Genomic DNA, 43,338 nt, shown 5'->3' on the forward strand with positions numbered 1-43,338 from the left:
TTCGAGGCCGGCTTCGCGCCGGGGATGATCTTCTACCTGACCTACTGGTACGGCGCGCGGCGCATGGCCGGCGTGATGGCCGTCGTGATGCTTGCGGGCCCGATCGGCGGCATCGTCGGCTCGCCGCTGTCGACCTGGCTGATGACCGCGCTCGACGGCGCGCACGGCCTCGCCGGCTGGCAATGGATGTTCGTCGTCGAAGGGCTGCCGTGCGCGTTGCTCGGCCTGCTGGTCCTCAAGGTGCTGGCCGACCGGCCTGCCGATGCGGCGTGGCTGACCGACCGCGAAAAAAGCCTGCTCGCGTCCGAACTGCAGACGCCCGCCGCCGGCCACCATGCGTTCGGGCAGGCGGCGCGCGACCCGCGCGTCTACCTGCTGGCCTTCGCGTACTTCACGATGATCTGCGGGATCTACGCGGTCAGCTTCTGGCTGCCGTCGATCCTCAAGGCCAACGGCATGACCGACACGATGCAGATCGGCTTCTATTCGATGATTCCGTACATCGCGGCCGCCGGCGCGATGCTCGCGATCGGTCGACGCTCCGACCGCCGCGGCGAACGCCGGCTGCACAGCGCGGTATCGGCGCTGGTCGGCGCGGCCGCGCTGGCCGCCGCAACCTTCGCCGACGGCCACCTCGCGGTATCGCTCGTCTGCATGACGATCGCCACGGCGATGACGTGGGCGGCCTATACCGTGTTCTGGGCAATCCCGTCGCAGTACCTGACGGGCAACGCGGCCGCGGGCGGCATCGCGCTCATCAACACGATCGGCCTGATCGGCGGCTTCCTCAGCCCGACCGTCATCGGCGAGATCCGCACCGCGACCGGCAGCATGCAGGCCGGGCTGCTGGTGATCGTCGCGCTGATGGTCGCGGGCGTGGCGACGCTGATCATGAATCGCCTTCCCGTCGCGACGCGCTGATACGACGCGCCGCTTCACGCTCTTCGCGCGGCGCCGTCCGGCCGGATCGGCCGCCGGACGCACGTCGCGCACACCGACCGTTCTTCCTGGATTCAGTCTCATGACCACACGCATCCTGATTGCCGGTTTCCAGCACGAAACCAACACCTTCGCACCGACCCGGGCCGCCTATGCGAATTTCGAGCGCGGCGAAGGGTTTCCGGCCATGGTACGCGGCGACGACCTGCTCGCGCTGCGCGACGTCAACATTCCGGCGGGCGGCTTCATCCGTGCGGCGCAGCGGCGCGGCTGGGCGTTGCAGCCGGTGATCTGGGCGGGCGCGAGCCCTTCGGCGCATGTCACCGAGGACGCGTTCGAGCGGATCGCCGGCGAGATCGTCGGCGCGGCACGGCACGGCGGCTTCGACGCGGTCTATCTCGACCTGCACGGCGCGATGGTCGCCGAGCATACCGACGACGGCGAAGGGACGCTGCTGGAACGCATCCGCGACGCGATCGGCCCGGACGTGCCGGTGGTCGCGTCGCTCGACCTGCACGCGAACGTGACCGAGCGGATGCTGAGCCGTGCCGACGCGCTGGTGGCCTATCGCACGTACCCGCACGTGGACATGGCCGAGACCGGCGAACGCGCGGCCGCGCTGCTCGAACGCCTGCTCGCGGGCGGCGGTCCGCTGCGTCGCGCTGCACGGCGGCTGCCGTTCCTGATTCCGATCAACGGCATGTGCACGCTGCTCGATCCCGCGCTCAACATGTATGCACGGCTTGCGGCGCTGGAGACGGACGGCGTGGCTTCGCTGTCGTTCGCGCCGGGCTTTCCGGCGGCGGACTTCCCCGAATGCGGGCCGGTCATCTGGGGTTATGGCGACGCCGATGCGGTCGACGCGGCCGTGCAGGCGCTGTACGACAAGATGCTGAGCGACGAAGCGAAATGGCAGGTGCCGTTCCTGTCGCCCGACGACGCGGTGCGCGAGGCGATGCGACTCGCGGAAGGTGCGAGCAAGCCCGTCGTGATCGCCGACACGCAGGACAACCCCGGCGCGGGCGGCGACTCCAACACGACGGGCCTGCTGCGCGCGTTGCTGCGCAACGGCGCGCGCGACGCGGCGCTCGGCCTGCTGTGGGATCCGGCCGCGGCGGCGGCGGCCGCACGGGCGGGCGTCGGCGCCTGCATCGAGTTGTCGCTCGGCGGCTCCGGCGTACCGGGCGACGAGCCGTTTCACGGACGCTTCGAGGTCGTCGCGGTATCGGACGGCGTGTGCCGCTACGACGGGCCGATGATGAACGGCATGCTCGCCGACGTCGGGCCGGTCGCCTGCCTGAAGATCGACGGCGTGCGGATCGTCGTGAGCGGCGGCAAGGCGCAGATGCTCGACCGCAATCTGTATCGCGTGGGGGGCGTCGAGCCGGAGGCGATGAAAATCCTCGTCAACAAGAGCTCGGTGCATTTCCGCGCCGACTTCCAGCACATCGCGCACGCGGTGCTGGTCGCCAAGGCGCCCGGGCCGATGCAGGCCGACCCGGCCGACCTGCCGTGGACGCGGCTCGCGCACGGCATGCGGACGAAGCCGATGGGCGACGCGTTCAAGGGCGCGTGACGCGCTCGCGTCGAAACGGCTGGATGAGGATTTGGCGGCAGTTCGGGATCGGGCAGGGTTTTCCTATCTGTCGTGCGCCGCGCGCCGCCGGCGACGAGGCGTGACCGGGGCGGGTGGCGGCACGCCAGCCGCCCCGTCGGGCGAGGCTCGCGCGGCTTGACCGTTAGTCGCAGTACGGAGGTATCCCGTGTCACGTCAATCACCGCCGCGATGCGATAGCCGTGTGAAAGCTCCCAAGCGTATCTTCATTGTAGATACAAATAACTTGCAATCCGCGCGATGCGTTTCTACAATGGATAAACATTTGGAGGTTGCCATGGAACTCAAGATTCAAAAATGGGGCAATAGCGCGGCGGTTCGTTTGCCCAGCGTTCTGCTCGAACAAATCAATGCGACGGTCGGCAGTTCGCTGAGCGCGGACGTGCGCCCGGATGGCGTGTTGTTGACGCCGGCCCGCCGCAAGTATTCGCTCGATGATCTCGTTGCCCAATGCGACACGAAAGCGCCTTTCCCTGCCGACATGGCTGCATGGGGCGAGGTCAAGCCGGTGGGGCGTGAGGCATGGTGAAGCGCGTCAAGTTCGAGCGAGGCGATATCGTGCGCGTGAGCCTGAATCCGACTCTCGGTCGTGAGCAGCAGGGCGACTTTCGTCCGGCGCTGGTGCTCTCCCCGGCAGCGTTCAACGCTTTGGGCGTTGCGCTGGTCGCACCGATCACCCAGGGTGGCGAATTTGCCCGGTTCGCAGGGTTCGCGGTCCCGCTGTCCGGTGCAGGAACCGAGACGCAGGGCGTCGCGCTGGTGAACATGGTTCGCATGCTCGATCTGGAGGCGCGCGGCGCTCGCAAGGTCGAACGCGCGCCTGTCGAGGTCGTGGAAGATGCACTCGCCCGGCTTCAGACGATCATCGAATAATGAAAGGGCTTTTCCGCCAGGCGGATAGTCTCTCTGCTGGACGAGCCGAGGTTTACACAGCGGAAGCGGTATAACGCGTGCGGGAAGTTGCAATCCCGATCCGCGTCGCCGCGGATCGGGCTGATTGAACTTCATGTGGCGCAGCGGCCCGCCGCGATCCGCCACGCGCGTCGACGCGTCAACGCCCCGCGATCTCCGCCTTGGCCGTCGCCGCATCGCCGACCGCAGCCGCCGTCGGCGCACCACCCCACCCACCGCCCAGCGCACGGATGAGGTTCACGGTCGACACCGCCTGCGCCCCGGTCAGCTGATTCGCCTGCAACTGCGATTGCAACACCGACCGTTCGCTGTCGATCACGTCGAGATACGCGACCTCGCCTTCCTGGTACTGCGTGCGCGACAACGTCGCGGCCCGGCGCGACGCATTGACGGCCGCATCCTGCGCGCGGATCTGGTCGTCGAGCAGGCGCAGGTCGGCGAGATTGTCCTCGACCTCGCGGAACGCGACCAGCACCTGCTGCCGGTAGTTCGCGACCTGTTCGTCGTACTGCGCGCGCGCCTGCTGCACGCCGGCCGCGCGCCGCCCGCCGTCGAACAGCGGCAGCGTCAGCGCGGTCCCCGCAAACGGCCCGAGCAGGAACGTGCGGCTCGACCACAGGAACAGGTTGCCGAGCGTCGATGCTTCGTAACCGAACGAACCGGTGATGTCGAGCTTCGGGAAGTACGCGGACTTCGCGAGACCGATCCGCGCGTTCGCGGCCGCCATCGCGCGCTCGGCCGCGGCCACGTCCGGGCGGCGCTCGAGCAGCGCGGACGGCAGGCCCGGCGGCACCCTCACCGCGACCGGCACGATCGGCGTCTCCTTGAACGCGAAATCCGCAGGCGCCTTGCCGAGCAGGATCGCGAGCGCGTGCTCGGACGCCGCGCGCCGACGCGCGACGCCGACGGCATCGGCCTGCGCGGTCGCGAGTTCGTTCTTCGCGCGCGACACGTCGAGCTCGCTGATGTCGCCCTCGTTGAAGCGGCGCTGCACGAGCTTCAGCGCCTGCTCGCGCAGCTCGACCGTGCGGCGGTACAGGTCCTGGTCCGAATCGAGCTGGCGTAGTTCGAAGTAGTTCTGCGCGACGTCGGCCTGCAACGCGAGCTGCACCGAGCGGAACAGCGCCTCGCTCTGCGCCTGGTCCGCGCGCGACGCCTCGACGTTGCGGCCGACGCGGCCGAACAGGTCGGCTTCATACGACACCGTGCCCTGCGCACGCCACAGCGTCGCGTTGATCGGCCCGGTGCCCTGCGGCTGGAACTGCGACGCCGACGACAGCCCTTCGCGCGTCGGCCCGAAGCCCGCGCCGATCTGCGGGAACCACTGCGAGCGCGCGCTGCGGGTCGCCGCGCGCGCTTCCTCGACGCGCGCGGCCGCGGCCTTCAGGTTCTGGTTCGCGGCGAGCGCCTGCGCCTCGAGCGAATCGAGCACCGGGTCGCCGAACACCTTCCACCATTCGCCGCGATGCGCGTCGTCCGACGGCTCGGCCGGCTTCCACGTGCCGGCCTGCTCGCCCGGCGCCAGCGTCGGCGCTTCCTTGAACGCGGCCGGCGTCGCCACGTCCGGGCGCTTGTAGTCGGGGCCGACCGCGCACGCGGCCAGCAACGTCGCGAGCAGCGTGCTCGCGGCCGCCACCTTCGCGAAGCGCATCAGGCCATTCGGGTTGTGCATGTTGTCCATCTGTCTATCCTCAAGCATCCGAAGCCGGCACACCCTGGGCCGGTACGCCGTAGCCGGCCGAGTCCTTGCCGGCGACGTGAATCTTGCCGCCCGCGAGCGTGCGCAGCACCACGTAGAACACCGGCGTCAGCATCAGCCCGAACAGCGTCACGCCGAGCATCCCGAAGAACACCGCGATACCCATCGCATGCCGCATCTCGGCACCCGCGCCGGTCGACGTGACGAGCGGCACGACGCCCATGATGAAGGCGATCGACGTCATCAGGATCGGGCGCAGCCGCAGCCGGCTCGCCTCGATCGCGGCCTCGAGCGGCGTCCTGCCGTCGTGTTCGAGCTCGCGCGCGAATTCGACGATCAGGATCGCGTTCTTCGCCGACAAGCCGACCAGCACCATCAGGCCGATCTGCGTGAAGATGTTGTTGTCGCCGTGCGTGAGCCATACGCCGGTCAGCGCCGACAGAATGCTCATCGGCACGATCAGGATCACCGCGAGCGGCAGCGTCAGGCTCTCGTACAGCGCGGCGAGCACGAGGAACACGAGCAGCACGCTGATCGGGAACACCCACATCGCCGAATCGCCCGCGAGGATCTGCTGGTACGTGAGATCGGTCCACTCGAAGCGCACGCCGCGCGGCAGCGTTTCGTGCGCGATCCGCTCGATCGCGGCCTGCGCCTGCCCCGACGAGAAGCCCGGCGCCGGACCGCCGTTGATGTCGGCCGCCGTGTAGCCGTTGTAGCGCACGACCATTTCCGGGCCGAACGTCGGCGTGACCGTCACCAGCGACGACAGCGGCACCATCTCGCCCTTGTCGTTGCGCGTCTTCAGCTGCAGGATGTCGTCCGCGCGCTGGCGGAACGGCGCATCGGCCTGCACGCGCACCTGGTACACGCGCCCGAAGCGGTTGAAGTCGTTCACGTACAGCGAGCCGAGATACACCTGCATCGTGTTGAACACGTCGGTGACCGACACGCCGAGCTGCTTCGCCTTCACGCGATCGAGATCGACGTTGAGCTGCGGCACGTTGATCTGATAGCTCGTAAACAACGGACCGAGCTCCGGCGCCTGCTGCGCGCGCTTGATGAAGTCGTTGGTCGCATCCGCGAGCCGCGCATAGCCGACCGCGCCGCGATCCTCGACCTGCATCTTGAAGCCGCCGAGCGTGCCGAGGCCGAGCACCGGCGGCGGCGGGAACACCGCGACGAACGAATCCTTGATCGCGCCGTACTTCTGGTTCAGCGCACCCGCGATCGCACCGGCCGACAGCGCCTTGCCGTGCCGCTCCGCGAACGGCTTCAGCGTGACGAACACGATGCCCGCGCTCGAGCTGTTCGTGAAGCCGTTCACCGACAGCCCCGGGAACGCGACCGCGCTCTCGACGCCCGGCTGCTTCAGCGCGATCGAGCCCATGTCGCGGATCACCTTCTCGGTGCGATCGAGCGACGCGCCGTTCGGCAGCTGCGCGAATGCGATCAGGTATTCCTTGTCCTGCGCGGGCACGAAGCCGCCCGGCACGACCTTCGACACCAGCACCGTCGCGCCGACCAGCACCAGATACACGGCGAGCATCAGCGTCTTGCGCGACAGCACGCCGCGCACGCCGCGCCCGTAGTTCTCCGCGCCGCGATGAAACACCTTGTTGAAGCGCCGGAAGAAGCCGCCGAGTACGCGGTTCATCACGCGCGTGAGCCAGTCCTCCTTGTCGCCGTGGCCCTTCAGCAGGATCGCGGACAATGCCGGCGACAGCGTCAGCGAGTTGAACGCCGAGATCACCGTCGAGATCGCGATCGTCATCGCGAACTGCTTGTAGAACTGGCCGGTCAGGCCCGACATGAACGCGAGCGGCACGAACACGGCGACCAGCGTCAGCGCGATCGCGATGATCGGCCCGCTCACTTCCTGCATCGCCTTGTAGGTCGCCTGCCTTGCGCTCATCCCGCTCTCGATGTTGCGCTCGACGTTCTCGACCACGACGATCGCATCGTCGACCACGATCCCGATCGCGAGCACCATCCCGAACAGCGACAGCGCGTTGATCGAATAGCCGAAACCGAGCAGCAGCGAGAACGTGCCGACGATCGACACCGGCACCGCGATCAGCGGAATGATCGACGCGCGCCAGGTCTGCAGGAACACGATCACGACGATCACGACCAGCGCGATCGCTTCGAGCAGCGTATGCACGACGGCCTTGATCGACGAACGCACGAACTGCGTCGGGTCGTAGACGATCTTGTAGTCGACGCCCGCCGGCATGTCCTGCTTCAACTCGGCCATCGTCTTGCGCACTTCGTCCGAGATCTGCAGCGAGTTCGCGCCCGGCGACTGGTTGATCGCCATCGCGACGGCCGGCTTGTTGTCGAGCAGCGAGCGCAGCCCGTATTCGGACGCGTCGAGCTGGATCCGCGCGATGTCGCGCAGGTGCGTGACGCCGCCGTCCGGCGTCGTCTTCACGACGATGTCGCCGAACTCGTCTTCCGTCTGCAGGCGGCCGCGCGCGTTCACCGACAACTGCAGCGGCGTGCCCGGCAGCGACGGCGACGCGCCGATCACGCCGGCCGCGACCTGCACGTTCTGCTCGCGGATCGCCTGCACGACGTCCTCGGCGGACAGCCCGCGCTGCGCGACCTTCTGCGGATCGAGCCACACGCGCATCGCGTAGTCGCCCGAGCCCCACAGCTGCACTTGGCCGACGCCCTGGATCCGCGACAGCCGGTCCTTCACGTTGATCAGCGCATAGTTGCGCAGATACGTCATGTCGTAGCGGTTGTCCGGCGAGATCAGGTGCACAACCATGGTCAGCGTCGGCGAGCTCTTCACGGTCGTGATGCCGAGCCGCTGCACGTCTTCCGGAAGACGCGGCAGCGCCTGGTTCACGCGGTTCTGCACGAGCTGCGTGGCCTTGTCCGGATCGGTGCCGAGCTTGAACGTGACGGTGATCGTCATGTTGCCGTCGCTGTTCGCCTGCGACTGCATGTAGAGCATGTCCTCGACGCCGTTGATCTGCTCTTCGAGCGGCGACGCGACCGTCTCGGCGATCACCTTCGGGTTCGCGCCCGGGTACTGCGCCTTCACGATCACCGAAGGCGGCACGACTTCCGGATATTCCGAAATCGGCAGCAGGAACATCGCGATCACCCCGCCGAGCAGGATGATCACCGATAGGACTCCTGCGAAGATGGGCCGGTCGATAAAGAATTTGGAAATGTTCATGGATGGCTCTGTCTGGTTGAACGCGAATGCGTCGCGGCGGGCCGCTTACGAATCCGCCTTCGCCGTTGCGGCCGGCTTCGCGTTGTCCGCGAGCGGCGCGGACGGCGCATCGCCGCCCGACATCGGGACCATGTGCGGCTTCACCTGCTCGCCGGGCCGCACGCGCTGCGTGCCATTGACGATCACGCGGTCGCCGGCGGCCAGCCCGCTCACGATCACGCGCTGGTTGCCGTGCTGCATGCCCTGCTGCACTTCGCGATACGACACGCGGCCCTGCGCATCGACGACGAACACGAACTTCTTGTCCTGGTCGGTGTTGATCGCCGCGTCGTCGACCAGCAGCGCCTGGTGCGGCGCACTGCCGCCGACCTTCACGCGCGCATACAGGCCGGGGACCAGCGCGCCGTCCGCATTGTCGAAACGCGCGCGCACGCGGATCGTTCCCGACGACGTGTCGAGCCGGTTGTCGACCGAGTCGATCACGCCGCTGCGCGAGTAGCCGGTCTCGTTCGCGAGGCCGAGTTCGACCGGCACCTTGCGGCCGTCGCGCGCGCCGTTGATGTATTGCAGGTAGGTCTGCTCGTCCGCGTCGAACGATGCGTAGATCGGCGACACCGACACCAGCGTCGTCAGCGGCGCGGCCGATGCGCCGGCCGACACGACGTTGCCGACCGTGATTTCCGCGCGCGACACGCGCCCCGACACCGGCGCGGTGATTCGCGTGTAGCCGAGGTTGATGCGCGCGGTTTCGAGCGCGGCTTCGGCCGCCTTCAGGTTCGCGGTTGCTTCGCGCGCCGCGTTCTGCTTCTCGTCGAAATCGCGCTTCGCGATCGCGTTGTCGCCGATCAGCCGCTGCGCGCGCTGCCAGTCGGTCTGCGCGTAGCCGTTGCGCGCCTGCGCGGCCGCGAGCTGCGCGGCCGCGCGGTCGACTTCCGCCTGATACGGGCGCGGATCGATCACGAACAGCACGTCGCCCTTCTTCACGAGCGCGCCGTCCTTGAAGTTCACTGCGACGATCGTGCCCGACACCTGCGGGCGCACGTCGACTTTCTCGACCGCTTCGAGGCGGCCCGAATAGCTTTGCCAGTCGGTCACGGTCTGCGGCACGACGGCCGCGACGTCGACTTCCGGCAGCGGGGCGGCGGCCTTCTCGGGTGCGTTCGCGTTGACGCGCATCGCGCCGAACGTCCCGAGGCCGACGACGGCAAGCGTCACGATCGCCGCTGTCGCGATGCGTGAACGGGAGGTGCGTAGGATGGCCATATGGATCTCCAGTAAGCGTGGATTGGATTGGTTATTCGTTGCGGTTCGGCTGGCGCGCCTGGAAGCGGCACTGGAAGAAGCGCACGGCCTCTTCGAACGCGGCTTCGTGGGTCGCGAGCGCGGCGTGCGTGACGTCCGGATAGCGGATCACCTGCGTCAGCACGCCCGACGAGATCAGGCAGCCCGCGTATTTCTCCGCTTCCACATGCAGCACGTCGTTCTGTGCGGTGACGACGAGCGTCGGCGGCAAGCCCGCGAGGCGCGACGATTCGAGCGGCGCCGCATACGGATGCATGCGCTGCGCCGCCTCGGGCAGATACGCGCGATAGCATGCCGCGCATTCGCGCGGCGTGATGTCGGACGCGAGGCGGTCGGCATCGCCGATGCGCGTCATGCTCGGGTCGAGCATCGGCCCGAACAGCGCCTGCGCGACGATCGACACTTCGCCGCGGTCGCGCGCGATGAACGCGAGACAGTTCGCGAGCTGGCCGCCCGCATCGTGTCCGGCGACGCCGATCTTCTTCGGGTTGCCGCCGAACGCGCGCGCACGCGTCGCGGCCCACACCGCCGCGCGATACGCATCCTCCGGCGCGGCCGGAAACGGGAACGCCGGCGCCAGCGAATAATCGACCGACACTACGAGCGCCGGTAAGCGTTCTGCTAAAAAGCGCGCGGCAAAATCGGCGTCTTCGAGCGTGCCGCGCACGAAGCCGCCGCCGTGGAAGTAAAGCACTACTGGCAACCCGGTCTTGTCCGCGCGGCGATAAACGCGCAGTGCGATGTCCTGCGCGTAGCCGGGGATTTCCACCTCGGCGACCGTCAGCGCCGCGCCGGGCCTGGCTTCGGCGGGCAGCGCTGCCTGCAGGAATTTGCTGAATTCGGAAGCGTCCATGACGATGCAGCATCCATTTCGAGATGGAACGAATTCTGGGTCCGGCAGACATTGGGATAAATGCCTATAATCCGGCAACACAATTCAACGCCCCCGAACAATCAGAGGCTGCGTTGCCTACGAGGCGGCGCAGCCTCTTTGTTCCGGCGGCTCATTAGATTGCGGAGGTTGTGATGGACCGGCTTCAGGCCATGCAGGTGTTTACTCGCGTCGTCGATACAAGCAGCTTCACCAAAGCAGCAGAAACGCTCAGCCTGCCGCGGGCGTCCGTCACGACGATCATCCAGAATCTCGAAGCATTCCTCGGCGTGCGGCTGATGCACCGGACCACGCGCCGGCTGTCGCTGACGCCCGACGGCGCCGCGTACTACGAACGCTGCGTGCGGATCCTCGCGGACGTCGAGGAAACCGAGGCGAGCTTCCAGAACAACAACCGGAAGCCGCACGGAAAGTTGCGTATCGACATGCCCGGCTCGATCGGACGGCTGCTCGTCATTCCTTCGCTGTGCGAATTCCACACGCGCTATCCGGACATCGATCTGCAGCTGGGTCTGTCCGACCGTCCGGTCGACCTGCTGCAGGAAGGCGTCGACTGCGTGATCCGCGTCGGTGCGCTGCAGGACTCGTCGCTCGTCGCGCGCCGCGTCGGCCTGTTCGAGGGCGTGACGGTCGCGTCGCCCGACTATCTCGAACGGCATGGCGAGCCGCAGACCATCGAGGACCTGAACGACCACAAGGCCGTCAACTATTTCTCGAGCCGCACGGGACGCACGATCGACTGGTCGTTCCTGATCGACGGCAAGGAAACCGAGGTCAAGATGAACGGCATCGTGTCGGTCAACGATGCGGATGCGTACGTGACCTGCGGGCTCGAAGGCTTCGGGCTGATCCAGCCGCCGCTGTTCATGGTGCTGCCGCACCTGCGCGAAGGCCGGCTCAAGGAAGTGCTGCCCGGCATCAAGCCGCTGCCGATGCCGATCTCGGTCGTGTATCCGCACAGCCGCCACCTGTCGCCGAAGGTGCGCGTGTTCGTCGACTGGATCGCCGAAGTATTCGACCGCTGCCCGCTGCTGAGCGGCAAGGGCTGCCTCGACGCGACGTGCAGCAAGCGCACGTTCGAGGAAGCCGAACGCGCGCCGGCGCTCGATACGCCGGTGATCAACGAGTGGGTCGCCTGATCCGCTGAGCCGCGCGTCCGACGCGCGCGTCCCCTGCGCGGCGCACGGGCTGTCCGGTCCGTGCGCCGCATCGCTTTCGCACTGCATGCGCGTACCGCCGCGCCTGCATCCTTCCTGAATCCGCAGCACACCTTTGTGTCGCGCGCGGCCAATCGCGCAGCGCGCACCGCGCAGCCGGCCCGACATCGGCGCAAGCCCCGCGCGATGCGGCTTCCGACGGTTTTCGAATACCCGCGCCGGCCGTGCGGATGACGATTGTTCCTCTGAGACGACAATTCAATTCGCGTCGGCGGCATTTATCGCGACGGATCGGACACCTAGAGTAAACCCTGTAGCGCACACGTTGCGCATCAAACGAGTCCCGTCCGACGACGGGACCGGGGCCGGCGCGAAAGCGCCGACTCCGCCGATACAGGAGTGATGTCATGAACCGCCGCAATCTTCTTTCCGCCGTCGCCCTGGCGCTCGCCGTGTCCGCACCGGCCTTCGCCGATACGTCCGCACCGCATGCCGGCGACTACGGCAACACGTCGTGGTACTCGCAGCACAACGGCCCGCGCACGCGCGCCGAAGTCAACGCGGAAGTCGAGCAGGCACGCCGCGACGGCACGCTCGCTTACCTGCGCAAGGCGACGTCGTATCCGCAGGGACTCGAACTGGCACAGGGCCCGTATCGCCCGACGCCGGAAGGCAACCAGCTCGCAGGCGCAGGCCGGTAAACGCGTCACGCCGCGCAGCGGGCGAACCCGCGCGCGGCGTGGCGACGACGACTCAATCAGTTAGTTGCTGGAGCAGATGATGAACGATCAACTTCCTTCGCCGCTCGACCATTGGGACGACAGCACGCCGGTCTGGACGCCGTTCCGCTCGGCCCCGCGATCGCATTGACCGGCGCGGCCGAACGTCCGGCCGGCCTTCAGCGGCGCGGCACGCCGTCGCGCCACTCGCCCCAGTGCGTGACGATCTCCTGCACCAGCGGATTGCCCGCGCGGTACAGGTTTTCGGTCGCCGGCGCGAAGCCGCCCTGGTCCGCGTAGTTCAGCAGGTTGTCGGCGCTCGTCTGTCCGTCGTACGGCCGGTCGAAATCCGAACCGGTGCGCAGCACCGCGACGCGCGACAGGTCGACCCGCTTCACGCTCGCCGCGCGCTTGAGCGCTTCGTAGGTCGCGTTGTCTTCCTGCGCGGTCATGCAGTACGTGCCCTTGCCGTCCGTCAGGATCTTGGTCCACTGACGCGCGCGCTCGCCGATCAGCGTGCCGGAGAACCACGTGTTGCCGGATGACGTGTCGCACTGGATCACCGTCGGCGGCCGGTTCGCAGGCGCGTAGGTGAACTTCGCGCGCGCGGCCTGCGCCTGCGCGCTGTCGGCGAGCACGACGTTGCGCGACAGCGCATACGCGGCGTCGGCCAGCTTCGGGTTGAGCTGGAACACCTCGGTGCGATAGTCGAGCGGCGGCTTGTCGTTCGGGCTCTTCGTGTTGATGCCGAGATAGCCGGTGTTCCAGCCGGCGGGAATCTCGCGCGCGTCGAGCTCCCATTGCAGGCTGAAATCGACGAGATACTTCGACCACGCGGCGGAGCCGACCGTGCCTTGCGCCGGATCGACGCCCGCGATGCCGGAGACCAGGAAGTAGGTGTGCCGCAGGTCGAAGCGCTGCGAGAACGTCAGCGCCATGATCGTCGACGCGGCGTTCGCATAGCCCATGCCGGTCGTCACCACGCACACGTCCTGCTTGTTGCAGTGTACGTTCGGGTAGTCGGGCGACAGGCCCGGCACGGCGATGTCGCGCCACGGACCGATCCGGTCGAGCCAGGCCTGGCCTTCCGGCCCGAACATCGTGATGATCATGACCTTGACCGGGCGGCCCTGTGCGCCGGTCTCGGCGAAGGCATTGCCTGCGTTGCCCTGGTTATCCTGCGCAATCGACGGCGCGGTCGCACAGGCCGCCAGCGAGAAGGCGGCGGCGGAAAGTATCGAGCGAGTCAGCATCGGCGTTCCTTGTTTCGGTGATGTTGGGTGAGAACGGCTCTCGGAGACTGCGCGACCGAGTATAGAACGCGCGTGCGCGACACGGAACCCGACTACGAAACGCCGGGGCGGGTTTCGACGCGCTCGGTGCGGCATCGCACATGAAGGGACGCGAGGCGGTCTGCGCCTGTATCGCGCGGCGCATCGATCGACAACGTCAGGAATGCTATTCGATCCGCCGACGCACCGAACCGGCGCAATCGGCGGGCCACGGCCCGCGCATCGCAAAGCCGCCGCTACAACCGCGCCAGCGCCGCGACGCCGTAACCGAGCACGACGAGCGCCGCGACCACGTGGCTCGCGGCCAGCAGCGCCGGCGACTTCACGACGCGGCCGATCGCGCTGCCGCCGAACGCGAACACCAGCTGCCCCGTGAGGCTGCCGACGAACACGCACGCGGCACCGGTCAGCCAGTGCCGGTGCGTGGCCGCGGCGGCCGTCGCGTAACCGTAGAACAGCAGGATCGTCAGCGGGTTCGCGAGCGTGACGAAGAACATCGACATGAACGGTCGATCGCCCGGCGGCCGTGCATCGCCGTCGAGCGTGCGGCGGCGATCGCGCAGCGCGTGCCACAGCATCCGCGCGCCCATCGCGAGCAGCACGAGTGCGCCGACGAGGCGAAACAGCGACAGGTGCGCGGCCAGCGTGCTCGCCAGCACCGCGCCGATCGTAAACGCGACCACCGCGTAGCAGCCGTCGGCGGTCGCGACGCCGACGGCCGCGCGCACGCCGCTCGCGGTGCCGGCGCGCATCCCGTAGTTCGCGATCATCAGCGCGACGGGCCCGACCGACAGCGCGATCATCAGCCCGAACAGGTAATCGTTCATCGGTCGTCGATGCCCTCGAGGGAAGGCATCGATTCTAGCGGCCGCCAAAAAGCGCGCGTGAAAATTCGCGTCAGGCCACGTCGACGCGCGCGGGGCCGTCCGTCATCTCGCCGATCACGGCCGCGCGGTCGAAGCCGTCCGCGCGGAAGCAGGCCAGCACGTCCTCGACCGCGTCGGGCGTGCACGCCACGAGCAGGCCGCCCGAGGTCTGCGGATCCGTCAGCAGCGCCTGCGCGACGGGCGGCAAACCATCCGCCAGCCGCACGTCCGCGCCGTACGCGGCCCAGTTGCGCCCCGACGCGCCGGTGAACACGCCATCGGCGACGAACGTCTCGACGCCCGCGAGCCACGGCAGCGATGCGTAGTGCACGCGCGCGGTCAGCCCTGCGCCGCGCGCCAGTTCGAGCGTATGGCCGAGCAACCCGAAGCCCGTCACGTCGGTCAGCGCATGCACGCCCGGCAGCGCGGCAAGCTCGGCGCCCGGCCGGTTCAGCTTGGTGGTCGTCGCGACCATCTGCGCGTAGCCGGCGTCGTCGAGCTGGTTCTTCTTCAGCGCCGCCGACAACACGCCGACGCCGAGCGGCTTGCCGAGCACGAGCACGTCGCCCGCGCGCGCGGCCGCGTTGCGCTTCACGCGCGACGGGTGCACGACGCCGAGCGCCGCCAGCCCGTAGATCGGTTCGACCGAGTCGATCGAGTGACCGCCCGCGACCGGAATGCCCGCGTCCGCACACACCGCTTCGCCGCCGCGCAGCACGGCCGCGATCGTCTCGTGCGGCAGCACGTTGATCGGCATCCCGACCAGCGCGAGCGCGAGGATCGGCTTGCCGCCCATCGCATAGACATCGGACAGCGCGTTGGTCGCCGCGATGCGGCCGAAGTCGAACGGATCGTCGACGATCGGCATGAAGAAGTCGGTCGTCGCGACGATCGCCTGCTCGTCGTTCAGACGGTACACGGCCGCATCGTCGGACGTCTCGGTGCCGACCAGCAGGTCCGGGAACAGTGCGGGCGGCGTCGCGCGCTTCAGCAGCTCGGACAGCACGCCCGGCGCGATCTTGCAGCCGCAGCCGCCGCCATGCGACAGGCTCGTGAGGCGCGGAACGGCGGGCGGGGCTTGGGTGGCTTCGGTCATGGTCGGCATCCGGTGAATAACAACACGCCATTATCGACAATTCCGTGCAGGCGCGCCCGATACCCGCATAATGGCCGCGCGCCCTCTCCCGCCCCCGTCAACCCGTTCCCATGGACCACCTCTTCATCGGCCTCGTGCTGGGCTCCGCGCTGCTGCACGCGATCTGGAATGCGTTCCTCCACGTCAGCGAAGACCGGCTCGTCCAGCTCGGCACGATGTCGCTGCCGTATCTCGCGTTCGGCCTGGCCGGCGCCGCGCTGCTGCCCGCGCCGGCGCGGGCCGCGTGGCCGTATATCGCCGCGTCGGCCGCGCTCGAGGTCGCGTACTGCTTTACGCTCGCACGCGCCTACCGCAGCGGCGAGTTCGGGCAGATCTATCCGATCGCGCGCGGCATCTCGCCGCTGCTCGTCTCGGTGCTGGCGCTCGCGATACTGCACGAGCGGCCGACGCCGCTCGGCTTCGCGGGCATCGCGCTGGTGTCGTTCGGCATCATGTCGCTCGCGCTGCGGCGCGGATTCCGGTTTTCCGGCGAAGGCGTGCCGTATGCGCTGCTCACAGGCGTATTCATCGCCGCGTATTCGATCTGCGACGGGATCGGCGCGCGTGCGTCGGGAAGCGCGCTCGGCTATATCGCGTGGGTGTACGTGCTGTGGAGCGTGCCGCAGTTCGTGCTGGTCGGTGCGCTGCGCGGCGGCCCGCGCGCGGTGCTCGGCTCGCGCACCGCGCTCGCGCAGGGCGCGATCGCCGGCACGATCTCGCTCGCCGCGTACGGGATCGTGATTCTCGCGTACCGGCACCTGCCGGTCGGCACGGTATCGGCGCTGCGCGAGACCAGCTCGATCTTCGCAGTCGCAATCGGCTGGCTCGTGATGCGCGAGCGGCCCGGCGCGCAGCGGCTCGTCGCATGCGCACTGGTGGTGGCGGGCGCGGCGCTGATCCGGCTGTAGCCGGCGCGCGCGCGGCGAAACCGAAACGCGGATGCTTTGCGCGCCGCGGCGATCGGCACGCATCGCAACGGACGACGCGCCTCAGGCCACCGCAACCGCCCCGCCGAACGCCCGCTCGTCGATCGCCTCGGCGAGCGTCGCGAACGCCGTCGCGATCTCGTCCTCCGGCACGCACGCATAGCCGAGCAGCAGCCCCGACGCCGCGCGTTCGCGCTCCGCGTAATAACCCGACAGCGGCCGCACGACGATATTGCGTTCGAGCGCAGCCTGCGCGACCGCGCGATCGTCGACGCCGTCGGGCAACTGCGTGACGAGATGCAGCCCCGCGTCGCTGCCGAGCGCATGCAGCGCATCGCCGTAGCGACGCGCGACCGCATCGAGCAGCACCTCGCGGCGCTGCCCGTACAGCGTGCGCATCTTGCGGATATGCGACACGAAATGCCCTTCCGCGATGAATTCCGCGAGTACCGCCTGCTGCAGCAGCTGCCCCTCGCGATACAGCTCGGCGCTCGCGGTCGCGAAGCTCTCCGCGAGCGGTTCCGGCGCGACCAGGTAGCCGACCCGCAGCCCCGGAAACAGCGTCTTGCCGAAACTGCCGACATAGATCACCTGCCCCGACGTGTCGAGGCCCTGCAGCGACGCGAGCGGCCGGCTGCCGTAGCGGAATTCGCTGTCGTAGTCGTCCTCGATGATCCAGCAGCCGTGCTGGCGCGCATATTCGAGCAGCATCCGCCGCCGCGCGAGGCTCATCACCATCCCGAGCGGATACTGGTGCGACGGCGTGACGAGCATCAGCTTCGGCGGCTCGGCGAGATCGGCAGGCGACGGCGCGATCCCTTCTTCGTCGACCGGGATCGGCCGCGTCGTCAGGCCCGACACGTTCAGCACGCTGCGCACGCCCCAGTAGCACGGATCCTCGGTCCAGATCGCATCGCCCGGATCGGTCAGCAGCCGCACCGCGAGGTCGATCGACTGGTGGATGCCGGTCGTGATCACGATCTGCTCGGGCGTGCAGCGCACCGAGCGCGACGTGCGCAGATAGTCGGCCAGCGCCTCGCGCAGCAGCGCGAGGCCGCCGCCCGGCGCATAGGTCAGCAGGTCGGGACGCAGCCGGCGCCAGTACTTGTTGTGCAGCCGCGTCCACACGCGCGCCGGAAACCGCGACACGTCGGGCACGCCCGGCATGAATGCGCCGCCCTGCCGCTTCGACACGCCCGCACCCTCGACGAGCCGCGTGCCGCGCGCGGACAGCGGCCGCACCGACGAAGTCACGGCCGCCGCCGGCCGGACAGACGCGTCGGGCGGCGCGCCGACGATCTCGTCCGGCGCGCTGTCGGCGACGAAGGTGCCGCGCCCGGTCGCCGAGTTCACGTAGCCTTCGAGCGCAAGCTGTTCGTAAACCTGCGTCACCGTGTTGCGCGCGATCCCGAGTTCGGCCGCCAGCAGCCGCGACGACGGCACGCGCGTGCCGGCCGGCAGCTCGCGCGACAGGATCGCCTGCTGCAGCAGCCGGTGAAGCTGCCGGTAGATCGGCTGCGCGCCGCCGCGCACGAGGCGCTGCGCCAGCCAGTCCGACAACACGCTTGCGCGCATGATTGGCTCCTGATTATTTATTGAAATGGCTCTGATTGTCAGAGCCAAATGTGATTATAGTCGCCTCCATGGGCTGCCGATGCGCCCGATTCCCTACTCACCGGAAAGAACATCAAGGAGATGACCGTGAAGAATGCCGACCTGCTGGCCCGCAAGAACGCCGCCACCCCGCGCGGCGTCGGAGTGATGTGCGAGTTCTACGCCGCCCGCGCCGAAAATGCGGAGCTGTGGGACGTCGAAGGCCGTCGCTTCATCGATTTCGCCGCCGGCATCGCGGTGCTGAACACCGGCCACCGCCACCCGAAGATCGTCAAGGCGATCTCCGAGCAACTGAACCACTTCACGCACACCGCGTACCAGATCGTCCCGTACGCGTCGTACGTCGAGCTGGCCGAGAAGATCAACGCCCGCGCGCCGGGCGACTTCCCGAAGAAGACCGCATTCTTCACGACCGGCGCCGAAGCCGTCGAAAACGCGATCAAGATCGCGCGCGCGGCGACCGGCCGTCCGGGCGTCATCGCGTTCTCGGGCGGCTTCCACGGCCGCACGATGATGGGCATGGCGCTGACCGGCAAGGTCGCGCCGTACAAGCTGAACTTCGGCCCGTTCCCGGGCGACGTGTTCCACGCGCCGTACCCGAACGCCGTGCACGGCGTGACGACCGCCGACTCGATCAAGGCGATCGAGATGCTGTTCAAGGCCGACATCGATCCGAAGCGCGTCGCCGCGATCATCTTCGAACCGGTCCAGGGCGAAGGCGGCTTCAACCCGGCGCCGGCCGAGTTCGTGCGCGCGCTGCGCAAGATCTGTAACGAACACGGCATCCTGCTGATCGCCGACGAAGTGCAGACGGGCTTCGCGCGTACCGGCAAGCTGTTCGCGATGCAGCACTACGACGTGCTGGCCGACCTGATCACGATGGCGAAGAGCCTCGCGGGCGGCATGCCGCTGTCGGGCGTCGTCGGCCGTGCGGACGTGATGGACGCGGCCGCGCCCGGCGGTCTCGGCGGCACGTACGCGGGCAACCCGCTGGCGGTCGCATCGGCGCACGCGGTGCTCGACATCATCGACGAAGAGAAGCTGTGCGAGCGCGCGACGCAGCTCGGCGACGTGCTGAAGGCGAAGCTGAACGCACTGCAGGCCGACGTGCCGCAGATCGCCGACGTGCGCGGCCCGGGCGCGATGATCGCAGTCGAGTTCATGAAGCCGGGCACCGGCGAGCCGGACGCCGAATTCACGAAGCGCGTGCAGGCGCGTGCGCTCGAGCGCGGCCTGCTGTTGCTGGTCTGTGGCGTCTACTCGAACGTCGTGCGCTTCCTGTTCCCGCTGACGATCCCGCAAGCCGTGTTCGACGAAGCGCTCGCGATCCTCGAGGAAGTGCTGAAGGAAACGGTCGGCGTGCCGGCCTGAGCTCCCCGTCAACCGAATGCGCCGCCGCCGTCTTGAAGACGGCGGCGGCCGTTTCATCTTCACAGCAGGTACCGGAATGAGCACTGTTCAAGAAACCCTGGCACTGAAAGATCCGTCGCTGTTCCGCCAGCAGGCGTACGTCAACGGCGAATGGCAAGGCGCGGCGAACGGCGAGACGTTCGAAGTCCGCAACCCGGCGACGGGCGGCCTGCTCGGCACCGTGCCGGCGATGGGCGCGGCCGAGACGCGTCACGCGATCGAAGCCGCGAACGCCGCGTGGCCGGCGTGGCGCAAGAAGACCGCGAAGGAACGCGCGGTCATCCTGCGCAAGTGGCACGACCTGATGATGGAAAACGCCGACGACCTCGCGCTGATCCTCACGACCGAGCAAGGCAAGTCGCTTGCCGAGGCGAAGGGCGAGATCGGCTATGCCGCGTCGTTCCTCGAGTGGTTCGCCGAGGAAGGCAAGCGCGTGTACGGCGACACGATCCCGACGCCGGCGAGCGACAAGCGCATCGTCGTGACGAAGGAAGCGATCGGCGTGTGCGCGGCGATCACGCCGTGGAACTTCCCGGCGGCGATGATCACGCGCAAGGTCGGCCCGGCACTTGCCGCAGGCTGCCCGATCGTCGTGAAGCCGGCCGAGGCGACGCCGTTCTCCGCGCTCGCGATGGCCGTGCTGGCCGAGCGCGCGGGCGTGCCGGCCGGCGTGTTCAGCGTCGTCACGGGCGATCCGAAGGCGATCGGCGGCGAGCTGACGTCGAACCCGATCGTGCGCAAGCTGTCGTTCACCGGCTCGACGCCGGTCGGCCGCCTGCTGATGTCGCAATGCGCGGCGACGGTCAAGAAGGTGTCGCTGGAGCTCGGCGGCAACGCGCCGTTCATCGTGTTCGACGATGCCGATCTCGACGCGGCCGTGCAGGGCGCGATCGCATCGAAGTACCGCAACAGCGGCCAGACCTGCGTGTGCACGAACCGCTTCTACGTGCATGAAGCCGTGTACGACCAGTTCGCGCAGAAGCTCGCTGCGGCGGTCGGCCAGCTGAAGGTCGGGCGCGGCACCGAGCCGGGCGTCACGCAGGGTCCGCTGATCAACGAAGCGGCCGTGCTGAAGGTCGAGGCGCACATCGAGGACGCGCTCGCGAAGGGCGCGACCGTCGTCACCGGCGGCAAGCGCCACGCGCTCGGCCACGGCTTCTTCGAGCCGACCGTGCTGACCGGCGTCACGCCGGCGATGAAGGTCGCGAAGGAAGAGACGTTCGGGCCGCTCGCGCCGCTGTTCAAGTTCAGCAGCGACGACGAAGTGGTCCGGCTCGCGAACGACACCGAGTTCGGCCTCGCCGCGTACTTCTACAGCCGCGACATCGGCCGCGTGTGGAAGGTCGCCGAAGCGCTCGAATACGGGATGGTCGGCGTGAACACGGGCCTGATCTCGAACGAAGTCGCGCCGTTCGGCGGCGTCAAGCAGTCGGGCCTCGGCCGCGAAGGCTCGCACTACGGCATCGACGACTACGTCGTGATCAAGTACCTCTGCCTCGCCGTCTGACGGTTCGGGATGCGTGAGCGCGCCCGCCGGGCGCGCTCGCGGACCCTGCCGCCCGGCCGGAACCGGGCGGCACCGACGCGGGCCGGCGCCCCTCTCCGTCGCGCCCGCGTCACCTTCCTGCCGCGTTCAGCGGAACACGTTCACCGCATCGACCAGCCGCGTCGCCTGCTGCTTCAGGCTCTCGGACGCCGCCGCGCTCTGTTCGACGAGCGCCGCATTCTGCTGCGTGATGTTGTCCAGATGCACGACCGCCTGGTCGACCTGCGCGACGCCGGTACTCTGCTCGGCCGTCGACGAGCTGATTTCCGCGATCAGGTCCGACACGCGCTTCACCTGCGAGACGATGTCCTCCATCGTGCGGCCGGCTTCGTCCACGCGCCGCGCGCCCGATTCGACCCGCTCGACGCTCGCGCCGATCAGCGTCTTGATCTCCTTCGCCGCGTTCGCGCTGCGCTGCGCCAGCGCGCGCACCTCGCCGGCGACGACCGCGAAGCCGCGCCCCTGATCGCCCGCCCGCGCGGCCTCGACCGCCGCATTCAGCGCGAGGATGTTGGTCTGGAACGCGATGCCGTCGATCACGCCGATGATGTCGGCGATCTTGCGCGAACTCTCGGTGATGTCGCTCATCGTCGCAACGACCTCCGACACCGCCTGCCCGCCGCGCTCGGCCGCGTCGCTCGCCGATACCGACAGCTGGTTGGCCTGCTGTGCCGTCTCCGCATTGCTCGCCACGGTGGCCGTCATCTGCGCCATCGACGCGGCCGTCTGCTGCACGCTGGTCGCGGCCTGCTCGGTGCGCGCGCTCAGGTCGTTGTTGCCCTGCGCGATCTCGTTGCTCGCGCGCTGGACGTTGAGCACCTGTTCGCTGACGTCGTCGACGAGCCAGCGGAACATCAGCCCGAGCTGGTTGATCGTGCGCAGCGTCATGCCGATCTCGTCGACGCGGTTCATCCGCACGCCGCGCCGGCTCTCGCCGGTCGCGACGTTCAGCGCCTGGTCGCGCAGCTGGCGCAGCGGCCGCGCGATCTGCGCGTCGAGCCAGAGGCCTGCCGCAATCGACAGGCCGAGCGTCGCCGCTGCGAACGCGGCGAGCCCGCCGCCGGCGAGACCGCACGCCCAGCCCGCGCCGATCACGGCCGGCGCGAGCACGCACAGCGTCGAATTCAGGCGCATGCGCACCGACATCGTCTGGAACAGCGACGCGACACTCGCCACGCCCGTGCGGACAACCAGCCCCTTGTGGAAGCGGCGGCGGCCGGCCTTGCCTTCGCGGAAATCGCGATACAACGCATCGGCGGCCGCGATCTCGTCGCGCGCCGGCTTCGTGCGCACCGACATGTAGCCTTGCGGCTGGCCGTTGCGCATCACCGGCAGCGCATTCGCGCGCACCCAGTAATGGTCGCCGTTCTTGCGGCGGTTCTTCACGAGCGCGGACCACGGCTCGCCGCCCTTCAGCGTCGCCCACATGTCGGCGAACGCTTCCTTCGGCATGTCCGGATGGCGCACGAGGTTGTGCGGCTGGCCTTCGATTTCCTCGCCGGAAAATCCGCTGACCTGGATAAAGGCCGCATTCGCGTACGTGACGTAGCTGTCCGCGTCGGTGGTCGACATCAGCGTCGCGTCGTCGGGCAAATCGAATTCGCGTTGCGTGACGGGCTGGTTGTTGCGCATGTACAGGGCTCCGGTGGACGGGTTTTGCGCCCGTTTCTGGATAAAAGGCTTTCGACCGGCGGCCGCCGGCATGCGGCAAGCCATCGATCCGACCCCTGCTCTTTTCGGCAAATTTCCGGAAAACATTACCCGCTCAACGGAAAATCGCGCGATTTAACCGTCGACTCTGATATTCGTCAAACAAGATGTTCATGGATAAAACCAGACCCATGTCGGACAATGCTTTTACCGTATTCGCGATTATTTCCGCGCGCAGCTAATTGCATCGCGATTAATCGGAGGAAATCGCTTCGATCGCGATGCGAATACTTCTCTTTACGGGATTTCGCATTCATGCCGGACAGCACGCGGAATGGCTCACGCCGCCGATAGGCGTAAAAAAACCGCCCGGTTCCGCGCGTCGCGCGCGCCAACCGGGCGGTTTCGGACGCGGCCGAGGGCCGCGCAGGCTGCGTCAGACGCGTTCGATCGCGATCGCGATGCCCTGACCGACGCCGATGCACATCGTGCACAGTGCGAAGCGGCCGTTCGTGCGGTGAAGCTGGTACATCGCGGTCGTCACGAGCCGTGCGCCCGACGCGCCGAGCGGATGGCCGAGCGCGATCGCGCCGCCGTTCGGGTTCACGCGCGGATCGTCGTCGGCGACGCCGAGCATGCGCAACACCGCGAGGCCCTGCGATGCGAACGCCTCGTTCAGTTCGATCACGTCGAACTGGTCGATCGTCATGCCGAGACGCGCCAGCAGTTTCTGCGTGGCCGGCGCCGGGCCGATGCCCATCACGCGCGGCGCGACGCCGGCGGTCGCAATGCCCAGCACGCGCGCGCGCGGCGTGAGGCCGAAGCGCTTCGCGCTCGCTTCGTTCGCGAGCAGCAGCGCCGCCGCGCCGTCGTTGACGCCCGACGCGTTGCCGGCCGTCACCGAGCCGTCCGCGCGCACGACGCCCTTCAGCTTCGCCAGCGCCTCGAGCGACGTCTCGCGCGGATGTTCGTCGCGCGACACGACGAGCGGGTCGCCCTTCTTCTGCGGAATCGTCACCGACACGATTTCCTCGGCGAGCGTGCCGTCCTGCTGCGCGCGCGCGGCCTTCTGCTGGCTGCGCAGCGCGAACAGATCCTGGTCGGCGCGGCTGACGTTGTAATCGACCGCGACATTCTCGGCGGTCTCGGGCATCGAATCGACGCCATACAGCTGCTTCATCAACGGATTGACGAAGCGCCAGCCGATCGTCGTATCGTGGATGTCGGCCTGACGTGCGAACGCGCTCGCGGCCTTGCCCATCACGAACGGCGCGCGCGTCATGCTTTCGACGCCGCCGGCGACCATCAGCGCGGCTTCGCCCGACTTGATCGCGCGCGCGGCCACGCCGACCGCGTCCATGCCCGAACCGCACAGGCGGTTGATCGTCGAACCCGGCACGCCCTCCGGCAGGCCCGCGAGCAGCAGCGACATGCGCGCGACGTTGCGATTGTCTTCGCCGGCCTGGTTCGCGCAGCCGTAGATCACGTCGTCGACGGCCGTCCAGTCGACGTCGCGGTTGCGCTCGACGAGCGCCTTGAGCGGCACCGCGCCGAGGTCGTCGGCGCGAACGTCTTTCAGGGCGCCGCCGTAGCGGCCGATCGGCGTACGAATCGCATCACACAGAAAAGCTTCGGTCATCAGTGTCTCCTGTCGACCGGGGCGCGCTTCAACGCGGGCTCCGGTCCCATGCAAGGCTGGGAAATGAACGGGGCGCGCCCCTTGCATTACCCGCCGGGATGCGCTTAAATGTTCTATATACGAACATAAGATCGTGTATCGAACGTCCAACGCATCATAGGGAGTGCGGGGACGACCTGTCAAGCGCCCGGTCCGCCGCGCGGTTGGCGCGTTCGTCCCCATGCGCTATCTTCTCGGCTGCACGACATTCCTCCTGTTCATGACGACCGAAGACATCCAGACGAAACCCGGCGACTCCTACGTCCAGTCGTTTGCCCGCGGGCTCGCGGTGATCCGCGCGTTCGACGCGGAGCGCCCCGAACAGACGCTCACCGAGGTCGCGTCGGCCACCGGCCTGACGCGCGCGGGCGCGCGCCGCATCCTGCTCACGCTGCAGACGCTCGGTTATGTCGAAGCCGACGGCCGCCTGTTCCGGCTCACGCCGAAGATCCTCGAACTCGGGTTCGCGTATCTGACGTCGATGCCGTTCTGGAATCTCGCGGAACCGGTGATGGAGCAGTTGTCCGCGCAGATCCACGAGAGCTGTTCGGCCGCCGTGCTCGATCGCACCGAGATCGTCTACGTGCTGCGCGTGCCGACGCACAAGATCATGACGATCAACCTGTCGATCGGCAGCCGGCTGCCCGCGTACTGCACGTCGATGGGACGCGTGCTGCTGTCCGCGCTCGACGACGCGGCGCTCGACGAAACGCTCACGCAGAGCAGCATCCGCGCGCACACGGCGCGCACGATCACGGACCTTGCCGAACTGAAGGCGACGATCGCGCAGGTGCGCGAGCAAGGCTGGGCCGTCGTCGACCAGGAGCTCGAAGTGGGCCTGATGTCGATTTCCGCGCCGATCCGCAACCGGCGCGGGCAGATCATCGCGGCGATGAACGTCAGCGGCAACGCGCAGCGGCATACCGCGAAGCAGATGGTGAAGGAGTTTCTCGGGCCGCTGCAGGAAGCGGCGCAGCGCGTGTCGGCGCTGGTGGCGCGGCGGGGGTAAGCGCAAGCCGCTAGCGTTGCGGGGTCTTGACGCGGGACTCGAGCATGCGCCGCGTGTTCTCCAGCTCCCGTTGCAGCAACTCGGCCTCCGGCAGCACGGTTCGATAGTTGGCGGCCATGACCTGGTTAGGCAGGCCCTCGAGCGCATAGCGCGCCATCGCGTGCCCCTTGTCGGCGCAGAGGATCAGGCCCACCGGCGGGTTCTCGTCGGGAAGCGTCCAGTGCGCCTTCGCATAGTTGCAATACAGGTGCATCTGGCCCACATCGGCAGGGGTCAGGCTGCCGAGCTTCAGGTCGACGATCACGAGACAGCGCAGCCGGCGGTGGAAGAACAGCAGGTCCACCCGATACCAGGTGTGGTCGATACGCAAGCGGCGCTGGCGCCCGACGAAGGTAAACCCGTCGCCGAGCTCGATCAGAAGCGCCTGCAGCCGCTCGATCAGCGCGCTCTCGAGGTCGGACTCCGAATATTCGTCCTTGAGGTTCAGAAACTCGAGCACGTACGGGTCCTTGATCGCGTCGTCGGGCGTGACGGCATCCGCCGGGCCGGGCACTGTGCCCTTGGCCTGCATCGCAGCCTTGTCCCTCGACAGCGCCGTGCGCTCGTAAAACTGGCTGCCGATCTGCCGGTCGAGCTGGCGCACGCTCCATCCACCGCGTAGCGCTTCGGCTTCGTAGAAACGGCGAGCGTGGTCGTCCTTCACCGACAGCAGCCGCACGTAGGCGGACCACGGGAGCGTGAAATACTGCGCCAGTTCGTCGAGCCGCCCGCGATGCACCGGTACCGGGGAAGATTCGCCAGACAGTGTCTGGCGAATTGGCCAGGTCAGGAAGAACGAACGCATCTGCTGCAAATTCTGGCGGCTGAACCCCCGCCCGAACCGCGCAGTCAGATCGACCGACAGCCTTTCGATCAACTGCTCGCCGTATCCCGCCCGCCGCTTCCCTCGCTGCTCGGCCTCGACGATGCGGCGGCCGATCTCCCAATAGCTCGCCGTCATCAGCGCATTGACGCTGCGCGCGGCCGCCCGGCGCGCCTCGTCGAGCAATTCGACAATGCTGCCGTGGATGCCGGCATAGCCGGCCGGCACGACATCCTTTTTCCCGTTCGTCATGGAATGCGTCCTGTTGCTCGTGCTCGAGCGCATCACAAAAAACGGGCAGCGCAGGCTGCCCGTTAACCCCAGACTCTGTTGCAACGTTCTTCTCACGGAACACGGAGCAAGCTCCGCACAACGAATTTAGTGACGGCGCAAAACACGGTCAATCTGACAAGAACGAAATTGCGCGACTGCCGTCGGACAGCCCGCCGCGCCGCCATGCGCGACGTGCGGCCTTCACGCGCCGAGCAGCATCCCCGTGCGCACGGGGACCGTGCCCGTCACGCGGCCGAGCGGCGCGCCCGCCGTCACGAAGCGGATCGCGCGACGCATATAGAACACGCCGTCGGTCCCGCTGACGACCGTCGTGATCGCGTCGGTCAGCGGATCGACGATATCGAACAGCGGATCGCCGGCGCGGATCGTCGCGCCGATCGCCGCGCGGTGCACGAGAATCCCGCTCGCCGGCGCGTAGAACTGCTCGCTGCCCGCCAGCGGCGTGGCCGGCGCGGCGAGCGGCGGCAGCGGCGCACGCGCGCCGCGCACCGCGCCGAGCCACCCGAGATAGTCGAGCAGCGCGCCGGCGTCGCGCTCGGCGAGTTCGTAGGTCACGTCGCGCTGGCCGCGACACTCGACCGTCACGGCCACCGTGCCGGCCGCCATCGGCGTGCCTGCCGGCAAATGCTCGCGCAGCTGCGACCACAGCAGGTGATGCGCATCGTCGAACGCATGGCCGCCCGAATCCTCGGCCAGCAGCGACACCTGCGCGCCGAGGTAGCGCGCGAGCGGCTCGACGTCCGGCCATGCGCTGTCGCTCGTATAAACGTGCATCACGGCTTCGAGCGAGCAATGCAGGTCGAGCACGACGTCGGCGTCGTGCGACAGCTTCAGCAGCGCACGTTGCAGCGCGTCGAATTCGGTGCGCGGCGCGATGTCGTCGAGCGCCGCGCCGACGCATTCGCGCACGATCGCGCGATTGCGCACCGGGTCCGCGCCGAGCCGCTCGCGCGCCCGCGCGGCGATCTCGGCGAGCGGCAGGAAGCCGCGATTGAAATTGCGGCCGCTCGCGAGATCGAAGCGGCCGATGAACTGGCCGAGCAGATGATGATTGAGGCCGATCGGGTTCGCGACCGGCACGAGCACGATCTCGGCCGCGAGCCGGCCGTCGGCGTCGAGCTGCGCGAGCCGCTGCTTGAGGATGAACGCAGCGAGCATCGCGGGCGTCTCGTCCGCGTGCAGCGCGGCCTGCAGGTAGATCTTGCGGCCGGCATCGGCCGGCCCGAAATGAAAGCTCGTCAGCGTACGCTGGGTGCCGATCGACGGCGACAGCAGCGGCGTATGGCGGATCTGCATCGAGAATCTCGAACGAAGGTAGGCGGATGAACGGAAACGGACGGCGCTCAGTCGCCGTACGGATTGAAATCGAAATAGCGCTTCGCGATCCGGTCGTACGTGCCGTCCTTCAGCATCGACGCGATCGCGCCGTCGATCGACGCCTTGAGCGCCGTGTCGGACTGCCGCATGCCGATGCCGACGCCGCGGTCGCCCATGTCGAGCGGCGCGCCGACGAATGCGAAGCCCTTGCCCTTCGGCGTGCGCAGGAAGCCGTAGTCGGCTTCCACCGCGCCGAGCAGCGCCGCGTCGAGGCGGCCGTTGACGAGATCGGCGAACACGTCGTCCTGACTCTTGTACGGCACCACGCCGACGCCGGCCGGCGCCCAGTGCGCGAGCGCCCACGACTCGAACTGCGTGCCCGACTGCACGCCGACGCGCTTGCCCGCAAGCGACGCGGCGGTGCTGCCGAGCCCGCTCGCGGGCCGCGCGACGAGCCGCGACTTGAAGCGGAACAGCTTCGACGAGAACAGGATCTGCTTTTCGCGCTTCTCGGTGATCGCCATCGACGACAGGATCGCGTCGATCTTGCGCGCCTGCAGCGCGGGAATCATCCCGGAGAATTCGAGCTCGACCCACTGGCAATGCAGCTGCGCGCGGCGGCAGATCTCGTTGCCGAGATCGACGTCGAAACCCTTCAGGCTGCCGTCGGGCGCCTTCGAATCCATCGGCGGATAGGTCGGGTCGATGCCGAGACGCACGGTGTGCGCATCGACGGCATGCGCAGGGAGCGCCGCAAGCGCGACGCACAGCGAAACGAGCGGGACGAGGATGCGTTTCATGTTCGACAGGAGCAGGACGGTGGACCACCGGCACGAACCGGACTGCCTGCGATCGTAGGGCGCGACGCGCGCGGCCGGAATGCGCGGCTGACTTATCATGATCACTCTTTCCGATCACCGACCCGGCGCTCGCTCATGGCGTTCACGCTGTCCCAGCTTCGCATCTTCCAGGCCGTCGTCGAGCACGGCAGCCTGCGCGCCGCGGCGCGCGCGCTCGATCTCGCGCAAAGCGGCGTCACGCAGCAACTGCAAAGCCTCGAAGCGACGCTCGGCGCGACGCTGTTCACGCGCACCAATCGCGGCATCGTGCCGACCGCCGTCGGCCAGCGGCTGCTTGCGCGCTCCGGCGCGATCCTCGGCGAATGCGAGCAGGTCGAGCGGGAAATCCGGCAGCTGAGCGGCGCGTACGAAGGCACCGTCACGCTCGGCCTCGCGGCCGAGCCGCTGATCGATGCGTTCGCGCCGGTGCTGAGCGCGTTCCGCGCGCGCTTCGACAAGGTCGACGTGCATCTGCGCACCGGCACGTCGCGGATGATGATCGGCTGGCTGCGCGAAAGCGCAGTCGATTTCGCGATCGCGCTCGTCGCGAAACAGACCGATACGACCGATCTCGCGGTCACGCCGCTGCATGCGTCCGCGCCGGTGGTCGTCTGCCGCGCCGGACATCCGAAGAGGCACGCGCAATCGCTCGCCGAACTGGCCGACCATGCGTGGGTGTCGACGCGTTCGCCGAACCTGAGCGCGGACCCGGTCGTCAACCGCCTGCTCGCCTACTTCGACGCGCACGGCCTGCCGCCGCCGAAGATCCTGGCCACCGTCGAAGGGATGTTCGAGACGCTGCAGCTCGTCACGCAGACCGATTGCCTCTCGCTCGAGACCGAAGCCGTCACGCGGCACGGGCCGTTCGCCGGCGCGCTCGTGAAGGTGCCGGTCCGCGAGCGCGCCGAAGCGCAGGACATCTGCCTGCTGCAGCGCGCGGCCGTGCCGCTGACGCCGGCCGCACAGGAACTCGCGACGATGCTCGCATCGTATCTGCGAATGGTGCGCGGCAGGTAGGCCGCGCGCCGCGTCAGTCCATCCTGTCGCCGGCCGTCTCGCGCAGCATCGCGACCGCGATCAGCGACAGGATCACGCAAGCGGCCACATAGCCGGCCGGCGCGAGCTTGCTGCCGGTCGCCTGCACGAGCCAGGTCGCGACGAGCTGTGCGGTGCCGCCGAAGATCGTCACCGCGAGCGCATACGCGATCGAGATGCCGGTCGCGCGCACATGGCGCGGCAGCGACTCGCACATGAGCGCCATTTCCGATGCGGAGCCGAGCGAATAGAACAGCAGCATCAGCGCGGTCAGCGGCAGGATCGCCGACAGCGACGGATGATGGTTCATCAGCCAGAACGCCGGGAACAGCAGCACGACGAGCACGCCGCGACCGATGAAGATCGGCAGGCGGCGACTGCCGATCCGGTCCGACAGCCAGCCGAACAGCGGGCACGTGACCAGCATCACGCAGCCCGATGCAACGCCGACGAACATCGACAGCTTCATCGGCAGGCCGAGCGTGTGGATCGCGTAGGTCGGCATGTAGAACGTCAGGATGTAGGTCGACACCGTGCCGCCCATCACCGTGAGCATCAGCAGCAGCACCGTGCGCGCGTGCCGCGAGAACAGCTCGTGCAGCACGCCGCGCTCGATCCCGTGATGGCTGTCGCCGGGCGCATCGTCGGCCAGGCGCCGGCGCAGGTACATGCCGACCGGCGCGATCAGCACGCCCGCGAAGAACGGCAGCCGCCAGCCCCAGCTTTCGAGCGCATCCTTCGTCAGCGTGTTCGACAGCAGCGCCGCGAAACCCGAGCCCATCAGCGCCGCGCCGCCCTGCGTCGCGAGCTGCCAGCTCGCCCGGAACGCGCGCCGCGACACGCCGCCGTGTTCGATCAGCGTCGACGTCGCCGCGCCGAATTCGCCGCCCTGCGAGAAGCCCTGCATCAGCCGCGCGCAGACGACGATCAGCGGCGCCGCCACGCCGATCTGCGCATAGGTCGGCGCGATCGCGATCAGCCCCGTGCCGAGCGCCATCAGCATGATCGTCAGGTTCAGCGCAGCCTTGCGGCCCTTGCGGTCCGCATACACGCCGAGCACGACGCTGCCGAGCGGCCGCGTGAAGAAGCCCGCCGCGAACGTCGCGACCGACAGCAGCAGCGAAGTGGTCGGATCGCTCGACGGGAAGAACAGCCGGCCGATCAGCACCGCGAAAAAGCCGTACACGGTGAAATCGAAGAATTCCAGCCAGTTGCCGATCACGGCCGCCGCGATCGCACCGCGCCGCGTGACGGCCGGCGCGCCGCTCGCAGCGGGCGCGGCCGGCGCGGGGTGCAGCGCGAGATGGTCTTTCTGCATCGTTCCCTCTCCTGTCGATGCGGCCGCAAGCGCCGGCCGCCAGCGCGCCTTCGCCGCGATCACTGCCCCAGGTAGCGCTCCACGAGGCGCGTCCAGAACGCCGCGCCGATCGGCAGGTTGCGATCGTTGAAGTCGTATTTCGGGTTGTGCACCATGCAGCCGTCCTCGCCTTCGCCGTTGCCGAGCCGCACGAACGAGCCGGGCCGCTGCTGCAGCATGAACGCGAAATCCTCGCTGCCCATCAGCAGGTCGGCCTGCTCGACGACGTGCGCATCGCCGACCAGTTCGCGCGCGACCTGCGCGGCGAAATCCGTTTCGGCATCCGTATTGACGACGACCGGATAGCCCTCGATGTATTCGACCTGCGCGGTCGCGCCGTAGCTCGCCGCCTGCGTCTCGGCCAGCGCGACGATCCGGCGCTTCAGCAGCGCGCGCACCTCGGGGCTGAACGAACGCACGCTGAGTTCGAGACGCGCACCGTTCGGAATCACGTTGTTCGCGGTGCCCGCATGCATCGAGCCGACCGTCACGACCGCCGGCTGTGCGGGATCGACGTTGCGCGCGACGATCGTCTGCAGCGCCATCACGATGCTCGCCGCGACGACGACCGGATCGACCGTCAGGTGCGGTCGCGCCGCGTGGCCGCCGACGCCTTCGATCGTGATGATCGCCTTGTCGCCGGCCGACATGAACGGGCCGCGCCGCATCAGGAATACGCCGGGCGCCGCGCCCGGATGGTTGTGCATGCCGAACACCGCGTCGCACGGGAAGCGCTCGAACAGGCCGTCGTCGATCATCTTCTTCGCGCCGCTGTCGACGCCGTGCTCTTCCGCCGGCTGGAAATACAGGTGCACGGTGCCGGAGAAGTTGCGCGTCTTCGCGAGATGCTGCGCGGCGCCGAGCAGCATCGTCGTGTGGCCGTCGTGGCCGCATGCGTGCATCTTGCCGTGCGTGCCGCTCGCGTACGGCAGGCCGGTCGCCTCGACGATCGGCAGCGCATCCATGTCGGCGCGAATGCCGATGCTGCGCGGGCCGTCGCCGACGCGCAGCGTGCCGACCACGCCCGTCCGGCCGACCCCGCGCGTCACCTGCCAGCCCCATTGCTCGAGCTTGTCGGCGACGAGCGCGGCCGTCTCGTGTTCCTCGTAGGCCAGTTCGGGGTGGTGGTGGATATGGTGGCGGATCTCGCGCAGTCCGCCGGCGGCGGGCATCAGATCCTCGATTTCGGTGAATCGGGCGTCGGTCATCAACGGGCTCCAGCTGATTGTCAGCGCATGCGCCCGGGCGCATGCGGGAAAGCGAGCCACTATATCGAGCCGATATCGATTCAATAAGATGCGGAATTTTTCACCGCGATAAAGCTTTTTAATCAGGGTTTTTACCGATCCCGGCTGCCCGATCGAGGTCGCCGACGCGCGGCGCAGTGCGGTTGTTGATTTTTGAGACGAACGGTCTATTATTCGCGCATGGACGTTCGAACCGACCCGCCTCGCCGCCGCGGCAGGCCACCCAGGAAACACGAGGACCTCGTCGCCACGCGGGACATGCTGCTGCGCACCGGCCTCGAAGTGCTGACCGAAAAAGGCTTCTCGGCCACCGGGCTCGACGAGATCCTCGGGCGCGCCGGCGTGCCCAAGGGCTCGTTCTATCACTACTTCGACAGCAAGGAGGCGTTCGGCCTCGAACTGATCGACCGCTACGCCGACTTCTTTGCACGCAAGCTGGACCGTCATTTCGGCAACACGGCGCTGTCGCCGCTGCAGCGCGTGCGCGCGTTCGTCGACGACGCCCGCGACGGCATGGCCCGCTACGCATACGGCCGCGGCTGCCTGATCGGCAACCTCGGCCAGGAAATGGGCGCGCTGCCCGAGAGCTTCCGTGCGCGGCTGCACGCGACGTTCGAAGACTGGCAGCACCGCCTCGCCGCTTGCCTGGTCGCCGCGCAACAGGTCGGCGAGCTGGCCGACTCGGCCACTCCGGCCGACCTGGCGGCGTTCTTCTGGATCGGCTGGGAAGGCGCGGTGCTGCGCGCGAAGCTGGAGCGCAGCGATATGCCGCTCGCGTTGTTCGCGCAGTTTTTCTTCGATGGACTGCGCCGCCGCTGAATTTTTTTGCCATTGCCTAGACGATCGGTCTAGAAAGGAGAACCCATGTTCCACGGCATCGTGATCGACAAGGACGAAACCGGCCAGCACGCGCGGCTGCAAACGCTGGACGACGCGCAGTTGCCCGCCGGCAACGTGACGGTGCGGGTGCAGTACTCGACGCTGAACTACAAGGACGGCCTTGCGATCACCGGCAAGGCGCCGGTGGTCCGCAAGTTTCCGATGGTGCCGGGCATCGATTTCGTCGGCGAAGTCGAGGACAGCACGCACCCGGACTACCGTCCCGGCGATCGGGTCGTGCTCAACGGCTGGGGTGTCGGCGAAACGCACTGGGGCGGCCTCGCGCAGAAAGCGCGCGTCGACGGCGACTGGCTGGTGCCGCTGCCGTCCGCATTCTCGCCGCAACAGGCGATGGCCATCGGCACCGCGGGCTACACCGCGATGCTGTGCGTGATGGCGCTGGAACGCCATGGCGTGCGCCCGGGCGACGGCGAGATCGTGGTGACCGGCGCGGCCGGCGGCGTGGGCAGCGTCGCGATCGCCATCCTGGCGCGGCTCGGCTACCGCGTCGTCGCAGTGACCGGCCGTCCGGACGATGCCGACTACCTGACGCAGCTCGGTGCGGCGGAGATCCTCGATCGATCGCAGTTCAGCGCACCCGGCAAGCCGCTGGGCAAGGAGCGCTGGGCCGGCGCGGTCGACGTCGCGGGCAGCCACGTGCTCGCGAACGTCTGTGCGACCACGCGCTACCGCGGCGTCGTGACGGCCTGCGGCCTCGCGGCCGGCATGGACTTCCCCGCGACGGTCGCGCCGTTCATCCTGCGCGGCGTCACGCTGGTCGGGATCGACAGCGTCATGTGCCCGCGCGACGACCGGCTGGCCGCATGGCGCCGGCTCGCGTCCGACCTCGATGTCGACAAACTGGGCGCCATCGGGCATCAGGCCGGCCTGGGCGACGTCGTCGCGCTGGCCGACGAACTGATGAGCGGCAAGGTGCGCGGCCGCATCGTCGTGGACGTCAACGCGTAAAACCGGGCACAACGGCAATCCGTCGTCCGCGTTTCTTTCATCCGGCCCGGCAGCTCGTGCATCGGGACCGTCCACGCCATTTCATCGAGGAGACATCATGACCGCAGCGGAGACCGCCCCCATCAGCCGCTTCCCCGTGCCGACGCTCGACGAACTGCCCGACGACATTCGCGAACGCATCGCGGCCGTACAGGAAAAGTCCGGCTTCATCCCGAACGTGTTCCTGACGCTCGCGCATCGCCCGGACGAGTTTCGCGCGTTCATGGCGTACCACGACGCGCTGATGGACAAGCCGGGCAACCTCAGCAAGGCCGAACGGGAAATGATCGTGGTCGCCACCAGCAGCGCGAACCAGTGCCAGTACTGCGTGATCGCGCATGGCGCGATCCTGCGCGTGCGCGCGAAGAACCCGCTGATCGCCGACCAGGTCGCCAGCAACTACCGCAAGGCCGACATCACCGCGCGGCAGAAGGCGATGCTGGACTTCGCGATGAAGGTGTCGCAGGCCGCGCAGCAGGTCGGCGAAACGGACTTCGACACGCTCAAGTCGCACGGTTTCACCGAGGAAGACATGTGGGACATCGCGGCGATCTCGGCATTCTTCGGCATGTCCAACCGGATCGCGAACGTGACGAACCTGCGGCCCAACGTGGAGTTCTACGCGATGGGACGTTGAGCACCGCGGGCGGCGCGGGCATGCGGAAGAAACGCGGCGCTCGCGCTTGCCCGGGCGGCCGAAGCCGCCGGCATTCGGTCCGTTTAGCGCCGACCGCGAAACAGCCGAGCCGGCTCTCCTGCCCGAGCCGGTCGCATAGCACGCATAGCTTCGGCTCGTCGCGGCTGCCGATCCGGCAAGCGTGCCGGCCGAGCGGGCAAACCGGCCGGGTTATCCCCGCAGCAGGGTCTGGCGGCGCATCGCGTAACGCCCGCCGCGCGCCTGATCGTCAGGAAATCGCCCCCGGCGACGCAGCGCCCGTTACACGTTGAAAGAGCGAACGCATACACGATCCATCAAAAGCGTGCACTATTAGCGTTTTCACGTACCGGTGCGCGCGCCTGTCGGCGCCCGGTGCTTCGCCGTTCGTTCCACGCTCACCGTTTCAGACGCGACCCATCCATGACGAATCAGCCTACCCAGACCGAGGCCGACCGGCCTGTCGACATGATCATCTTCGGCGGCGGCGGCGACCTGGCCGCCCGCAAGCTGCTGCCCGCGCTGTACATGGCGCATCTGCACCAGAACCTGCCGCCCGACACGCGCATCATCGCCGTCGGCCGCCGCGACTGGGGCATCGACGGTTATCGCAAGTTCATGGACGAGCAGTCGCGCCCGTTCATCGACGAAAAGGCGTTCGACGCCGCAGCGTGGAGCCGCTTCCTCGACCTGTTCAAGTACGTGCTGATCGACGTGAACGCGCCGGACGACTACCAGCGGCTCGCCGAAGCCGCGCGCGGCGACGCGATCCGCGTGTTCTACCTGTCGACGTCGCCGGAGCTGTTCACGACGATCTGCGACAACCTGTCGGCCGCGCACCTCGTTGACGCGCGCTCGCGCGTCGTGCTCGAAAAGCCGCTGGGCCACGATCTCGCGTCCGCGAAGGCGATCAACGACGCGGTCGGCAAGCACTTCGAGGAATCGCAGATCTACCGGATCGACCACTACCTCGGCAAGGAAACCGTGCAGAACCTGATGGTGCTGCGCTTCGGCAACCCGATCTTCGGGCCGCTGTGGCAGGCGCCGAGCATCCGCAGCGTGCAGATCACGGTCGCGGAGACGGTCGGCGTCGGCAGCCGCGCGGGCTTCTACGACCACACCGGCGCACTGCGCGACATGGTGCAGAACCACCTGCTGCAACTGCTGTGCATCGTCGCGATGGAGCCGCCCGTGTCGCTCGATCCGGACGCCGTGCGCGACGAGAAACTGAAGGTGCTGCGCTCGCTGCGGCCGATGGCGGTGGCCGACGTCGCGCGCGACACGGTGCGCGGCCAGTACACGGCCGGCGCGGTCGACGGCCAGCCGGTCAAGGGCTATCTCGAGGAAGACAACGTGCCGGCCGACAGCCGCGCGGAAACCTTCGTCGCGCTGCGCGCATACATCAACAACTGGCGCTGGGCGAACGTGCCGTTCTTCCTGCGCACCGGCAAGCGGCTGCAGCGCCGCCAGTCGGAAATCGTGATCGAGTTCGCGGACATGCCGTTCTCGATCATTCCGACCGGCCCGCGCCACTACAGCAACCGCCTCGTGATCCAGCTCCAGCCGGAAGAATCGATCCAGTTGCAGATGCTTGCGAAGGAACCGGGCAGCGGGATGAACATGGTGCCCGTGAGCCTGAACCTCGACCTGCAGCAGGCGATTCCGGAACGGCGCGCGGAAGCGTACGAGCGGCTGCTGATCGACGTGATCCGCGGGCGTCTCACGCACTTCATGCGCCGCGACGAACTGGAAGCCGCGTGGTCGTGGGTCGAGCCGATCCTCGACGGCTGGAAGCAGCTCGGCGACCGGCCGCGCCTCTACACGGCCGGCACGTTCGGCCCGGCCGCATCGTCCGCGCTGCTCGCGCGCGACAACATGTCGTGGTCCGAAGAAGCGTGACGGGCGCACATCGCCCGATGTGACCGCCGCGCACCGCCGGCGCCGCCGCCGCACGGTGCACCGGCGGCGCGCGGGGCCGGCCGCTACAGCGTCCCCATCCATACCGCCTTGCGCCGCGTCGGCGCATCGGCGCTGCTGCCGAGCGCATCGATCAGGTAGTCGACGAACGACGCGATCCGCGACGAAATCGCCGTGTTCCGGTAATACACCGCATGAATCGGCTGCTGCACGTCGAGCGTCTGGCGCGCGAGCACCGGCACGAGGCGGCCCGCATCGCGATCCTGCGCGGTCATGAAATCCGACAGGCACACGATGCCCGCCCCTTCCAGCGCGAGCTGCCTGAGCGTCTCGCCGCTCGACGAGCGCACGTCCGGCTCGATGCGATGTGGCTCGTCGTCGGCGCCGAGCAGCGGCCACACGTTCAGCGACTCCGGCTGCGTGAAGCCGAGCAGCGTGTGCCGGGCGAGATCCTCGACCTTGCGCGGCTGGCCGTGCGCGTCGAGATACGCGGGGCTCGCCAGGATCCGCACCCGGCTGCTGCCGATGCGCCGGCTGTGCAGCGTCGAATCCTTCAGCCGGCCGATCCGGATCGCGACGTCGGTGCGCCGCTCCAGCAGGTCGATGATCCCTTCGTTGCTGTTCAGCTCCAGTTCGACCTTCGGAAAGCGTTCGCGGTAGCCGCGCACGAGCGGCACGATCACGTGCAGCATGAACGGCGTCGCGGCGTCGACGCGCAGCCGTCCCGACGGCATTTCGCGGCGCGCGAGCATCTGCTCCTCCGCGTTTTCGACCGATTCGATGATCGCGCGCGCATCCTGCAGGAACGCGCGCCCTTCTTCGGTGAGTTCCAGCCGGCGCGTGGTCCGGCGCAGCAGCGTCGTCTTCAGCTTCTCCTCGAGCCGCGCGAGCGTGCGGCTCGCGGCCGATACCGTCAGATCGAGCTGCTGCGCGGCGGCCGTGATCGAACCGGTGTCGACCACGGCTGCAAAGGCCTGGAGTTCGTCGAGCGTGATTTTCATGCGATCTTCATTGTTGATCTGAAATCAAAACAATTTGGTTTATAGACGAGTTTTTCTGCAAAAGTAAAGCCGGCACACTGCGATCCGTCCTCACTGGAAACCGGATCCCATCATGCCACTCGCCCTGCTTGCGCTCACAATCAGCGCATTCGCCATCGGTACGACCGAATTCGTCATCGTCGGGCTGATCCCGACGATCGGCGCCGATCTCGGCGTCAGCCTGCCGTCGGCCGGGCTGCTCGTCAGCCTGTATGCATTGAGCGTCGCGATCGGCGCGCCGCTGCTTACCGCGCTCACCGGCCGCGTGCCGCGCAAGACGCTGCTCGCCGCACTGATGGCGCTGTTCACCGTCGGCAACCTCGTCGCATGGCAGGCGCCGAACTACGAATCGCTGATCGTCGCACGCGTGCTGACCGGCCTCGCGCACGGCGTATTCTTCTCGGTCGGCTCGATCATCGCGACCACGCTCGTGCCGAAGGAAAAAGCCGCGAGCGCGATCGCGACGATGTTCAGCGGCATGACCGTCGCGTTCGTCGCCGGCATTCCGCTCGGCACGTTCATCGGCCAGCACTTCGGCTGGCGCGCGACGTTCCTGATCGTCGCGCTGTTCGGGCTTGTCGCGTTCGTCGGCGCGGTCGCCTTCGTGCCGCGCAAGCTTCCGCAGACGCCGCCCGCACCGCTCGCACGCCAGTTCCGCGTGCTCGCGCAGCCGCGCCTGCTGCTCGTCTATGCGATGACGGCGGTCGGCTACGGCGGCTCGCTGATCGCGTTCACGTACATGGCGCCGCTGCTCGAGCAGATCGCGGGCTTCACGCCGTCGCAGGTCAGCCTCGTGCTCGTCGGCTACGGCGTGTCGGTCGCGTTCGGCAACGTGTGGGGCGGCAAGCTCGCCGACCGCGTCGGCCCGGTCAAGGCGCTGAAGCGGATCTTCCTGCTGCTCGCGCTCGTGCTGCTCGCGCTGACCTTCACCGTCCACGTGAAGTGGCTCGCGGTGCTGACGATGCTCGCATGGGGCGCCGTCGCGTTCGGCAACGTGCCGGGGTTGCAGGTGTACGTGGTCAAGCAGGCGCGCCACTTCGCGCCTGACGCGACCGACGTCGCGTCCGGCTTCAACATCGCCGCGTTCAACCTCGGCGTGGCGGGCGGCTCGTCGCTCGGCGGCCTGATCGTCGCGCACGTCGGCCTCGGCCATACGCCGTGGATCGCCGCCGTCGTCACGCTCGGCGCATTCGCGCTGACCGCGCTGAGCGGCCGCCTCGATCGCCGCCAGGGCCTGCCCGCACGCACGGCCGAACCCGTCGAACTCGCGCACTGAGCGCACCGATCCGCAGGAGCTCAACATGAATACATCGATTCCGCGCCCGCCGTTCGCGGGCAAGACCTTCGAAGTCCGCTACGACGGCCTGACCGCGCTGAATGCCTACGACGACGACGGCGTGCACATGCGCTACGAGATCACCGAAGGCCCGTACGCGGGCGCTTCCGGCGAAGTCGAATACACGTGGCAGCACGTCGCGGACGACACGTACGCGATCTCGTGGCAAGAAGCCGACCGCGCGACCGTCGTACACATCGACGATTTCGCCGCCGGCACGTCGCGCTCGTTCTTCACCGCGTCGTCGCTCGATTTTTACCGCCTCGCAGGCAGCCTGCGCGAAGTCTGAACGGAGTCCGACCATGTTCCCTTCCCTCGACAAACTGACCGCAGGCGGCTTCAGCATCGGCGTCGAACTGCCGCTCGACAACGACTGGTCGCCCGCCGGCGACGCGAAACGCCAGCACGACGGCCGCCGTCCCGGCGTGCCGGACATGACGCAGCACGCGGAACTCGCGCGGCGCGCGGACACGCTCGGCTTCCGCGCGCTGTGGGTGCGCGACGTGCCGATGTACGACCCGTCGTTCGGCGATGCCGCGCAGGTATTCGAGGCGTTCTCGTATCTCGGCTACCTCGCCGGCATCACGCGCGACATCCTGCTCGGCACGGCCGCCATCGTACTGCCGCTGCGCGAACCGCTGCTGACGCTGAAATCGGCGGCGACGATCCAGGAGCTGAGCGGCGGCCGCCTGCTGCTCGGCGTCGCGAGCGGCGATCGTCCGGTCGAATATCCGTTGTTCGGCCGCGACTTCGCATCGCGCGGCGCGAACTTCCGCGACCAGATCGCGCTGCTGCGCGACGGCGCGCTTGCGCATCTGCCGCCCGGCCTCGACGTGCTGCCGGCCCCGCGCACGCCGGTACCACTGCTCGTCGCGGGCCTCGCGCAGCAGACGCCCGCGTGGATCGGCGAGCACATGGACGGCTGCCTCGCTTATCCGGGCGCGCCCGCCGATCACGCGCAGCGCGCGGCGAACTGGCGCGCGGTCGCGGGCGACAAGCCGTACGTGAGCTTCATCCATCTCGACCTCGCGGAAGACCCGCACGAGCCGCTGCAGCGACACCGCTTCGGCGCACGCGCGGGCCGCATCGCGCTCGCGGAGGAACTCGCGGCGATGCGCGACGCGGGCGTGCAGCACGTCGGCCTGCATTTCCGCCGCAACCGCCGGCCGGTCGGCGAGTCGATGGCCGAGATCGCAGCGGATGTGCTGCCGGCGTTCCATCCGCGCACGCAGGTGCGCGCCGCGTAACGCCGGCGCGCGGGCGCAGCAGTGCGCGCAACCGCGCCCCATCCTTGATTTGAAATCAATTATTTTTGTCCGCTGACGGCGTTTATCTCATGAGTCCGGCACGCCAGAATGATTCCCGCAGCGACACCGTTCCATCCATCCAGGAGCCCATGATGAACAAGATTCCCGCATTCGGCCTCGGCACGTTCCGCCTGCAAGGCCAGGTCGTGATCGACTCGGTCCGCAGCGCCCTCGAGCTCGGCTACCGCGCGATCGACACCGCGCAGATCTACGGCAACGAAGCCGAAGTCGGCGAAGCGATCGCCGCATCGGGCGTGCGCCGCGACGAGCTGTTCCTGACGACGAAGATCTGGGTCGACAACTATGCGCCCGACAAGCTCGTGCCGAGCCTCGAGGAAAGCCTGCGCAAGCTGCGCACCGACACCGTCGACCTGACGCTGATCCACTGGCCGGCCCCCGACCACGGTGTGCCGCTCGCGACGTTCATGAACGCGCTCGCCGACGCGAAGGCGAAGGGCCTCACGCGCCGGATCGGCATCTCGAACTTCAATATCGCGCTGACGAAGGAGGCGATCGCGGCGGTCGGCAAGGACGCGATCGCGACGAACCAGATCGAACTGAGCCCGTATCTGCAGAACCGCAAGCTCGTCGAATTCCTGAACGCCGAAGGCATCCACGTGACGTCGTACATGACGCTCGCCTACGGCAAGGTGCTCGGCGACCCGGTGATCGGCGCGATCGCGAAGCGCCACGATGCAACGCCCGCGCAGGTCGCGCTCGCATGGGCGATGCAGCTCGGCTACTCGGTGATTCCGTCGTCGACGAAGCGCGAAAACCTCGCGAGCAACCTGCTCGCGCAGACGCTGCGTCTGACCGACGACGACATGGCGCAGATCGGCGCGCTCGAGCGCAACGGCCGCGAAGTCGACCCGGCCGGCCTCGCGCCGAAGTGGGACTGAACGCCCCGCCCGTTTATCGAATCGATCCGTCCGCGGCCGCGCGCCGCGGCATCCGACAGGACACCCATCATGACCCAGGACCCGATTTTCCAACCGCTTCGCCTCGGCGCGCTGACGCTGCCGAACCGCATCGTGATGCCGCCGATGACGCGCTCGCGCGCGAGCCAGCCCGGCGACATCGCGAACGAACTGATGGCCGCGTACTACGCGCAGCGCGCGAGTGCGGGGCTGATCGTCAGCGAAGGCACCTACATCGCGCCGCTCGGCAAGGGCTACGCATGGACGCCCGGCATTCACACGCGTGAGCAGATCGCCGGCTGGCGCAAGGTGACGGACGCCGTGCATGCCGCGCACGGCCGCATCTTCGCGCAGCTCTGGCACGTCGGGCGGCTGAGCCACACGAGCCTGCTCGGCGGCCGGCAACCCGTGTCGTCGTCGCCGCTGCAGGCGAAGGGCGTGAACGTCTTCATCGCCGGCGAAGACGGCAACACGCCCGGCTTCGTACAGGCGTCCGAGCCGCGCGCGCTGACGATCGACGAGATCCGCGACATCGTCGAGCAGTATCGCGCCGCCGCGCGCAATGCGATCGACGCCGGCTTCGACGGCGTCGAGCTGCACGGCGCGAACGGCTATCTCGTCAACCAGTTCATCGATTCGAACGCGAACACGCGCACCGATGCGTACGGCGGCTCGCTCCAGAACCGGCTGCGTTTCCTGCGAGAAGTCACGCAGGCACTGATCGACGGCACCGGCGACGCATCGCGCGTCGGCGTGCGTCTCGCGCCGCTGACCACGCTGAACGGCTGCGTCGACGACGATCCGGAAACGACGTATCTCTCGGCCGCGAAGCTGCTCGGCGAACTCGGTATCGGCTATCTGCACATCGCGGAAGCCGACTGGGACGACGCGCCGCTGATGCCGGTCGCGTTCAAGCAGCAGCTGCGCGCCGCGTTCCGCGGCGTGTTGATCTACGCCGGCAAATACACGGCCGAGCGCGCCCGCGAAGCGATCGCGGCCGGCTGGGCGGACTTGATCGCGTTCGGCCGTCCGTTCGTCGCGAACCCGGACCTGCCCGAACGCCTGCGCACCGGCGCGCCGCTCGCGCTGCACGACCGCAACACGCTGTTCGGCGGCGGCGCGCAAGGTCTGACCGACTATCCGACGCTCGCGCAAGCCGCGGCGTAACCGTTCACAGGAATCCAGAATGAAAGCAACCCTCGCACGGCTCGCGCTTGCCGCCATCGTGCCGCTCGCCGCGGCCCACGCGACGCCGGCCGCCGCCGCAGCCGCAGCCGACTGGTATCCGTCCGCATACGGCGCGAACGACGAGATCGGCGCGGCCAACCTGCTGACGCCCGACGTCGTGCGCGCCGCGGTCGGCCTCGTGAAGGCCGGCAAGACGTATGCGCTCGCGGTGCCGGTCGACAAGAACCTGCCTGCGTTTCGCCATCGCAGCTTCCGGCTGTACAACGTACAGGTCGGCCAGCAGGCCGGCAAGAGCCTCGGGCCGAACAAGTTCACGTTCAACGACGAGCTCGTCAATGCGTGGACCGGCGTCGGCACGCAGCTGAACGGGATCGGCCACATCGGCATCGACAACGTGTACTACAACGGCAACCGCGCGGCCGACTTCGTGGCCGTCGACGGCGTGAAGAAGCTCGGCGTCGAGAAGGTGCCGCCGATCGCCACGCGCGGCGTCGTGCTCGACATGACCGCTTAAAAGCTCTAACAAAAAGAGTTACGAGGGCTGTTAACCCGCTGCACGCTCTGTTAACCTCATCGTTGTTTCGCT

At 68.1% G+C, this 43,338-nt stretch carries 36 protein-coding genes and 1 pseudogene (1 of these 37 only partly in view); 21 read left to right on the forward strand and 16 right to left on the reverse strand.

Features of this window, described 5'->3' with window-relative positions:
• The 4 genes from BST28156_RS15270 to BST28156_RS15285 form a co-directional block, all read left to right on the forward strand.
• Nucleotides 1-921, forward strand: the 3' portion of a protein-coding gene (locus BST28156_RS15270) for an MFS transporter (RefSeq protein WP_060240642.1). The gene continues 384 nt to the left of window position 1, outside the view; only the last 921 of its 1,305 coding nucleotides appear in the window; the start codon falls outside the window, past its left edge; the stop codon is at nucleotides 919-921.
• A gap of 100 nt (nucleotides 922-1,021) precedes the next feature.
• Complete coding sequence (locus BST28156_RS15275) at nucleotides 1,022-2,515, forward strand: M81 family metallopeptidase (protein WP_174902609.1); 1,494 nt, start codon at nucleotides 1,022-1,024, stop codon at nucleotides 2,513-2,515.
• A gap of 316 nt (nucleotides 2,516-2,831) precedes the next feature.
• Nucleotides 2,832-3,083 (forward strand): AbrB/MazE/SpoVT family DNA-binding domain-containing protein, encoded by a 252-nt coding sequence (locus BST28156_RS15280; protein ID WP_006397258.1) that lies wholly within the window; start codon nucleotides 2,832-2,834, stop codon nucleotides 3,081-3,083.
• Entirely contained in the window at nucleotides 3,077-3,427 is a 351-nt protein-coding gene (locus BST28156_RS15285; RefSeq protein ID WP_009693107.1) for a type II toxin-antitoxin system ChpB family toxin, read from the forward strand. Before BST28156_RS15280 ends, BST28156_RS15285 begins: the two co-directional genes overlap by 7 nt.
• A 178-nt stretch (nucleotides 3,428-3,605) precedes the next feature.
• On the opposite strand, the gene opcM is transcribed toward BST28156_RS15285, so the two are convergent.
• Genes opcM through BST28156_RS15305 form a run of 4 tightly spaced genes read right to left on the reverse strand, consistent with a single transcriptional unit; the run spans nucleotide 3,606 to nucleotide 10,513 of the window.
• Nucleotides 3,606-5,147 (reverse strand): multidrug efflux transporter outer membrane subunit OpcM, encoded by a 1,542-nt coding sequence (gene opcM, locus BST28156_RS15290; RefSeq protein ID WP_174902610.1) that lies wholly within the window; start codon nucleotides 5,145-5,147, stop codon nucleotides 3,606-3,608.
• A 10-nt stretch (nucleotides 5,148-5,157) separates the two neighbouring features.
• Entirely contained in the window at nucleotides 5,158-8,358 is a 3,201-nt protein-coding gene (gene ceoB, locus BST28156_RS15295; RefSeq protein WP_174902611.1) for a multidrug efflux RND transporter permease subunit CeoB, read from the reverse strand.
• A gap of 45 nt (nucleotides 8,359-8,403) precedes the next feature.
• Complete coding sequence (gene ceoA, locus BST28156_RS15300; protein WP_174902612.1) at nucleotides 8,404-9,621, reverse strand: multidrug efflux RND transporter periplasmic adaptor subunit CeoA; 1,218 nt, start codon at nucleotides 9,619-9,621, stop codon at nucleotides 8,404-8,406.
• Nucleotides 9,622-9,652: 31 nt separating this feature from the next.
• The gene (locus BST28156_RS15305; RefSeq protein ID WP_009693102.1) at nucleotides 9,653-10,513 is read right to left on the reverse strand and encodes an alpha/beta hydrolase; all 861 of its coding nucleotides are present in this window, start codon (nucleotides 10,511-10,513) and stop codon (nucleotides 9,653-9,655) included.
• A 173-nt stretch (nucleotides 10,514-10,686) separates the two neighbouring features.
• On the opposite strand from BST28156_RS15305, the gene ceoR reads away from it, so the two are divergent.
• Together ceoR and BST28156_RS15315 are read left to right on the forward strand one after the other, a co-directional pair.
• Nucleotides 10,687-11,691, forward strand: a complete 1,005-nt coding sequence (ceoR, locus tag BST28156_RS15310) for a putative multidrug efflux transcriptional regulator CeoR (RefSeq protein WP_060240637.1) — start codon at nucleotides 10,687-10,689, stop codon at nucleotides 11,689-11,691.
• 425 nt (nucleotides 11,692-12,116) lie between these two features.
• Complete coding sequence (locus BST28156_RS15315; protein ID WP_009693100.1) at nucleotides 12,117-12,410, forward strand: DUF4148 domain-containing protein; 294 nt, start codon at nucleotides 12,117-12,119, stop codon at nucleotides 12,408-12,410.
• 197 nt (nucleotides 12,411-12,607) lie between these two features.
• Here BST28156_RS15315 and BST28156_RS15320 read toward each other — a convergent pair whose 3' ends face one another.
• The 3 genes from BST28156_RS15320 to selD all read right to left on the reverse strand — a co-directional run bounded on the left by BST28156_RS15320 (nucleotide 12,608) and on the right by selD (nucleotide 15,682).
• Nucleotides 12,608-13,681 carry a purine-nucleoside phosphorylase gene (locus BST28156_RS15320; protein ID WP_174902613.1) on the reverse strand — a complete coding sequence of 358 codons (1,074 nt, stop codon included), beginning with the start codon at nucleotides 13,679-13,681 and terminating at the stop codon, nucleotides 12,608-12,610.
• 275 nt (nucleotides 13,682-13,956) lie between these two features.
• Nucleotides 13,957-14,547 carry a LysE family translocator gene (locus BST28156_RS15325; protein WP_060249160.1) on the reverse strand — a complete coding sequence of 197 codons (591 nt, stop codon included), beginning with the start codon at nucleotides 14,545-14,547 and terminating at the stop codon, nucleotides 13,957-13,959.
• Nucleotides 14,548-14,617: 70 nt separating this feature from the next.
• Entirely contained in the window at nucleotides 14,618-15,682 is a 1,065-nt protein-coding gene (gene selD, locus BST28156_RS15330) for a selenide, water dikinase SelD (protein WP_174902614.1), read from the reverse strand.
• A gap of 110 nt (nucleotides 15,683-15,792) precedes the next feature.
• Here selD and BST28156_RS15335 point away from each other — a divergent pair, with 110 nt between their 5' ends.
• The gene (locus BST28156_RS15335; protein WP_174902615.1) at nucleotides 15,793-16,629 is read left to right on the forward strand and encodes an EamA family transporter; all 837 of its coding nucleotides are present in this window, start codon (nucleotides 15,793-15,795) and stop codon (nucleotides 16,627-16,629) included.
• Nucleotides 16,630-16,710: 81 nt separating this feature from the next.
• Here the strand turns inward: BST28156_RS15335 and pdxR are convergent, their stop codons facing one another.
• A complete protein-coding gene (gene pdxR / locus BST28156_RS15340) occupies nucleotides 16,711-18,222 on the reverse strand; it encodes a MocR-like pyridoxine biosynthesis transcription factor PdxR (RefSeq protein ID WP_174902616.1) in 1,512 nt (503 codons plus the stop codon).
• A gap of 120 nt (nucleotides 18,223-18,342) precedes the next feature.
• Here pdxR and BST28156_RS15345 point away from each other — a divergent pair, with 120 nt between their 5' ends.
• Both BST28156_RS15345 and gabD read left to right on the forward strand, forming a co-directional pair.
• Nucleotides 18,343-19,632 carry a 4-aminobutyrate--2-oxoglutarate transaminase gene (locus BST28156_RS15345; protein WP_060240631.1) on the forward strand — a complete coding sequence of 430 codons (1,290 nt, stop codon included), beginning with the start codon at nucleotides 18,343-18,345 and terminating at the stop codon, nucleotides 19,630-19,632.
• Between the two features lie 76 nt (nucleotides 19,633-19,708).
• Nucleotides 19,709-21,178, forward strand: coding sequence for an NADP-dependent succinate-semialdehyde dehydrogenase (gene gabD, locus BST28156_RS15350; RefSeq protein WP_174902617.1), 1,470 nt, complete (start codon nucleotides 19,709-19,711; stop codon nucleotides 21,176-21,178).
• Nucleotides 21,179-21,304: 126 nt separating this feature from the next.
• Here gabD and BST28156_RS15355 read toward each other — a convergent pair whose 3' ends face one another.
• Nucleotides 21,305-22,849 carry a methyl-accepting chemotaxis protein gene (locus BST28156_RS15355; protein WP_060240629.1) on the reverse strand — a complete coding sequence of 515 codons (1,545 nt, stop codon included), beginning with the start codon at nucleotides 22,847-22,849 and terminating at the stop codon, nucleotides 21,305-21,307.
• Between the two features lie 454 nt (nucleotides 22,850-23,303).
• Entirely contained in the window at nucleotides 23,304-24,506 is a 1,203-nt protein-coding gene (gene pcaF, locus BST28156_RS15360) for a 3-oxoadipyl-CoA thiolase (RefSeq protein WP_174902618.1), read from the reverse strand.
• 259 nt (nucleotides 24,507-24,765) lie between these two features.
• Between pcaF and BST28156_RS15365 the strand changes: the two genes are divergently transcribed.
• Nucleotides 24,766-25,554, forward strand: coding sequence for an IclR family transcriptional regulator (locus BST28156_RS15365; RefSeq protein ID WP_009688807.1), 789 nt, complete (start codon nucleotides 24,766-24,768; stop codon nucleotides 25,552-25,554).
• Nucleotides 25,555-25,564: 10 nt separating this feature from the next.
• Here the strand turns inward: BST28156_RS15365 and BST28156_RS15370 are convergent, their stop codons facing one another.
• The 3 genes from BST28156_RS15370 to BST28156_RS15380 form a co-directional block, all read right to left on the reverse strand.
• Entirely contained in the window at nucleotides 25,565-26,668 is a 1,104-nt protein-coding gene (locus BST28156_RS15370; protein WP_174902619.1) for a PDDEXK nuclease domain-containing protein, read from the reverse strand.
• Nucleotides 26,669-26,890: 222 nt separating this feature from the next.
• On the reverse strand, nucleotides 26,891-28,006 hold the full coding sequence (locus BST28156_RS15375) for a succinylglutamate desuccinylase/aspartoacylase family protein (protein WP_174902620.1): 1,116 nt from the start codon (nucleotides 28,004-28,006) through the stop codon (nucleotides 26,891-26,893).
• 47 nt (nucleotides 28,007-28,053) lie between these two features.
• Nucleotides 28,054-28,827, reverse strand: a complete 774-nt coding sequence (locus BST28156_RS15380; RefSeq protein ID WP_174902632.1) for a transporter substrate-binding domain-containing protein — start codon at nucleotides 28,825-28,827, stop codon at nucleotides 28,054-28,056.
• Nucleotides 28,828-28,962: 135 nt separating this feature from the next.
• Here BST28156_RS15380 and BST28156_RS15385 point away from each other — a divergent pair, with 135 nt between their 5' ends.
• A complete protein-coding gene (locus BST28156_RS15385; RefSeq protein ID WP_174902621.1) occupies nucleotides 28,963-29,883 on the forward strand; it encodes a LysR family transcriptional regulator in 921 nt (306 codons plus the stop codon).
• A 13-nt stretch (nucleotides 29,884-29,896) separates the two neighbouring features.
• On the opposite strand, the gene BST28156_RS15390 is transcribed toward BST28156_RS15385, so the two are convergent.
• Both BST28156_RS15390 and BST28156_RS15395 read right to left on the reverse strand, forming a co-directional pair.
• Nucleotides 29,897-31,219: an MFS transporter gene (locus BST28156_RS15390; RefSeq protein ID WP_060240699.1), complete on the reverse strand. Its 1,323-nt coding sequence runs from the start codon at nucleotides 31,217-31,219 to the stop codon at nucleotides 29,897-29,899.
• Between the two features lie 59 nt (nucleotides 31,220-31,278).
• Nucleotides 31,279-32,466: a M20 aminoacylase family protein gene (locus BST28156_RS15395; protein ID WP_174902622.1), complete on the reverse strand. Its 1,188-nt coding sequence runs from the start codon at nucleotides 32,464-32,466 to the stop codon at nucleotides 31,279-31,281.
• A 219-nt stretch (nucleotides 32,467-32,685) separates the two neighbouring features.
• Between BST28156_RS15395 and acuR the strand changes: the two genes are divergently transcribed.
• The 4 genes from acuR (at nucleotide 32,686) to zwf (ending at nucleotide 36,946) form a co-directional block, all read left to right on the forward strand.
• On the forward strand, nucleotides 32,686-33,324 hold the full coding sequence (gene acuR, locus BST28156_RS15400) for an acrylate utilization transcriptional regulator AcuR (RefSeq protein WP_174902623.1): 639 nt from the start codon (nucleotides 32,686-32,688) through the stop codon (nucleotides 33,322-33,324).
• A 45-nt stretch (nucleotides 33,325-33,369) separates the two neighbouring features.
• Nucleotides 33,370-34,353, forward strand: coding sequence for an acrylyl-CoA reductase (NADPH) (gene acuI / locus BST28156_RS15405; protein ID WP_174902624.1), 984 nt, complete (start codon nucleotides 33,370-33,372; stop codon nucleotides 34,351-34,353).
• A 97-nt stretch (nucleotides 34,354-34,450) separates the two neighbouring features.
• A complete protein-coding gene (locus BST28156_RS15410) occupies nucleotides 34,451-35,029 on the forward strand; it encodes a peroxidase-related enzyme (protein WP_174902625.1) in 579 nt (192 codons plus the stop codon).
• A 441-nt stretch (nucleotides 35,030-35,470) separates the two neighbouring features.
• Entirely contained in the window at nucleotides 35,471-36,946 is a 1,476-nt protein-coding gene (zwf, locus tag BST28156_RS15415; RefSeq protein WP_060240619.1) for a glucose-6-phosphate dehydrogenase, read from the forward strand.
• Nucleotides 36,947-37,029: 83 nt separating this feature from the next.
• On the opposite strand, the gene BST28156_RS15420 is transcribed toward zwf, so the two are convergent.
• Nucleotides 37,030-37,965: a LysR family transcriptional regulator gene (locus BST28156_RS15420; RefSeq protein ID WP_174902626.1), complete on the reverse strand. Its 936-nt coding sequence runs from the start codon at nucleotides 37,963-37,965 to the stop codon at nucleotides 37,030-37,032.
• A 112-nt stretch (nucleotides 37,966-38,077) separates the two neighbouring features.
• On the opposite strand from BST28156_RS15420, the gene BST28156_RS15425 reads away from it, so the two are divergent.
• The 6 genes and pseudogenes from BST28156_RS15425 to BST28156_RS15450 all read left to right on the forward strand — a co-directional run.
• Nucleotides 38,078-39,280 (forward strand): MFS transporter, encoded by a 1,203-nt coding sequence (locus tag BST28156_RS15425; protein WP_174902627.1) that lies wholly within the window; start codon nucleotides 38,078-38,080, stop codon nucleotides 39,278-39,280.
• Nucleotides 39,281-39,305: 25 nt separating this feature from the next.
• On the forward strand, nucleotides 39,306-39,629 hold the full coding sequence (locus BST28156_RS15430; RefSeq protein WP_174902628.1) for a MoaF-related domain-containing protein: 324 nt from the start codon (nucleotides 39,306-39,308) through the stop codon (nucleotides 39,627-39,629).
• A gap of 13 nt (nucleotides 39,630-39,642) precedes the next feature.
• Nucleotides 39,643-40,587, forward strand: a complete 945-nt coding sequence (locus tag BST28156_RS15435) for an LLM class oxidoreductase (protein ID WP_174902629.1) — start codon at nucleotides 39,643-39,645, stop codon at nucleotides 40,585-40,587.
• A gap of 152 nt (nucleotides 40,588-40,739) precedes the next feature.
• Nucleotides 40,740-41,546: a 2,5-didehydrogluconate reductase DkgB gene (gene dkgB / locus BST28156_RS15440; RefSeq protein ID WP_174902630.1), complete on the forward strand. Its 807-nt coding sequence runs from the start codon at nucleotides 40,740-40,742 to the stop codon at nucleotides 41,544-41,546.
• Nucleotides 41,547-41,615: 69 nt separating this feature from the next.
• Nucleotides 41,616-42,731, forward strand: coding sequence for an alkene reductase (locus BST28156_RS15445; RefSeq protein WP_174902631.1), 1,116 nt, complete (start codon nucleotides 41,616-41,618; stop codon nucleotides 42,729-42,731).
• Between the two features lie 19 nt (nucleotides 42,732-42,750).
• Nucleotides 42,751-43,263 (forward strand): annotated as a pseudogene (locus BST28156_RS15450) (cyclase family protein); the annotation flags it as partial.
• Nucleotides 43,264-43,338 lie beyond the last annotated feature (75 nt).

It is taken from the genome of Burkholderia pseudomultivorans, from assembly GCF_902499075.1.
Classification (GTDB): Bacteria; Pseudomonadota; Gammaproteobacteria; order Burkholderiales; family Burkholderiaceae; genus Burkholderia; species Burkholderia pseudomultivorans.

What these genes read in the sequence shown, in the direction of transcription:
- BST28156_RS15430 (WP_174902628.1), top strand. Translation starts at nt 39,306, where the DNA reads ATGAATACATCGATTCCGCGCCCGCCGTTCGCGGGCAAGACCTTCGAA.
- ceoR (WP_060240637.1), top strand. Translation starts at nt 10,687, where the DNA reads ATGGACCGGCTTCAGGCCATGCAGGTGTTTACTCGCGTCGTCGATACA.
- BST28156_RS15395 (WP_174902622.1), bottom strand. Translation starts at nt 32,466, where the DNA reads ATGACCGACGCCCGATTCACCGAAATCGAGGATCTGATGCCCGCCGCC.
- zwf (WP_060240619.1), top strand. Translation starts at nt 35,471, where the DNA reads ATGACGAATCAGCCTACCCAGACCGAGGCCGACCGGCCTGTCGACATG.
- BST28156_RS15420 (WP_174902626.1), bottom strand. Translation starts at nt 37,965, where the DNA reads ATGAAAATCACGCTCGACGAACTCCAGGCCTTTGCAGCCGTGGTCGAC.
- BST28156_RS15425 (WP_174902627.1), top strand. Translation starts at nt 38,078, where the DNA reads ATGCCACTCGCCCTGCTTGCGCTCACAATCAGCGCATTCGCCATCGGT.
- BST28156_RS15345 (WP_060240631.1), top strand. Translation starts at nt 18,343, where the DNA reads ATGACCGTGAAGAATGCCGACCTGCTGGCCCGCAAGAACGCCGCCACC.
- BST28156_RS15380 (WP_174902632.1), bottom strand. Translation starts at nt 28,827, where the DNA reads ATGAAACGCATCCTCGTCCCGCTCGTTTCGCTGTGCGTCGCGCTTGCG.
- BST28156_RS15385 (WP_174902621.1), top strand. Translation starts at nt 28,963, where the DNA reads ATGGCGTTCACGCTGTCCCAGCTTCGCATCTTCCAGGCCGTCGTCGAG.
- BST28156_RS15320 (WP_174902613.1), bottom strand. Translation starts at nt 13,681, where the DNA reads ATGCTGACTCGCTCGATACTTTCCGCCGCCGCCTTCTCGCTGGCGGCC.
- BST28156_RS15375 (WP_174902620.1), bottom strand. Translation starts at nt 28,006, where the DNA reads ATGCAGATCCGCCATACGCCGCTGCTGTCGCCGTCGATCGGCACCCAG.
- ceoA (WP_174902612.1), bottom strand. Translation starts at nt 9,621, where the DNA reads ATGGCCATCCTACGCACCTCCCGTTCACGCATCGCGACAGCGGCGATC.
- BST28156_RS15275 (WP_174902609.1), top strand. Translation starts at nt 1,022, where the DNA reads ATGACCACACGCATCCTGATTGCCGGTTTCCAGCACGAAACCAACACC.
- BST28156_RS15280 (WP_006397258.1), top strand. Translation starts at nt 2,832, where the DNA reads ATGGAACTCAAGATTCAAAAATGGGGCAATAGCGCGGCGGTTCGTTTG.
- gabD (WP_174902617.1), top strand. Translation starts at nt 19,709, where the DNA reads ATGAGCACTGTTCAAGAAACCCTGGCACTGAAAGATCCGTCGCTGTTC.
- dkgB (WP_174902630.1), top strand. Translation starts at nt 40,740, where the DNA reads ATGAACAAGATTCCCGCATTCGGCCTCGGCACGTTCCGCCTGCAAGGC.
- BST28156_RS15335 (WP_174902615.1), top strand. Translation starts at nt 15,793, where the DNA reads ATGGACCACCTCTTCATCGGCCTCGTGCTGGGCTCCGCGCTGCTGCAC.
- BST28156_RS15390 (WP_060240699.1), bottom strand. Translation starts at nt 31,219, where the DNA reads ATGCAGAAAGACCATCTCGCGCTGCACCCCGCGCCGGCCGCGCCCGCT.
- ceoB (WP_174902611.1), bottom strand. Translation starts at nt 8,358, where the DNA reads ATGAACATTTCCAAATTCTTTATCGACCGGCCCATCTTCGCAGGAGTC.
- BST28156_RS15410 (WP_174902625.1), top strand. Translation starts at nt 34,451, where the DNA reads ATGACCGCAGCGGAGACCGCCCCCATCAGCCGCTTCCCCGTGCCGACG.
- pcaF (WP_174902618.1), bottom strand. Translation starts at nt 24,506, where the DNA reads ATGACCGAAGCTTTTCTGTGTGATGCGATTCGTACGCCGATCGGCCGC.
- BST28156_RS15370 (WP_174902619.1), bottom strand. Translation starts at nt 26,668, where the DNA reads ATGACGAACGGGAAAAAGGATGTCGTGCCGGCCGGCTATGCCGGCATC.
- selD (WP_174902614.1), bottom strand. Translation starts at nt 15,682, where the DNA reads ATGACCGAAGCCACCCAAGCCCCGCCCGCCGTTCCGCGCCTCACGAGC.
- BST28156_RS15305 (WP_009693102.1), bottom strand. Translation starts at nt 10,513, where the DNA reads ATGGACGCTTCCGAATTCAGCAAATTCCTGCAGGCAGCGCTGCCCGCC.
- BST28156_RS15365 (WP_009688807.1), top strand. Translation starts at nt 24,766, where the DNA reads ATGACGACCGAAGACATCCAGACGAAACCCGGCGACTCCTACGTCCAG.
- pdxR (WP_174902616.1), bottom strand. Translation starts at nt 18,222, where the DNA reads ATGCGCGCAAGCGTGTTGTCGGACTGGCTGGCGCAGCGCCTCGTGCGC.
- BST28156_RS15325 (WP_060249160.1), bottom strand. Translation starts at nt 14,547, where the DNA reads ATGAACGATTACCTGTTCGGGCTGATGATCGCGCTGTCGGTCGGGCCC.
- BST28156_RS15285 (WP_009693107.1), top strand. Translation starts at nt 3,077, where the DNA reads ATGGTGAAGCGCGTCAAGTTCGAGCGAGGCGATATCGTGCGCGTGAGC.
- opcM (WP_174902610.1), bottom strand. Translation starts at nt 5,147, where the DNA reads ATGGACAACATGCACAACCCGAATGGCCTGATGCGCTTCGCGAAGGTG.
- acuI (WP_174902624.1), top strand. Translation starts at nt 33,370, where the DNA reads ATGTTCCACGGCATCGTGATCGACAAGGACGAAACCGGCCAGCACGCG.
- BST28156_RS15445 (WP_174902631.1), top strand. Translation starts at nt 41,616, where the DNA reads ATGACCCAGGACCCGATTTTCCAACCGCTTCGCCTCGGCGCGCTGACG.
- BST28156_RS15355 (WP_060240629.1), bottom strand. Translation starts at nt 22,849, where the DNA reads ATGCGCAACAACCAGCCCGTCACGCAACGCGAATTCGATTTGCCCGAC.
- acuR (WP_174902623.1), top strand. Translation starts at nt 32,686, where the DNA reads ATGGACGTTCGAACCGACCCGCCTCGCCGCCGCGGCAGGCCACCCAGG.
- BST28156_RS15315 (WP_009693100.1), top strand. Translation starts at nt 12,117, where the DNA reads ATGAACCGCCGCAATCTTCTTTCCGCCGTCGCCCTGGCGCTCGCCGTG.
- BST28156_RS15435 (WP_174902629.1), top strand. Translation starts at nt 39,643, where the DNA reads ATGTTCCCTTCCCTCGACAAACTGACCGCAGGCGGCTTCAGCATCGGC.